Annotated in this window: 44 protein-coding genes and 4 tRNA genes (2 of these 48 cut by a window edge); 27 read left to right on the top strand and 21 right to left on the bottom strand. The window is 64.8% G+C overall.

All coding sequences use genetic code 11. The annotated features are described in order from the left end of the window. The 5 genes from H5T74_04430 to H5T74_04450 form a co-directional block, all read right to left on the bottom strand. Positions 1–161 carry the 5' end (the start) of a hypothetical protein gene (locus H5T74_04430; protein MBC7229625.1) on the bottom strand. The gene continues 2,407 nt to the left of window position 1, outside the view, so the window shows 161 of its 2,568 coding nt (coding positions 1–161); it begins with the start codon at positions 159–161; the stop codon falls past the left edge of the window. A gap of 88 nt (positions 162–249) precedes the next feature. After that, positions 250–1,041 carry a hypothetical protein gene (locus tag H5T74_04435; GenBank protein ID MBC7229626.1) on the bottom strand — a complete coding sequence of 264 codons (792 nt, stop codon included), beginning with the start codon at positions 1,039–1,041 and terminating at the stop codon, positions 250–252. 777 nt (positions 1,042–1,818) lie between these two features. Then, positions 1,819–2,079 carry a hypothetical protein gene (locus H5T74_04440; GenBank protein ID MBC7229627.1) on the bottom strand — a complete coding sequence of 87 codons (261 nt, stop codon included), beginning with the start codon at positions 2,077–2,079 and terminating at the stop codon, positions 1,819–1,821. A gap of 214 nt (positions 2,080–2,293) precedes the next feature. Further along, the gene (locus H5T74_04445) at positions 2,294–3,517 is read right to left on the bottom strand and encodes a SufD family Fe-S cluster assembly protein (GenBank protein ID MBC7229628.1); all 1,224 of its coding nucleotides are present in this window, start codon (positions 3,515–3,517) and stop codon (positions 2,294–2,296) included. Beyond that, positions 3,505–4,224 (bottom strand): ABC transporter ATP-binding protein, encoded by a 720-nt coding sequence (locus H5T74_04450; protein MBC7229629.1) that lies wholly within the window; start codon positions 4,222–4,224, stop codon positions 3,505–3,507. Before H5T74_04450 ends, H5T74_04445 begins: the two co-directional genes overlap by 13 nt. Positions 4,225–5,448: 1,224 nt before the next feature. Between H5T74_04450 and H5T74_04455 the strand changes: the two genes are divergently transcribed. Next, a complete protein-coding gene (locus H5T74_04455; GenBank protein ID MBC7229630.1) occupies positions 5,449–5,730 on the top strand; it encodes a cytochrome B5 in 282 nt (93 codons plus the stop codon). 411 nt (positions 5,731–6,141) lie between these two features. On the opposite strand, the gene H5T74_04460 is transcribed toward H5T74_04455, so the two are convergent. After that, the gene (locus H5T74_04460) at positions 6,142–8,370 is read right to left on the bottom strand and encodes a PAS domain S-box protein (protein MBC7229631.1); all 2,229 of its coding nucleotides are present in this window, start codon (positions 8,368–8,370) and stop codon (positions 6,142–6,144) included. A gap of 440 nt (positions 8,371–8,810) precedes the next feature. On the opposite strand from H5T74_04460, the gene H5T74_04465 reads away from it, so the two are divergent. The 3 genes from H5T74_04465 (at position 8,811) to H5T74_04475 (ending at position 13,575) form a co-directional block, all read left to right on the top strand. Further along, the gene (locus H5T74_04465) at positions 8,811–9,095 is read left to right on the top strand and encodes a hypothetical protein (protein ID MBC7229632.1); all 285 of its coding nucleotides are present in this window, start codon (positions 8,811–8,813) and stop codon (positions 9,093–9,095) included. Positions 9,096–9,497: 402 nt separating this feature from the next. Continuing rightward, positions 9,498–10,676, top strand: a complete 1,179-nt coding sequence (locus tag H5T74_04470) for a radical SAM protein (protein ID MBC7229633.1) — start codon at positions 9,498–9,500, stop codon at positions 10,674–10,676. 979 nt (positions 10,677–11,655) lie between these two features. Then, entirely contained in the window at positions 11,656–13,575 is a 1,920-nt protein-coding gene (locus H5T74_04475; GenBank protein ID MBC7229634.1) for a CocE/NonD family hydrolase, read from the top strand. A gap of 336 nt (positions 13,576–13,911) precedes the next feature. On the opposite strand, the gene H5T74_04480 is transcribed toward H5T74_04475, so the two are convergent. Together H5T74_04480 and H5T74_04485 are read right to left on the bottom strand one after the other, a co-directional pair. Next, positions 13,912–15,219 carry a putative DNA modification/repair radical SAM protein gene (locus tag H5T74_04480; GenBank protein ID MBC7229635.1) on the bottom strand — a complete coding sequence of 436 codons (1,308 nt, stop codon included), beginning with the start codon at positions 15,217–15,219 and terminating at the stop codon, positions 13,912–13,914. A 384-nt stretch (positions 15,220–15,603) separates the two neighbouring features. Beyond that, a complete protein-coding gene (locus H5T74_04485) occupies positions 15,604–16,332 on the bottom strand; it encodes a hypothetical protein (protein ID MBC7229636.1) in 729 nt (242 codons plus the stop codon). A gap of 598 nt (positions 16,333–16,930) precedes the next feature. Here H5T74_04485 and H5T74_04490 point away from each other — a divergent pair. Then, positions 16,931–17,686: a FliA/WhiG family RNA polymerase sigma factor gene (locus H5T74_04490; GenBank protein ID MBC7229637.1), complete on the top strand. Its 756-nt coding sequence runs from the start codon at positions 16,931–16,933 to the stop codon at positions 17,684–17,686. Between the two features lie 48 nt (positions 17,687–17,734). Here the strand turns inward: H5T74_04490 and H5T74_04495 are convergent, their stop codons facing one another. From H5T74_04495 to H5T74_04505, 3 genes are all read right to left on the bottom strand, one after another. Next, positions 17,735–18,097 (bottom strand): response regulator, encoded by a 363-nt coding sequence (locus tag H5T74_04495; GenBank protein ID MBC7229638.1) that lies wholly within the window; start codon positions 18,095–18,097, stop codon positions 17,735–17,737. Positions 18,098–18,435: 338 nt separating this feature from the next. Beyond that, positions 18,436–19,227, bottom strand: a complete 792-nt coding sequence (locus H5T74_04500) for a hypothetical protein (GenBank protein ID MBC7229639.1) — start codon at positions 19,225–19,227, stop codon at positions 18,436–18,438. Continuing rightward, positions 19,176–20,444 (bottom strand): PAS domain S-box protein, encoded by a 1,269-nt coding sequence (locus H5T74_04505; protein MBC7229640.1) that lies wholly within the window; start codon positions 20,442–20,444, stop codon positions 19,176–19,178. Before H5T74_04505 ends, H5T74_04500 begins: the two co-directional genes overlap by 52 nt. Positions 20,445–20,754: 310 nt before the next feature. On the opposite strand from H5T74_04505, the gene H5T74_04510 reads away from it, so the two are divergent. Beyond that, on the top strand, positions 20,755–22,299 hold the full coding sequence (locus H5T74_04510) for a PAS domain-containing sensor histidine kinase (protein ID MBC7229641.1): 1,545 nt from the start codon (positions 20,755–20,757) through the stop codon (positions 22,297–22,299). A 76-nt stretch (positions 22,300–22,375) separates the two neighbouring features. On the opposite strand, the gene H5T74_04515 is transcribed toward H5T74_04510, so the two are convergent. After that, on the bottom strand, positions 22,376–24,037 hold the full coding sequence (locus H5T74_04515) for a thiamine pyrophosphate-binding protein (GenBank protein ID MBC7229642.1): 1,662 nt from the start codon (positions 24,035–24,037) through the stop codon (positions 22,376–22,378). 125 nt (positions 24,038–24,162) lie between these two features. Continuing rightward, a complete protein-coding gene (locus H5T74_04520; GenBank protein ID MBC7229643.1) occupies positions 24,163–25,149 on the bottom strand; it encodes an NAD-dependent epimerase/dehydratase family protein in 987 nt (328 codons plus the stop codon). A gap of 528 nt (positions 25,150–25,677) precedes the next feature. Here H5T74_04520 and H5T74_04525 point away from each other — a divergent pair. Beyond that, positions 25,678–26,169 carry a YkgJ family cysteine cluster protein gene (locus tag H5T74_04525; GenBank protein ID MBC7229644.1) on the top strand — a complete coding sequence of 164 codons (492 nt, stop codon included), beginning with the start codon at positions 25,678–25,680 and terminating at the stop codon, positions 26,167–26,169. Positions 26,170–26,591: 422 nt separating this feature from the next. Here H5T74_04525 and H5T74_04530 read toward each other — a convergent pair whose 3' ends face one another. Further along, positions 26,592–28,343 (bottom strand): AMP-binding protein, encoded by a 1,752-nt coding sequence (locus H5T74_04530; GenBank protein ID MBC7229645.1) that lies wholly within the window; start codon positions 28,341–28,343, stop codon positions 26,592–26,594. Positions 28,344–28,850: 507 nt separating this feature from the next. Here H5T74_04530 and H5T74_04535 point away from each other — a divergent pair. From H5T74_04535 to H5T74_04600, 14 genes are all read left to right on the top strand, one after another. Continuing rightward, positions 28,851–29,693, top strand: a complete 843-nt coding sequence (locus tag H5T74_04535; protein ID MBC7229646.1) for an acetyl-CoA carboxylase carboxyl transferase subunit alpha — start codon at positions 28,851–28,853, stop codon at positions 29,691–29,693. 93 nt (positions 29,694–29,786) lie between these two features. Further along, on the top strand, positions 29,787–30,212 hold the full coding sequence (locus H5T74_04540; protein ID MBC7229647.1) for a hypothetical protein: 426 nt from the start codon (positions 29,787–29,789) through the stop codon (positions 30,210–30,212). Between the two features lies 1 nt (position 30,213). Then, positions 30,214–31,116: an ACP S-malonyltransferase gene (locus H5T74_04545; protein ID MBC7229648.1), complete on the top strand. Its 903-nt coding sequence runs from the start codon at positions 30,214–30,216 to the stop codon at positions 31,114–31,116. A 126-nt stretch (positions 31,117–31,242) separates the two neighbouring features. Further along, on the top strand, positions 31,243–32,589 hold the full coding sequence (locus tag H5T74_04550) for an ATP-grasp domain-containing protein (protein ID MBC7229649.1): 1,347 nt from the start codon (positions 31,243–31,245) through the stop codon (positions 32,587–32,589). A 193-nt stretch (positions 32,590–32,782) separates the two neighbouring features. After that, positions 32,783–33,178: a hypothetical protein gene (locus H5T74_04555; protein ID MBC7229650.1), complete on the top strand. Its 396-nt coding sequence runs from the start codon at positions 32,783–32,785 to the stop codon at positions 33,176–33,178. Between the two features lie 4 nt (positions 33,179–33,182). Then, positions 33,183–34,256: a ketoacyl-ACP synthase III gene (locus H5T74_04560; GenBank protein MBC7229651.1), complete on the top strand. Its 1,074-nt coding sequence runs from the start codon at positions 33,183–33,185 to the stop codon at positions 34,254–34,256. Next, positions 34,253–34,996 (top strand): 3-oxoacyl-[acyl-carrier-protein] reductase, encoded by a 744-nt coding sequence (gene fabG, locus H5T74_04565; GenBank protein ID MBC7229652.1) that lies wholly within the window; start codon positions 34,253–34,255, stop codon positions 34,994–34,996. The genes H5T74_04560 and fabG overlap by 4 nt, the downstream gene beginning before the upstream one ends. Then, positions 34,993–35,829: an acetyl-CoA carboxylase carboxyl transferase subunit beta gene (locus H5T74_04570; protein MBC7229653.1), complete on the top strand. Its 837-nt coding sequence runs from the start codon at positions 34,993–34,995 to the stop codon at positions 35,827–35,829. Before fabG ends, H5T74_04570 begins: the two co-directional genes overlap by 4 nt. 536 nt (positions 35,830–36,365) lie before the next feature. Beyond that, positions 36,366–36,617 (top strand): acyl carrier protein, encoded by a 252-nt coding sequence (locus H5T74_04575; GenBank protein MBC7229654.1) that lies wholly within the window; start codon positions 36,366–36,368, stop codon positions 36,615–36,617. 320 nt (positions 36,618–36,937) lie between these two features. Further along, complete coding sequence (gene fabF / locus H5T74_04580) at positions 36,938–38,248, top strand: beta-ketoacyl-ACP synthase II (GenBank protein MBC7229655.1); 1,311 nt, start codon at positions 36,938–36,940, stop codon at positions 38,246–38,248. A gap of 506 nt (positions 38,249–38,754) precedes the next feature. Beyond that, on the top strand, positions 38,755–39,501 hold the full coding sequence (locus H5T74_04585) for a class I SAM-dependent methyltransferase (GenBank protein MBC7229656.1): 747 nt from the start codon (positions 38,755–38,757) through the stop codon (positions 39,499–39,501). 366 nt (positions 39,502–39,867) lie between these two features. Next, positions 39,868–41,130: a 4Fe-4S binding protein gene (locus tag H5T74_04590; GenBank protein ID MBC7229657.1), complete on the top strand. Its 1,263-nt coding sequence runs from the start codon at positions 39,868–39,870 to the stop codon at positions 41,128–41,130. Between the two features lie 303 nt (positions 41,131–41,433). Beyond that, positions 41,434–42,366: a 4Fe-4S binding protein gene (locus tag H5T74_04595; GenBank protein ID MBC7229658.1), complete on the top strand. Its 933-nt coding sequence runs from the start codon at positions 41,434–41,436 to the stop codon at positions 42,364–42,366. A gap of 166 nt (positions 42,367–42,532) precedes the next feature. Then, complete coding sequence (locus tag H5T74_04600; GenBank protein MBC7229659.1) at positions 42,533–43,348, top strand: NAD-dependent deacylase; 816 nt, start codon at positions 42,533–42,535, stop codon at positions 43,346–43,348. Between the two features lie 180 nt (positions 43,349–43,528). Here H5T74_04600 and H5T74_04605 read toward each other — a convergent pair whose 3' ends face one another. Beyond that, the gene (locus H5T74_04605) at positions 43,529–44,320 is read right to left on the bottom strand and encodes an alpha/beta fold hydrolase (GenBank protein ID MBC7229660.1); all 792 of its coding nucleotides are present in this window, start codon (positions 44,318–44,320) and stop codon (positions 43,529–43,531) included. 489 nt (positions 44,321–44,809) lie between these two features. Here H5T74_04605 and H5T74_04610 point away from each other — a divergent pair, with 489 nt between their 5' ends. After that, on the top strand, positions 44,810–46,354 hold the full coding sequence (locus H5T74_04610; GenBank protein ID MBC7229661.1) for an FAD-binding oxidoreductase: 1,545 nt from the start codon (positions 44,810–44,812) through the stop codon (positions 46,352–46,354). A gap of 436 nt (positions 46,355–46,790) precedes the next feature. Here H5T74_04610 and H5T74_04615 read toward each other — a convergent pair whose 3' ends face one another. The 4 genes from H5T74_04615 to H5T74_04630 form a co-directional block, all read right to left on the bottom strand. After that, positions 46,791–46,928: a hypothetical protein gene (locus H5T74_04615; protein MBC7229662.1), complete on the bottom strand. Its 138-nt coding sequence runs from the start codon at positions 46,926–46,928 to the stop codon at positions 46,791–46,793. 493 nt (positions 46,929–47,421) lie between these two features. Continuing rightward, positions 47,422–47,497 (bottom strand) — tRNA-Phe (locus H5T74_04620). Between the two features lie 32 nt (positions 47,498–47,529). Then, positions 47,530–47,607, bottom strand: a tRNA-Asp gene (locus H5T74_04625). An 81-nt stretch (positions 47,608–47,688) separates the two neighbouring features. Then, positions 47,689–47,764, bottom strand: a tRNA-Glu gene (locus tag H5T74_04630). Between the two features lie 485 nt (positions 47,765–48,249). Here H5T74_04630 and H5T74_04635 point away from each other — a divergent pair. Further along, positions 48,250–50,406, top strand: coding sequence for a HEAT repeat domain-containing protein (locus H5T74_04635; protein ID MBC7229663.1), 2,157 nt, complete (start codon positions 48,250–48,252; stop codon positions 50,404–50,406). Beyond that, positions 50,403–51,842: an HD-GYP domain-containing protein gene (locus H5T74_04640; protein MBC7229664.1), complete on the top strand. Its 1,440-nt coding sequence runs from the start codon at positions 50,403–50,405 to the stop codon at positions 51,840–51,842. Before H5T74_04635 ends, H5T74_04640 begins: the two co-directional genes overlap by 4 nt. Positions 51,843–51,879: 37 nt before the next feature. On the opposite strand, the gene H5T74_04645 is transcribed toward H5T74_04640, so the two are convergent. Next, positions 51,880–53,385: an MFS transporter gene (locus H5T74_04645; GenBank protein MBC7229665.1), complete on the bottom strand. Its 1,506-nt coding sequence runs from the start codon at positions 53,383–53,385 to the stop codon at positions 51,880–51,882. Continuing rightward, a complete protein-coding gene (locus tag H5T74_04650; protein ID MBC7229666.1) occupies positions 53,382–54,761 on the bottom strand; it encodes a CoA-binding protein in 1,380 nt (459 codons plus the stop codon). Before H5T74_04650 ends, H5T74_04645 begins: the two co-directional genes overlap by 4 nt. Positions 54,762–55,102: 341 nt before the next feature. On the opposite strand from H5T74_04650, the gene H5T74_04655 reads away from it, so the two are divergent. The 3 genes from H5T74_04655 to H5T74_04665 all read left to right on the top strand — a co-directional run. Further along, positions 55,103–55,178, top strand: a tRNA-Lys gene (locus H5T74_04655). Positions 55,179–55,264: 86 nt separating this feature from the next. Further along, positions 55,265–55,489: a YkgJ family cysteine cluster protein gene (locus H5T74_04660; GenBank protein ID MBC7229667.1), complete on the top strand. Its 225-nt coding sequence runs from the start codon at positions 55,265–55,267 to the stop codon at positions 55,487–55,489. Between the two features lie 585 nt (positions 55,490–56,074). Next, positions 56,075–57,671, top strand: the 5' portion of a protein-coding gene (locus tag H5T74_04665) for an AMP-binding protein (protein ID MBC7229668.1). It continues 263 nt past the right edge of the window; only the first 1,597 of its 1,860 coding nucleotides appear in the window; it begins with the start codon at positions 56,075–56,077; its stop codon lies beyond the right edge, outside the window.

The following is a 57,671-nucleotide window of genomic DNA, read 5'->3' on the forward strand; positions in this document are numbered from 1 at the left end:
GGTGTGAAGGTATCCCCCCGCACAGGGCCTTGGGCGGAAGACGGGAAGTCCTTGTCCGCCGTGGCCCTCTCCCCCCGGGGAGAGGATGTATTTCCCAGGGCAAAAGCCGCGGTGGGCATAAGCAGAAAGGCCAGGAGTGCCGCTGCGACCGCCAAGCGCATCCCGGCCTTCGCCTTATACGCGCATCCCGCGCTTTCCTTCATTCCCCCTCCACAGGCGCTGGCTTGAAAGCTGGCTTGAAAGAGAAGTTCACGGCGGGTTGGTGATGTAGGTCAGGTGCCATATGCCGTAGTCCCTGCGCAGGCGCATCTCCGCCGGCACTGTCTTGCCGCTCTTGCCCGCCACCACCCCCGTGAGCACGGTCTCGTTTTCGCTGGGCCGGCTGACGCCGTGCACCTCCATGTAGGCGAACCTCCCCTCCGCTATGCGGGCGAGGAAAGGCTGGAGCTCCGCTATCTCGCGCGCCAGCACATCCTCGAAGCTCCTGGAGACCTGGTAGTTCGTACCTCCCTGTAGATCCCCGGTGAGCTGGCTGATGGCAGCGATCCTCCACATGCCGGCGTCGTACTTCATGACCATGGTCCCGCTCGCCGAACCCCCGTCGGAGATGGTGCATACGAACTTGATATAGGAGGTGTTGGGATCGCCCACAGGACGCACGTCGGCGCTGACCACCTCCAGGCGCAACACCCTCCCCTCCGCCACTGCCCGGAAGAAGTTCTGGTGGCGCTGGGTCTCGGTGACGTAGCGCTGGTCAGGGGTGGTATAGGCGAAGTCCTCTCCGGTCATGCCCTCGCTCGCCGCGCCACCGAGATCGGAAGCGGACGCCTCGCCCGCCTCACCCGGCTCCTCCGCGCCCTGCGCCTCGCCTTCGGTTGATACCACTTCGGCCAGCCGGTGCTGGAAAGAGTCCCCGGTGGGCTCGTCGGCGGACGCGGCCGCTCCCTCTCCGGCCCCGTCGCCGGTCATCCTCCAGGCGGCGACCACCACTCCGCCGGCGCATAGAACCGCCACCAGGACGACTATGATTACCTTCTTCAACCTCTCCGCATCCCTTCCTTTTGCCTCTTCCGGACCTATGGCCTCAGGGTTTAACAGAAATATATCACAGCGGTCCCGCGTGTAGGCTGACGCACTTCGACACGTCTTATATCGGCACAAACCCCCGTCTAGATTACCGTGGGGTCAGCCCCGGACATGGGACATTGCCAATGACTCCCATGGGGCGTCCGTTCTTTATCGTCCCAACCCCGGAAACGGGACAGTGACGATGACTCCCATACCGTGGGGTCAGCCCCGGACATGGGACATTGCCAATGACTCCCATGGGGCGTCCGTTCTCTATCGTCCCAACCCCGGAAACGGGACAGTGACGATGACTCCCATGGAGCGTCCGTTCTCTATCATTCCAGCTCCGGATATGGGACATTGCCAATGACTCCCATGGGGCGTCCGTTCTCTATCATTCCAGCTCCGGATATGGGATGGTGCCGATGAGGTCTGCCAGAGAGGTAGCCTTAGCCCCGGTTTTCGAAACGTGGGGTTGCATCAACGGGTGGCACCGTATCCCGGACACGCGATCCTCGATCCAGCGGTCGGGTTCGATCTTGCGGCTTTTACCCGGGATCCGACAATGTCCTGGAAGCTCGTATTCCACCCTTCATCCTGGCGACAGTCCCGAGACGTCCCATCGGCGTCAGACGCTTACTTGGGGATATTCTTCTTATCGAAACCGATGGTCGCAGGCCTCTTCATTCACCGGACTAAAAACCGAGGATCATATGATACGGCTTCATGCAAGGAGGTATCATTCCGGTTTCATCCCTCGACCTCCCTCACCCCCCTCTCCTCGAGGGAGGCTATGAGCGCCTTCGCGGCGTCCGCCTCCTGCGGCGGGACTACGATACGCGCCGTGCCGATGGGGCCGGTATAGGCAGGAGCGGGGGTGTCCGCCCATTCCAGGGGATGGAAACCCTCCTCCCTGAGGATGCGCATGACGAGTTCGGCTTCCGTCCTGCTTCCCGCGAAGACCACGGAAGCGCGACATCTGCGCCGCCGGAAGAGTTCAAGCCAGCCCATTTCCGCCCCTTGTCAACTTATGTGCCGCCAAAGCCGCCCTACCTCGCTCTGAGAAGAGCCCGGAACGCGTAATCGCCACATATCCTCGTGTATGAGGCCTGATCGCCACCCACCGGTCATCTTTTGCCGGGAGAGAGCAAATACTCATCTATGCGGCCCTACTCCATAGCAGGCGGGGCGGAGAGATTTTGTCCCATGTCCGGGGCTGACCCCATCAAAGGGCTTTGCTCTCGGAGAGCTCCATCATCTTGCGCAGCTCGCGTTCCAGCAGCGGCGGGAGGCCTTCTATCCTCACGTTGAGGAAACCCCGCACGATCACCGCCGTAGCCTCCTCCTCGCTCAGGCCTCTGGCCATGAGGTATTCCACCTCTTCCTGGGCGATCTTGCCCACCGCAGCCTCGTGGGACATGTCCACGTCGGGGTGGTTGCCCTCGAGCTCCGGCACTGCGTAGATGAGGCCTCCCTCCTCCAGGATGAGGCCGTGGCATTCCAGGTGGGCCTTTATCCCCGCCGTCTCTCCCTTGAGATGCCCCCGGGCCACGATCCTGCCGCCTTTGGTCACGGCACGGGAGACGATCTCCGCGCTGCATCCGCGGGCCCCCAGGACCACGCGCGATCCGAGGTCTATCTCGCTTCCCGGCTGCCCCACCACGATGGAATTGAAGCGCGAGGTGGCTCCGGGCCCGGTGAGGAGCGCGGTGGGATAGGCCTGCAGGCTGCGCACCGCCTCCATGCATATGTAGTTGGACATGAAGAGCCCGCCTTCCTCCACCAACACGCCGGTGCGGGGCCTCACGTCCATGCCCTCCGCCCAGTTGTGCACCATGGTGAAGGTGACGCGGGCGTTCTTCCTCACATAGAACTCGGAAACGCCCACGTGCAGACCCATCTCTATGTCGTGGCGACTGGCACAGCCGGTGATGATGTGCAGCTCCGAGCCCTCCTCGGCGATGATGATGTTATGCACCCGCTGTACGAAGCGGGGCTCGCGGATATAGAGGCAAGCCTGGAGGGGATAGATGGTGCGCGATCCCGGCATGGCGCGCATAAAATAACCCTCGAAGGGGTTGAGTTCCACCGTGGCGGTGTACTTGTCGGCGTCTACGGCCACCGCCTTCCAGTAGTAGTCGTGCAGCCAGTCATATCTTTCCAGGGCCTCGCGGGTACCCAGGATCTCCAGGCCTTTTTCCAGGGCTTTCCTGTGCACCACCGTGCCGTCGATCTGCACGAAGGACCCCGACCTCTCCCGACCGCTCTTCTCCACCCCGACGCGCGCCAGCTCCTCTTCACCCAGGTCCTCCAGCTCTTCCAGGGATTCCACGTATGCGCACTCTCCCGGCTCGGCGCCGTACGCGCACATGTCCAGGTCGCTGCCGAAAGCCGCCGGCTTCTCCGCCGCCGCCCTCGCACGTTCTTTCAGTTCTTCTAGCGCGTGCATCTCGCACACTCCTCGAATCCGTACCTCCGGATGCCCTCGAGCTGCTCCCTCGGGTTGCCGGAGCACACTATAGACCCCTCGCACAGCACATGTCCCTGATCCGCCTCCACGTAGTCAAGGATATAGCCGGTGTGGGTGATGATGAGGCCGCTCTTTCTGCGCTTACGGCGCAGGTCCTTCTGCAGGAGTATGCGGATGGCCTTTCCCACCAGCTGCAGGTTCTCCATGTCCACGCCCGATTCGGGCTCGTCCAGAAGCACCAAGTCGGGGTTCTGCGCCATGAGCTGCAGCAGCTCGGACCGCTTGATCTCCCCTCCCGAAAAACCGTGGTTGACGTCACGCGCAAGAAAGTCCTCGAGGTTCAGCTCGGTGGCGAGTGCGCGCACGTCGAGATCGTCGCGGGAGCAGATGGAGGTCATCTGCTGCAGGGAGACCCCGCGCACCGTGGGCGGCCGCTGGAACATCATACCTATGCCGCGCCGCGCTCTCTCATGCGGGGGCAGGGCGGTGATGTCCTCGCCGCCCAGGAGGATGCTGCCCGCGGTGACGCGGTAGCGGGGAAACCCCATGATCGCCATGAGCAGGGTGGTCTTTCCCGAACCGTTGGGCCCGAAGAGCACGTGCGTCTCGCCGCTCCTGATCACCAGGTTCACCCCGCGCAGGATCTCCCTACCCTCCACTTCCACGTGGAGATCGCGCAGCTCCAGGAACCATCCGTTGCCGATGAACCCGCCGTCTGTAGAAGGGCCGTTCAAATCACCACCTCCAAACGGTTGACCAAGGGTCCTGCCGCAGCCCGAGATCGCCTCGAGCCATAATTGATTCTACCCCCACGCGAAGGGGATAAACGATGAGGTAATGCACGGTCCGAGGGCATCTCGCGTACTCTCCCCGCGCGAAGGGGATCGACAGCCTCGGTGATCTCGCGCGCCACGGCCACTGCCGTACTCTCCCCGCGCGAAGGGGATCGACGAAGTCGTTGATGGACCGTTCCGAACTCCGACAATACTATCCACGCGTGAAGGGGTTGGAGGGTCCGCCATCCAGGCATGCAGGCTCACCGTTACTCCTGTCCACGCGTGCAGAGATGGGGGGTTTTTCTGTGCATCTTCCCGCTTCCTGATTAATTGTGCCCACGCGTGAAGGGGTAGGGAGTCTGCCATCCAGGCATGCAGGCTCACCGTGACTCCTGCCCATACGTGAAGGGGTGGGGGATATCGACTGACGAGCGGCTCGGGAATCGGACCCCCCACCCCAGCTCGAAGGGGTGGGGCGTCACATGAGGGGTGCCCGGGGACAGCGGGGGAATCACCATGGAGTTCATGCCCTGGATATCTCACCACGCGGCCAACGCGGGCGCGGAGGCGGTCTTTACTCAACCCCTTTTCTCGTTCTTGAGTTCTTGTTGCCTTTGCCGGGCGCATTCCCTGGCCAGGTAGAAATACGGATGGTTGTTGCAGGAAATGTACGGGCAATCAGCGCACCGGAGGCCGTCCCCCATCAAGCACACGGCGATCCCCCCCTGACGTCGGCCATGTCACATACCAGTCTTCCACCTCACCCCCTCTCTTCCCTTCCGGGAAAAACCGAGGCGCTCGAAGCCCGCCACCCCTATCCGGGCACCGGCGCTTGTACTCATGATCCGGTTCAGGACACATGATCGGGCTCAGGAGACCCCGGGGTTAATGAGCTGGGATGGGGGGGCAGAATAGGCTACAGGATGCGGTTCACCCGCCTCGAGACAAGCCGGTGCCGCCGGCGGCGCGGATCGTTCCAGACGGATCACGGCGGGGAATGCGGGAGAGAAGGAGGTCGGGGGTTGAAAAAGGCGGTATTGGTCTTGCTGCTCTCTGTGACGCTCACGGCGATGCCGACGCTGTTCCTGTGGGGATGCGGGGGGGTCGTCCGGGACGGAAGGGGACGGCGCCGCGGTGACAGAAAAACCCGAGAGCGTCGGGGAAGGCGGGGGCAGGGTCTTCACCCTCACGGAGCTCGCGGAGTTCGACGGCAGAGGTGGAAAGCCCGCCTACATCGCCGTCGACGGCGTCGTCTACAATCTCTCGGGAAGCGCGATCTGGCCGGAGGGGGAGCATACACCCTGCAACCTGGGAGCCATGGCGGGCCGCGATCTCTCCCAGGAACTGAAGCAGGCGCCGACAAGCATGCGTGAGAATCTCAAGCGCTTCCCGGCAGTGGGGACGCTGGGAGAATAAGCGGTTTTCGGGTTCCAATAAAAACGACACCTGCATAAAGATACCGTTCTCGGAAAAAGACCGCCACTGGTATTCGGGTTGCGATGACAGGCACGCCGGAGATGAGCGTGACGGCGCGGCGCCGAGATCCCTTGATAGCCACGAAATGGTCTTTTACACGCTCCGTATTTTTAAGTGTCGGGTCGTCTCATGGGGATAGCGCGGCGCCGAATCCTGCGTAACGGCTTTCTTTTCAGGCGAGTCCTGGAAACACGTTGACCCGCAATGTGATGCCGTGGCTGACCCATTAGGCGGGGATGGTGAAGCGGAAAAGGCGGAGCCGCCGCCCTCCCACGGCTCGTGCCAGATGCGGCCCCCGCGCGCGGCCACGAACAAGCGCCGGGAAATGTCCCATGTCCGGGGCTGACCCCATTAGGTGGGGATGGTGAAGCGGAAGGTGGAGCCGCCGCCCTCCCGCGGCTCGTGCCAGATGCGGCCCCCGTGCGCGGCCACGATGCGCCTCCCGATATAAAGCCCCAGCCCCAGCCCGGGGCCGCTGTGGTGCAGGGCGTCGCTCCCCTGTACGAAGCGCTCGAAGATGTTCTCGCGCTTCTCCTCCGGCACCCCCTCGCCACGGTCCAGGACGGAGAACTCCAGCCCTTCCCCGGTGCGCCGGGCGCGGAGCTCCACCTCCGAAGCGGGAGGAGAATACTTGACCGCGTTATCCAGGAGGATGATCAGCAGGTGTGCGAGGCGGTTATGGTCGAGGTGCGCCGTCCCGAGGTCCCCCTCCACCGCGACCTCGATCTTCCTCGTGCCCGCGCGCGCCCGCATCTCGTTAACCGCCAGCTCCACGGCCTCCATCACCGGGGCCTCGCGCTTGTCCAGGGCGAACAGCCCCCGCTGCAGGCGCGAAACGTCCAGGAGCTCCTCCACCACGTACACCAGGCGATCGGCGCCGGCCTCGATGGCCTTCAGGGACTCGAACCAGGTATCCCGGTCCATGCGGCCGCCGTGGCGGGAGATGGTCATTGCGTAGCCCTTGAGCAGGGTGGCGGGATGGCGCAGCTCATGGGCCGCGATGTCCAGGAAGTCCCGGAGCTGCTCTGCGCGCGCCTCCAACTCGCGCTCGTACAGCTTCTTGTCCGTGATGTCCACGACGGAGATGACGCTGCGCGGGACCTCGGGGATCATGTTCACGCTGACCAAGGCGTTTATGGGTCTGCCGCTCTTGTGCCTGGCCAGCATCTCGAACTGCATCGGACCCCTTATCTCCCCATTCAGCAGGAGGCGCGAATAGCGCTTCACCCTCTCCACGTCCTCGGGCATGATGAGGTCGATGTAGCGCATCCTGCCCACCACCTCGTCACGGGTATAACCGAAGATGTTCTCCATCTCGCGGTTGACGTCGACCACCAGGCCGCCTCTGTCCACCAGGAACATGGCCGTGCCCGTGGCCTCGAAGGTGGCGCGGTACCACGCCTCGCTCTCGCGCAGTGCCTCCTCCATCCGTTTTCTTTCCGTGATCTCGCGCACCAGGGCTAGGATGCGCCCCTCACCGGCGATGGTTCCCCGTTTGAGGTTAACCTCCACCCAAAAGAGCTCGCCATCTTTGCGCCTGGCGTGCCACACGAAGAGCTGGGGCTCTCCCGCCGCCGCCTTCCTCACCAGCTCCACCGCCCTTTCCTGGGTGTAGGGATGCACGCCGGAGCTTATATCCTCCACCCGCAGCGACCGGGCCTCCTCGGGCGTGTAGCCATACATCTCCGTCATCTTGCGGTTGACGTCCAGTATGGCCGCTGTCTCCTGGTCGTGGACGAAGATGGCGTCGTTGGCGGCGTCGAAGATCTCGCGGTAGGTGGCCTCCGAGCGCCTCAGCTCCTCCTCCACCCGCTTGAGCTGTGATATATCCCGTGCCACCCCGATGAAACCCCTCGGGTTCCCCTTCTCGTCGCGGAAGACGGTGGTGCTCATCATGGCCGGGAATACGGAGCCGTCCCTGCGCCGGTGCCCGACCTCCCCGCTCGCCGCCCCCTCTTCCAGGGCCTTACGGTTGAACGGCGTCACTTCATCGCGCACCTGCTCGGGGGTATGGAATATCTCCAGGTGCTTCCCGATGATCTTTCCTTCCACCTCGTGCCTGGCGTAGCCGTGCATCTCCGCCCAGGCGCCGTTAACGTAGATGATCCTCCCCTCCAGATCCGCCACGGCGATGCCGTCCACAGACTGCTCCACCGCCTGCAGGAGGCGCTTTCGCTCCTCCTCGGCGCGCCTCTGCTCGGTGACGTCGCGGGAGTTGACCACCATGCCCCGCACCAGGGGATGCTCCAGCAGGTTGTAGGAGTCCGCCTCGTGGACGCGCCAGGAGCCGTCGGCGTGGCGCACGCGCAGCTCCACGGTGCCGGTGACGCCGGGGCGCGAGAAGGCGAACTCCAGCGCCGCCCTGGCATTCTCCACGTCATCGGGATGGATGAGGGAGAAGATGCTGCTGCCCATGAGTTCCTCGGGCCGGTAGCCGAGCAGCCTCTCCACGGAAGGCCCCGCGAAGACGATGTTGCCGTCGCGGTCGAGCACCGACACCAGGTCGAGGGCGTTCTCGATGAGCAGGCGGTAATATTCCTCCCCCCGCCTCGGCTCCTTCTCCGACTCGTCGTACCGCACGCCGTCCTCCGCCTATCGTCTCATCTGTTGGGAAGATATGGCATGATGCATCGAAGCACCGTCACGCGACAGCCCAACACGTCAGTAATATTCTAACACCTCCGGCGGGACTTCAGATTTGACCCTCTCGGAGTGCGACCAGGTCGAAGGATTTCGCCGACGGTCCCTATGGCCCGAGCTGCAGACGGCTCCGCGGATCGCAGGGCACGGGATGTGGATGCAGGATGCAGGTCAGTCCCCTGACGGTTCCCTATGGGTCGCACACACCCTTTTCCGCGCCTCCTGGGAACCGGTTTAGCCGTTCTATGCCATTTCATCATGCCGTTTCTTTTTCACATACCCGGGAAACCGGCCATCAAGTGGTCCCGGAAAGGCGGCTCCATCATCTCCCTCGCCCTCGGGGAAACCGGAGCTGGCCTCGGCCGCGTTTCAGGGGAATAATGGATGAAGACGCGGACGCACGGCGACGGCGAAATCTCGTGGAGGTAGAGATGGCGGAGGACTTTCCCGCGTTCACGCGGAAAGCACGCGAGATACTGGAAGGAGCTTCCCGCCTCGAGGATATCGAGGACTACCGGGAACTGCTGTGCGGAGACTGCCCTTTTTACCATCACGGCGAGGAGGAGAACGAGGAGTGCGGCAGCTTTCGTCTTCTGAAGGCGCTGCTGGAAAGAGACGCCTTCGACCTCGAGGGCGCCCTGCGGGAGCTCGCGGGGGGCGATTGACGGCGGCCACCTCTTAGTGCTTGAACCACCGTCATCATGCAAGTGAGGGGAGCGACATCCGCCTCAATGGCGCCCACAGGAGCTTGTGGGGGTGGTTGACGTCGCTCACCGCTCAAGCGCTTCGCCCGCTGCCATCATGTATATATGAAGGTATAAGGGGAGCTGGAGGGAGCGCCGTCCGGCTCCGTGGCGCCCACGGAAGCCGGCGAGGGGCGGTTGAGCGGGCATATTACGGCCGTCCGCGGCTCGACGGGAACGGGAAAGAGGTTCGGGTGGTCTACGTGCTCACATGCCGTCTTGCGGCGGGTAGAGGCGGGGTCACGAGGCGGGAGCATGAGGAGAAAAGCCGTCTTCCAAGACGCCGCGCGGGGGCGGAGGACGGCAGCGAAAAGGAGTTGCGGTATGAGCGCTGGTGAGCGGCCATATACGGAGCGGGATCTCCTGAGGCTCGCGGACGGCTGCTTTCTCAAGCGCCTGGAGACACCGTGCGTGTACAACGCGGCGCGGGACGAACTATACGAGCTCTCAGAGGAAGCCCTCGACTTCCTGGCCCGCTGCGACGGAACCCGCACCGTGGAGGAGCTGCGGCCCGAGGGCGCCTTTCTCTCCTACTGCCTCGAGGAGGGGCTGCTGGTGTCGGGGCAGGATATCGGGTCCAGGGAGATGAGCATCGGGGTCAACGAGGTCCCTTCCCTGCGCTATCTCATGGTTGAGGTCACCGAACGCTGCAACCTGCGCTGCCGCCACTGCTACCTCGGCGACGCGGGTTCCTCAGACCTGGACTTGCAGCTGCTCATGGCCCTGCTGGACGAGTTCGACGAGCTGGGCGGCCTGAGGCTCATGGTCACGGGCGGGGAGCCCCTGCTCTACCCGGGATTCCATGCCCTCAACCGGGCCCTGGCAGGGAGGTCCTTCCGTCCCGTGCTCATCACCAACGGCATCCTCCTGGGCGGGGAGGACCTCTCTCACCTCAACTTCCTGGAGATCCAGTTCTCGGTGGACGGTCTCGAGGCGGGACACGAATCCCTGCGCGGCAGAGGCACCTTCACGGAGGTCATGGAGGCCCTGCGGCGGGCCGTCGCGGCGGGCATCGACGTATCGGTGGCCACGGTCATCCACGCGCGCAACCTCGGCGAGCTGGAGGAGCTGGGCACCCTGCTCTCGGAGATGGGCGTCTCCGCATGGAACCTGGAATATCCGGTGGCCAGCGGTCGTATGGCGGACAACCCCGACCTGATGCTGGCTCCCGAGGAGGCAGCTCCCTTCTTCGAGCTGGAATGGGGATGGGGCGCCCACGAGGGAGCGCCCGGCTACGCCTGCGGTGCGCACCTGGCCGCGGTGGAACCGGGAGGACGCCTGGTGAAATGCGGCTATTACCGGGAGGTGAGCGGAGGCCGCCTGGAGAAGGGCCTGCGGCAGGCCTGGCGGGACCTTCCCAAGCTGAGGCTGGAGGGGGAATGCGCTTCCTGTGAGCTGCTGGCGGAGTGCGGGGGAGGCTGCCGCTACCGAGCGGAATCCGCCTGCGGGGCGGGCGGCCCCGACCTCCTCATGTGCGCTCGCATGGGACGGCGCCGCGGTTAGGCACCGCGCTCCGCACTCTCTGCTTTCCCCCCGTCCTTCCCGTTGAACCCCGTAACATGGGAGTATCTCCAAATCCGGCAAAGGACTCCCCGCTTTCCCCCCTGTCCTCCCCGGTGCACCTTGGAACATAAGATCTAATATGAATCCAGTAAAGAACCCCTCGCTTTGCCGCTCCTGCCCACCCCGGTGAAGCCGCTTTCCGGGTTGACGGTCGAGGTTTATGGCTTGCGCGGCGGGTGTATAATGTTTACAGGAACCACTACCAAGGAGGTGGTGAGATGAGGATCACGAAGATCCCCAGACGGAAGGGCGGCACTTGCAAGTGCAATAAGAGCTGCGGTTAGCACGCCCTAACCGGGAGGGGGGCTTCCGGGCCCCCCTCTTTTTGGTCTCCCTTTCCTGTTTCCTCTCCCTGCCGACGAACCGTGAGGCGCGGAGTCCTGACGGACATGCGTGCGCTCCCTCTTCCTGTTTCCTGTCCCTGGATCGACCGGGCAGTAATGCCGAGGGGTCCCGCCGGCTACGCCTTCATCTCTTTTGTTTCCTGTCTTTGGGAAGAACGAGCCACGAGGCCGACGGACCCCATGTTTCGCGCGCTCGTTACCCATTCCTGTTTCCTGTCCACGGTAACGCATCCCGGGCCCCGGCCGATATGGTAAACGGGCGCGCTTCAGGATCTGCGGATCAACAACCGGGAACAAGGACCGGCTTGGAGGCGAATCCCCGACCCCGAAGAAGGCGTTGGAAGAGGTCGGGCCCGATCCGCGACCTTCTCCATCCTTCCCGGTGGGTCATCGAAGACGAATCCCCCGTCCCCGTCCGATTCGGCAAGAAGGGTCGGCCCAGGCATCTGGCAGCTTTCCATATAAATACCCTTGCGATGTTCACATATTGCATGTTATAAATATCGCGAGTAACAAAGAGGGGTTGCCGGGGGATATAGGCTCCCGCCGCGCCTCGTCGTCTGAAGGGGGTAACGATGACGAGATCCTTCCGCATTCGAGTGACCATGCTCCTCGCCCTGGCCATGGCATCCCTGCTCATGGTCCTCTCGCTCGCTCCGGTTGCGGGCGCGGGCACACGGACGTCCGAGGCGGATACCGGCGGCGGGGACGTCGCCGCTTCCTCCGCTCCCGGATCATCCCTCGAGGTGGCCAGGGTGGACGAACACTGGACCATGGAGGACGGGGTGAAACTACCCGTATCGGTGTTCTACCCTCTTGCTGCCGGGGGACCGGGCGAGGCAGCCGTGGATTACCCGCTCATCGTCTTCGTTCATCCCTGGGACTGCGACAAGCTCATCTTCGAGAAGATGGCCAGAGAATACGCGGGGGACGGTTACGTATCCGTCACCTTTACCATGCGGGGATGGTACGGCGCGGAGGGCCAGATAGGGTGTATGGATCCCGAAAAGGAGATACGGGATGTGCGCACCATCATCACCCTGGCATCCGAGGACGAGCGCTTCCCGGTGCTCCGGGACGAAAAGGGCCCTGTGGTGGGGATCACTGGCTATTCCATGGGCGGATGCACCTCCTTCCTGGCGGCACCGCGCAAGGACCCCAGGCCTGGCGACCCCGGCGACCCGCGCATACGCGCCGTGGTGCCCATGCACGGGGGAGCGGACCTGCAGTTCTCCATACTTCCCAACGGGGCCGCTAAGGCGCTGTGGGGGGTCTTTCTGGCCGCCGGAGCCTATATCGGCAATCTCTCCGGCCTTCTGATGCATGTCCTCGCCATCGTGCAGAGAAGCGACCTGAACGCCTTGCAGAAACTGCAGGCCGCCATAGATGCCTTCTGGAAGGCCATGCCCCCGGTGAACAACGTCACCGACATGCTGTTGTGGATCACGGGGGCTGCCATGGAGCGGCGGGTCGAGGACGTGGAAAAGGGGCGCCAATACCTCCGGGAGCGCTCCGCCCGCTACTGGTGCGACGGGGAATACGACGGGGTGGTAGAACATCCCCTCGTGGCTCCCACCCTCATCCTGGCGGGCTGGAACGACGACATCTTCTACGCCAACGAGGGACTGCGCATCTTCTCCACCGCCATGGCTGCCCCCGCGCGCATGATCATCACCAACCACGGCCATATCGGGGGCATGGGGGGCAACTTCTTCATCGACCTCCCAGAAAGCCCCGAATCCCGGTGGATAAACGGGCAGATCAAGGCGTGGTTCGACCGCTTCCTCAAGGGCGTGGACAACGGTGCGGACAGGGAGCCGCGCCTCATCTTCTACCGCGGCCAGGACCCTGACAACTACGGCCGGGCGGACTCCTATCCCCTGCCGGGCACACAGGCCGTCTCCTATTACCTCAACGCGTCAGGCAGTAACCTGGTGCTCACCAGAAGCAGGCCGCGGGGCAGCGCCGATTTCGAGCTGCTGGTGAACACGGGCATCACCGGCTCCATCTCCCTTCCCTACTACCAGGACGTGCCCAACATGGTGGGCGGTGAGACCATGCAGGTGCCCTCGAGGATAAAGCTGCTGGGCATCCCCTTCACCGAGCGCTGCTATCTCTCGCCCCCCCTGACCCGCGACCTCACCATCATGGGCGCGCCGCAGCTCGAGCTGTTTTACAAGAGTTCCCAGCCCTTCACGCAGCTCATCCCCTGGATATACGAGGTGGCGCCGGACGGCACGGAGACACTGGTGAGCCGGGGCTATTACGAGGGCTACAACCCCGAGGTATGGAGCATGTGCGACACCGCGGATCAGCCGGTGGAGATGCAGGCCTGCTACCATCGCTTTTCCCGGGGAAGCCGCATCAAGCTGGAGATATCCACCGCCGACCTGCTGATGACCTGGCCCGTCTTCGGCCTCACCTTCATCCAGCTCCAGCGCAACCGCACCGCGGCCTCGCGGCTCATCCTGCCGGTGGTGCCCAACAGCTACTGAGTATCCCGGGGATGGGAACCCGCGCGAGCGAGGGGGTTCGCGAGGGTTTACGCCCCGGGGGCGCCACGACTTACAGCGAGCGGCGGGGCCGTATCGGGTCACGGGGGTCTCCCGCGCCATCCCGGCAGGGCTCCGTTTCCCCACAAGCCCCGCGGCACGGGCTTCCCGGGTTGCTCCAACTGCATGACCCGACATCTCTCGGGCATGAGCTTCCTCGGGCAAAAGCTTCCTCTGTAGCCGGGGGTTGCGCCTTTCCGCCACCGCGATGACCTCGAAATAAGCCGCCTTCATAAACCAACACGGCACCCGGTCTACATCACCAGACAGAGGTAGGCTCTAGAGCTCGCCGGTGGCGCTGGTCATGGCATCGTCGGCAGCCACGCCGCAGGTCTCCATCCCGAAGAGGGCCATCTGTCCCTGCCCCATCCGTCCCCCTGCCTCGCGGCAACGGGTCGTCATCCCCCTTCTTATCTCCTCTCCGCTCAGACGCGACCCGGAGTAATACCTTCCCCGGCAGGTGATGAAATAGCGCGCCCGCTTCAGCACCACACCGATCCTTTGCAGGTCCTCGAAATCCAGGGAATGGAAGCGCCTGGCCGCCATGATACGGCGCGCCGTACGCACCCCCAGCCCCGGCACGCGCAGCAGGGTCTCATAATCGGCGCGGTTCACCTCCACGGGGAAGAACTCGGGGTGCCGGATAGCCCAGGCCGACTTGGGGTCCAGCTCCTCGTCGAGCTGAGGATGCTCCTCGTCCAGGATCTCGCGGCAGGTGAAGCGGTAGTGGCGGATGAGCCAGTCGGCCTGGTAGAGACGGTGCTCGCGCAGCAGGGGCGGGCTTTCCAGACGGGGCAGGCGGGGGTCGTCCGAGACCGGCACGAAGGCGGAGTAGTACACCCGCTTCAGCCCGTAGCGCCGATAGAGCCCCTCCGCCAGCTCCACGATGCGCAGGTCGCTCTCGGGGGTGGCCCCCACGATGAGCTGGGTGCTCTGACCCGCGGGGACGAAGGCGGGGGCTCTGCGGAAGCGCTTCCTCTCCTCCCGGTTGGCGGAGATGCCCTCCGCCAGGTCTCCCATGGGGCCGAGGATGTCCTCCTTTCTTTTTTCCGGCGCCAGCAGACGCAGGCTGCTCTCGGTGGGCAGCTCGACGTTCACGCTCATGCGGTCGGCGTAAAGGCCCGCCCGGCGGATGAGTTCCGGGCTGGCGCCGGGGATGGCCTTGAGGTGGATGTAGCCGTTGAAGCCCTTCTCCTCCCGCAGCAGGCGCGCCGTGAGCAGCAGGCGCTCCATGGTGTGATCCGGGCTCACCCAGACCGCAGAGCTCAGGAAGAGGCCCTCGATGTAGTTGCGCCGGTAGAGATCCATGGTGAGGTCCGCCAGCTCCCGCGGGGTGAAGGAGGCGCGCGGCCGGGACACCGACGCCCGGTTGGCGCAGTAGGCACAGTCGAAGATGCAGCGGTTGGAGAAGAGCACCTTGAGCAGGGATATGCAGCGGCCGTCGTCGGACCAGCTGCGGCAGACGCCGAAACCCACGCCGTCGCCGAGCTTTCCGACGCGGGCCGGCCTCCTCACCCCGCTGGAGGAGCAGGAGACGTCGTAGCGGGCCGCGCCGCCGAGGATCCTCAGCTTCTCCTCCAGGTCCATGGCTCACCGTCCCCTTGCTCGCGCGCTCATCCATGCTCATTATGAAGGGCCGCGGTGACATCTCATGGTGGGGGGAGCGGTGACATCGCTACCGCGCCGGGAGGGGAAAGGCATCGACGGCGACGGCCCCTGTCCCGGGCGGGGGGACGGACAAGGCGGCCCGCTTGAGGTATTACATCAAGCTGGGACTGCCTGGCTTGAACGGGTTGCGCTGCGGGATGTGCGTCGCCGCCTGCCCCGTCCACCGCCCGCGCTTCAAGGCGGGGTCGTAGTATCGATCTTCGGTGGCCTCCATGAGCCCGGTAGGGCGTACAGCCTCAAGTGGACGGCGGGTTGCCGCTCTCGGTGGCCATCGAAGATCGAAGATAGTGTCATATGGCACAGCTATAGACCTGACCCCACGATCACGGAGGATTGGGGATCCAAGGGGTTCATACGCACCGCGAGGGAAAAGAGGTAGGGGTAGTTGTTCTTGAGGTGTTCCAGATAGACCAGCCATTCCTTGAGCAGCAGGCTGTAGGCTCGCGCGATGTCGCTGCACAGGTGCTCGTGGTCGGTATCGGGAAGGCCTTCGATGAGATAGCGGTACTTCAGCTCCTCTGTGAGGTGGAAGACCGCCCACAGGAGGTCGGTGAAGGTCTCGTGCTCGAGCAGGGTCGGGTTCTCCAGCAGGGTGAGGAGAAATTCCCGCTTCTCCAGGAGGTATTCCCGCATCTCCTCCAGGAGCCTGTCGTCCCTGCCGATGGCGCACTTGTACTCCTCCACCTTCCAGCGAGCGCGGCGGAAGTCGTCCTCTTTCCATTCCGGACCGGCGGCCAGGCAGTCCTTTATCTCCCTGCAGGCGGCGTCGAACTGCGAGAAGGCGCGCAGCAGCTGCATGCCCATCTCGCTGAAGAAAGCGCCGATGACCATGTTCAGCTTCTCCATCCTCGTCTTTTTTTCGCGCGCGTCCAGGATGCGGTGCACGATGATCGCCACCAGCAGCACCTCTATGGGCATGAAGGCGATATCCCCGAGCAGGTAGATGAAGATATGGTGGGCATCTCGGAAGATGGCGTAGTGGACCAGGTAGAGGACGGCCGAGCCGATTAGCAGGATGGCGCCCAGGATCACATACCAGCTCTCATACCATCTGCTTCCATATCCCTCTTTCCTCCCAGCCAAATCGCCCTCCTCTCCCCTCGTCTTTTTTCTGCCACGCGTTTTTCTAAACAGATTCTACAGCATGGAGCGGCGGGAACATGCGGACGCCGTCATCCTCCGCGCGGAGAGGATCTCCGAAGCGCTTCCGACACCCTGTGAAAGCCCAAAGTCGCAAGGGGTTGCTCAGCCCTTCGAACACGAAGCCACCTGGATCCCCGTCCGGGTTGGTTAGGGCAGGTGCGCGCGAGCCGCATCCAAAGCCTGCGCGGAGGCGAGAGGTATGACCGCGATAAAAAACGCGGCCGCCTTTGCATGCAGCACCTTCCGGCATATAACCCCGGAGGGGAAGGACGCCGCCTCCCTTCAGCGCCCGGCATGAATACGCCCGAGAGACGGGTCATCCCCTTCGAACCCCGACCGGAAGGCGTTGCGGGAGCCGCGCCGGGACGCGCACGCTTCATCACCCGGACGGCGAGCGGTTATCGCCCGCGCGCCCTATGTGGGTCGGACCTCCATCATCCGAGGACGCTAGCGAGAGAGAAAAGGGAGGCGAGATAAGGACACGAGGATGGGAAAGACCAGGACCAGGAGCGGCGAGCTCACGAGGGAAGGCGAGCAAAGGCGGGAAGCCCTGGTCCTGCGCTATGCCCCGCTTGTACGCGGCGCCGCACGCTATTACCGCCTCCGAGTGTCCCCCCACGTGGAGTACGCCGACCTCGTGGGTTATGGGTTTCTCGGCCTGCTGGACGCCATTGACCGCTTCGACCCCGAGCGGGGCGTGGACTTCGAGGCCTACGCGCGCATCCGCATCAACGGCGCCATCAGCGACGGCATCCGCTCCGAAGCCCGCCTGCCACGTTCCCTCCAGGAAAAGGTGCGCAGGGTCAATCACGCCTACGAGGTGCTCTGCGCGGCCCTCAGCCGGCTGCCGACCCAAAAGGAGCTGGCGGATTACCTGGAGATGGACCCCGCCAGGCTGCGGCAGTTGCTGGCGGAGGTGGACCAGACCTTCATCTTCTCCCTGGACGACACCTCGCTGATCTCCAATCATGAGGGAGGAGATCTAAGCCTCCTCGACACCCTGCCCGACGACGGCTCCTTCGACCCCTCCGTGCTGTCAGAGACGCGGGCCACGGAGGAGATGGTGCGCGCGGCGGTAAACGAACTGGCGGAAAAGGAGAAGCTGGTGTTGATCCTCTACTACTTCGAGGAGCTAACCATGCGCGAGATCGGCGAGGTGATGGGGATATCGGAATCGCGGGTGAGCAAGATCCATTCCACCGCCCTCAACCGCCTCAGGTCCCGCCTCGCAGCGGCGGTATAGACGGAGCCGCATTCCCGGGTCCCGACTCGCCGCGGCGGTCCAGAGGGATCAGGAAAGGACGCGGTCGACCACCTCCATGACCTTTGAGGCCTGGAAGGGCTTGGTGATGAAGTCCTTGACCCCGGCCTCCAGGGCCTCCATCATGAGCTGTTTTTCACCCAGGGCGCTGCAGATGATGATGCTCGCGCCGGGGTCCAGGGCCAGGATGTTCCTCACCGCGGTCATGCCGTCCATCTCCGGCATATTGATGTCCATGATCACCAGGTCCGGCTTCCAGCGCTCGTAGGCCCAGATGGCCTCCGCCCCTGTCTCCGCCTCCACGATGGCCGTAAAGCCGTGCTCGGAGAGGATGTTGCGCAACAGCATGCGCGTGAACAGCGCGTCATCGGCGATGAGTATGGTCTTGGTCATCTTCCTTTTCCACCGTTCCCGTCCGCAAACCCGTACAATCTGCCGCCGGAAGCTCCGCGAGACGTCACTGACTCATGGCGACGTCTTATGTATCGGTATGGACGCGGGCATAATTGATAAGGGTGGGCCGAAGACACCTTTCCTTTCCGGAAAGGCGGCGCGTCGTGCGGACGGCCGCAGCCTGCGAGCCGGGACATTCAGCATCCCCCGCGCAGTTGAGATCAGGCGGTTCGCCGGCTCGCCCCGCAAGCACCGCCTCGCCGCAACCAGCACCGCTCCGCATGCCTGGACGGCATATGCCCCGCGGACAAACAAAGGCCATTCTTGCTGCGTGGTCCTCAGCCGCCTTGCGGGATGAGGAATCTGAAGACCGTGCCTCCCCCCTCCCTGGCCTCGCACCAGATCCTTCCTCCGTGGGCCTCGACTATCTCCCTCGCGATATACAGTCCGATGCCCATCCCGGGCGTGGAATGGTGGAGGGCGTCCTCCACTTGGTAGAAACGATCGAAGACCTTTTCTCTCTCCTCCTCCGGGACGCCGAAACCCCGGTCCATGACCGAGAAAAGAACCCCGTCCTCCACCTCTCTCACCTCCAGGTCTATGACCGACCCCGGGGGTGAATACTTGGTCGCGTTGTCCAGCAGGATGGAGAGGAGCAAGGAAAGGCGGTCTCTGTCCGCCTTGACCTTCTCCGCGCCCCCTTGCGAGACGACGTTCACGCGGTTGGGGTAACCGCGGTTGGCGAGCTCCTCCGCTGCGCCCGAGAGGAGGTCGTTCACCTCGACCTCCTCGCGACGCAGAGGGAAATATCCCCTCTCGATGCGCGAGACGTCCAGGAGCTCCTTGACCAGCCGCTCCAGGCGGTCGGCGCCGTGCTCCACCGCCGCCAGCAGCTCCTCGCGCCTGGCGGGGGACAGCTTTCCCCAAAACTCACGCAGCGTCTGGGCGTAGCCTTTGATCACGGTGATGGGGTGCCGCAGCTCATGAGAGGCCACGTCGATGAAATCCTTGAGCTGCTCCTCGCGGTCCAGGCGCTCCTGTTCCACCGATAGGGCCTGGGCGAGCATGCCGGCGATCTCTACCTCCTCCTCCGTCCACTGCCGGGGGCGTCGTCGAAGCAACCCAGGCATCCCACCGTCCTCCCCTCCACCACCACCGGGTAAAAAATACAGGACTTCAGGGCGTACCTGCCCACCATGGGATCACTGACAGCATGGGGATGGCGCCCGAGGTCTGGAGCGACCAGGGGAGTCTTGCTCCTGCCGGAGATAAAGGCATGGCAGGCATAGTCCTGCATGTCCGAGGTCACGGTGAATCCCTCCTCGCCGGGAGCGGTGGTGAGGATGGACAGCCGCCCGCCCACCAGCAGGCAATACGAGGCCAGCCGGCACTCGAGGATCTCCTCGGCGCCCCTCAGTACTGTCTCCATGTTCTCCAGGATGTCGGCGCCCAAGCGCATGAACACCGCGTTGAGCTTCTCGCGCCTCTCCTGGGCACGTCTTGCCGCCACGATGTCCGTGATGTCCAGGGCGAACTCGAACCTCACGTCCCTGCCGTCCGGCCACCTTATCAGGCGGTCCACGATGAGGTAATCGCGTTCGAGGATGGGATTGCGGTATTCCCATACATATGCCTCCTCCGGGTGCTCGAGCAGCACGGGGTTGGTGCAGAAGGGGCAGGGGGCGTCAAGACCTTGGAACTCGCGGTAGCATATCCCGCCCGTGGGGTCCTTTCCGAAGGCATCCCTCACCGCCTTGTTGACGTAGAGGATCTCGTAGGAGCGCGGGTCCGAGACGTAGATCACCTGGTCGATACTCTCGAAGATGGCGATGACCTGCTCCCATTCCTCCCTTATGGCCTGCTCGGCCCTCTTTCGCTCCGTGATGTCCAGGGCGGTGAAGACGGTCCCGGCCGAGGGGTCGTCCGGGTCAGCCCAGGCGGAGCTCAGGAGCACCTCGATGATCGTGCCGTCCTTGCGCCTCCAGCGCGTCTCCACCGAGCCCACGCCTGCCTCCGCGATGCGGGCGTATTTATCTCGCCCCACGAACTCGAAATCCTCCCGGGAAGGATAGAGGATCAGGGCGCTGTGTCCCACCAGCTCCTCTCGTGCATACCCCAGCATGCGGCACATGTACTCGTTGACCTCCAGCAGCACGCGGTCGGGATCCACCTTTCCGATGGCCAGGGGAGCCGCGCGCATGATGCTCTCGAGCAAGGCGCGCTCGCCACCGCCCTCGGCAAACCCCTGCCTGGACCCCGGTATGCCCCGGCTGGGGAGGGCCGTCTCAGCAGGGGACTCGTCCTCGTGTCGCGGCCCGCTTCCTTTATCTTCCTTTCTTTCCGACACCGGACATCACCACCCAGACCGGGATCCGGAAAGGCCCCTCTCCACCACCTGGTTCCCCACTTCCTCATTCTATTATTCCAACGCGACGTCCGCATTAATCCCGTGGGCTCCCGCGCCTGTTCAAATCCTACGCGATCAGGTGAAGATGGTGCCAGGGCATACTCAGCGAAAGGCTTAAAGGCTTAGGAAGTAAAACCCGCATTAACCCCGTGAGCTCCCGCACCTGTTCGGGGCATACGCCATTAGGTTAAAATAGTGTCAGGGCGTACACGGCGACAGGCCTCATTCGGAGCGGCATGGGAGGTACCGGGTGAGGAAAGGGAGCTGCAAGGGGAAGGGGAAGAAAGACGCGGAGACACGGGCGGCAGTAGGTTGCCATCCCGACCGCGGCTGGGGATGCGAGGCACCATCCGCGCCGCACAGCGAGGATTTCTACCGCCTGCTGGTCGAGAACACCCTTGACCTCATCGCGGTGCTGGACGCGGAGGGCAGAATAACCTACAGCAGCCCTTCCATCACTCCCCTGCTGGGATATGAACAGGACGAGCTCCTGGGCAGGATCGGCTTCGATTTCGTGCACCCAGAGGACCAGGAGAGGATCCATGAGATATTCACCCGCGGCATCGAGAGCGGCGAGCCCACGAAACCGGCATTCTACCGCTTCCTTCACAAGGACGGCTCCTGGAGGCATTTCGAATCCGTGGGCATCGGCATGTTCGACAACCCCTCGGTGCGTGGCATGGTCATTACCTCGCGCGAGATAACCGACCGCCTGCGCGCTGAGGCAGAGCTCAAAGAGTCGGAGGAGATGTACAGGACGCTGGTCCTGACCTCGCCGGACGCGGTGACCATCTCCGATCTGCAGGGAAGGCTGATCTACGTCTCGCCCTATGCCCTGAAGATGAACGGGTACGAGGACGAGGACGAGGTCCTGGGCAAGAACGCCTTCATCTTCATACACCCCCGCGACCACGACAAGGCCATCGAGGCCTGGAAAAGGGTGATCTCGGAGGGGACGGTGCACAACGTGGAGCTCACGGGGATCCGCAGGGACGGGAGCGATTTCGCCGCGGAGCTAAACGCCGCCCTGATCAGGGACGCGGCGGGCGAGCCCAAGAGACTGGTGGCCTTCATCCGCGACATCAGCGCGCGCAAGCGCATGGAAAAGGAGCTGCAGCAGCGCAACGAGGAGCTGGAGGCCTTTGCCCACACCATCTCCCACGACCTGCTCACTCCCGTGGCCATCGTGGAGGGCTACGCCAAGGCGGCCCTGGAGGCGGACGCCGAGGGCAGGGCGGAGGCGGAGAGGGAGTGCCTAGAGGCCATCGCCCGCGGAGCGCAGCGCATGAGCGACCTCATCAACTCCCTCCTGCAGTACGCCCAGGCGGGACACACAATGCTTGAGGAATGCCGCGCCGACGCCGAGGAGGTGCTCATGGAGGTGCTCATGGACCTCGAGGAACACCGCCGGGAAAGACGCGTGCGCGTCGAGAGCGGAGACCACCTCCCCGCGGTGAGGGTGGACGGCGTCAAGTTGCGCCAGGTGCTCTTCAACCTCATCGGCAACGCCATCCGGCACATGGGCGAATGCGACGACCCCTGCGTGAGGGTTTCCGCGGAGACCCAGGGGGACAAGGCGGTCTTCTGCGTGCAGGACAACGGCATCGGCGTCCCCCTGGACCTGCAGGAGAAGATCTTCGAGCCTTTCCGCCACTACTCGGTATCGGGTTCGCCGGGACTGGGCATAGGGCTCTCCACCGTCAAGCGCGCCGTCACCGCCTGGGGCGGACGGGTGTGGGTGGAATCACGACCCGGGGAGGGCGCCGCCTTCTTCTTCACCGCCCCCCTCGCCTGAGCGCGGGCACGGACACCGGCCAGGCCAGCGCCATGCCACGAGCACCCCATGACCGCGCATGATCGCCCGCGGGAGCTCAGAAATTGAAGCCCTCGGCGAACATGAGGGTGGCGGGGCTCATCACTTTGGGGTCGGTGAGCACGTTGACGCAAGCCGGCCCGCCGTGTTCCAGCGCCCTGCGCAGGGCGGGCAGGATCTCCGCCTCCCTCTCCACCATCTCGCCGTATCCCCCCAAGGCCTCGACGATCCTCTCGTAACGCACCACTCCCAGCTCCGTCCCGCACACGCGGCCCTCGTCGTAGCAGAGCTCCTGGTGGTGCTTGACCATCCCCCAGGCCTGGTCGTTGCAGATGACCGCAAGGATGGGAAGCCCGTGTCGGCAGGAGGTCTCCATCTCCATGGCGTTGAGGCCGAAGGAGCCGTCGCCGGTGACCAGCACCACCTGCTTTTCCGGCCGGGCGGCCTTGGCGCCGATGGCGAAGGGCACGCCGGTGCCCAGGCATCCGAACAGGGTGCCGCTGCCGATGACCCCGGACATCTCCTTTGCCCGCAAGCCCATGAGCCCGAAATAGACCGTGTCGCCGCCGTCGACGACGAAGATGGCGTCGTCCCCGGTAGCCTCCCTTATCACCTGCATGAGACGGAAGGGATGGATGGGATCCGCGGGGGTCTCCCTCGCCTGCCTCTCGCCCTCCGTGAGGGTGGCAAAGGTGCTATTTAGGGTCGCCAGCCATCCCGAGCGGTCTCTCTGCTCTATGCCGCGGGCCAGCCGCCGGATGACCGCCCCGGCGTCCCCCACCAAGGCTATGTCTGCCCTGCGGTTGCGGTCCACCTCCGCGGGATCGATGTCCACGCGGATGACCCTGGCGTTGGCCAGGGTATCGCCGTAATTGAGCACCCAGTTGAGCCGGATGCCCACGGCCAGCACCACGTCGGCCATGGAGGTAGCCGCCAGCATTCCCATGAGGCCGCCGTCCCAGAGGGAGAGAGGATGCTCGTCAGGTATGGCGCCGCGGCCGTTGTCGAAGAGGAGGGTGGGGATGGAAGCCCTTTCCACCAGCTCCCGCACCTCGTCCGCGCAGCGGCTGTGGGCGATGCCGCTCCCCCCGATGAAGAGGGGTCTCTCCGCCGCGTTGAGGAGCTCCAGCGCCCGGGCCAGTTCGTCCTCCTCGGGGAGCACGCGGTGCTTGCGCGCCCCCGCGGCGGGGTACTTCACCTCGGACTCCTCCATGGTGAGGTAGAGGGACTCGGTGGCGAACTCCAGAAAGACCGGGCCGGGCCTTCCGGAAACGGCGTTGCGAAAGGCCATCTCCAGGTACTCGGGGATGCGCTCAACCTGGTGGCAGCGGGCCGCCCACTTGACCACCGGCTTGACCATCCCCTGCTGGTCCATATCCTGCAGCGCCCCCCTGTCCAGGTCCCGCAGGGGGACCATGCCGCTCAACACCACCACCGGGACGTTCTCCAGGTAGGCGTTGACCACGCCGGTGAGGGAGTTGGTGAACCCGGGGCCGGCGGTGACCAGGCACACCCCCGGCCTGCCGGTGAAGATGGACCAGGCGTGGGCCATCATCACCGCCGCCTGCTCGTGTCGCACGTCTATGAGGCGTATGCCGTGGTCCAGGCAGCCGTCGAAGATGGGCGCTATATGCCCTCCCGAGAGGGCGAAGACGGTGTCGACGCCCTCGACCTCCTTGAGATATTCCGCTACGATATGCCCGCCGTGCACCCCAGCCATCGCCATCTCCCCTTTCTCTCCCTCTCCGCTCTCATATCGGAGGCCTTTATTCCCGGCACCCGGCCGAAACAACTCGCCTTCCAGGCGTTCTGCATCCTACCCTCCCCCGCGTTTCACTCCCGCCTTCATCTCGGAGGCCGGTACTCCTCGCGCACCCAATCCGCGATGGCAGATCTTGCCTCCTCCCAGGTTACCCTGGTCCTCCAGCCCAGCTCCTCCCTGGCGCGGCGAGTGCTGGTATCGAGGTCACGTCCCATTATCCCCACCGCCTGGACGGTGATGGGAGGGCGGACGCCGAAGGGCAGGAAGGCGGTCTGCACCGCCCAACCCAACCTCCAGGCGAGGCCAAAGGGAAGGGACCCCCGGGGCCTCTTTCCCACCAGGGATCCCAGCCACCGCAGGTATTCCCCCCAGGTGACCCGATAAGCGTCACGCAGGTTGTAGGTGCGCCCCCTTGCCGCTTCGGAATCCATGGCCGCGAGGATCCCGTCCACCAGGTTCTCCACGAAGACAAGGCTCGCGCTCCACCTACCGCCGTCCACGAGCGGCAGGGGGCCCCTGTGCATGACGTCCAGGACCTCCTTCACCCATACGCTCCCCGGGCCGGTGACGTTGGTGGGGCGGATGACCGTGGCATCAAAGGCGCCCCTGGCCGCGTAGGAACCCACCATCTGCTCCGCCTCGGCCTTGGCGTCGCCGTAATGGATGCCCGTCTTGACCAGGGGGATGTATTCGTCGAAGTCCTTCATGTGCACGCCCAGCCCGTAGGCGGCCACGGAGCTGAGGAAGACGAACCGCTCCACCTTTCCTGCGCATTCCTCCATGAGGTTGCGCGTGCCGTCCACGCCTATGGAATAGAACTGCCTGCGCGTGCCCCAGTCGATAGTACGGTTCGCGCAATGGATCGCCCTGCGGCAGCCGTCCGCTATCCCCCTCAGGCTGGCGGGATCGGTGAGGTCTCCCCGCACCACCTCCATCCCCGCCGCCTCGAGCCCGCGGTCGGCCTCTCCGGGCATGAGCAGCCCGCGCACCTCGTCTCCCCGCTCCAGGAGCCTGCGCGAGACATGGTAACCGATGAAGCCGGCGGCGCCGGTAACGAGCACCTTCGCCACGAAAGCCACCTCCTAGACCCAGAGAAGATGCCACCATCTCTGAATATACTATCATCTCGAGGGCTCGGCTCCTCTCTTCGGGATCTGCCATCGCATGGATATCGCCACAGTCCCGGCGAAGAATACTTATACCGGGCGTATATCGGGCGTGTAGAGGGCCCGCCGTGTACCCGGTACGGCGATCTCACGTGAGGCCGCCTCTCCTTCCCGTTGCATGTCGCGATGTCCGCAGCGTGAGCCGGCAAAGAGCCCAGGGTTCGGGGAGGCCGGTCGGTACCTGGAGGGTTTTCCGGCCGCCGGAGAGGGTTCGGCTTCGCCGCCGTTCATGGGGATGGGAGGCGGGCCATACCATGCGTCTTCCCCGCCGGGGCAGGGGAGCATGCCCCGGGCCGCGGGGACTCGCGGTTGACCGGAGAGGGCCTAGGAAATATCCTTTAGTGGTCCAGGTGTCGATAATGTCTACCGTGTTATGGCAATATATGGTTGATCATCAAGAGTCCGGAGGCCTGAACCGGCGGGGAGGGGAGGATGGACGCGGAGATCAGGAGGATGATGAGGCTGGCGGCGGCCAGCGAGGAGGAGGTCGACGCCTTCATAGCGTGGCTGAAGAAGAGGGACCTCACCTCGGGAAGGCTGGACCGCAGACTCAAGAGGGCCCTCAACCGGGCCATGGCCGAGCTCGACTGCACGCGCTGCGCCCGCTGCTGCAAGGAGGCCTACGTGGTGCTGCAGAACGAGGACATCGGACGCCTCGCCGACCGCCTGGGCATGAGCCGCGCGGATTTCCGGGCTAGGTACGTGGGCAGGAACGAGGACGGCGACACCTGCCTCAACCGCCGCCCGTGTCCTTTCCTCAAGAAGAACCTCTGCACCCTCTACGAGGACCGTCCCGACTGCTGCCGGGAGTACCCGCAGTCTCTGGCCTCGGAGGCGGCCGACAACCTGGACAACATCGGAGCCAACTACCTGGTGTGCCCCGCCGTCTTCCAGGCTCTGGAGCGCCTGCGGGACATCGTCTAGCGACGACCGGGGCCCCTGCCGCGGCCCCGGGAGCCCGCGCCACGGTCGCCATGAGATCAACAAGAGGCTTAATGGTCGTATCGTAACCTGCCGCGGCTCCGGGAGCCCGCGCCACGGTCGCCGTGCGCGTAACGGCCTGAAGGCTGCGGCCCTCCCCCGTTCTCACCTCCAAGCGGCAGCACCGCGTGGTCAAGGCGATGAACGTAACCCGGCTGTGCAGGAACTGATCGCGCCGCCTTTATCCTGGGCGGCAGCTCTGCAAGGTCACAGCGATGAACGCAACGGCCCCGGCGGCGCGGGAACGGGCGGAGTCTCCACGTTACGGCACCCCTGAGGCCCTGGAAAAACGCGGGGCGTCCGCTCCTTCAGCCCACATAAAAACGTCCCCCGGCACTGGCCGGGGGACGCCGCGTATCCCTGCCTTACTTCACGTCTTTCATCATCTCCTTGAGCTCGCGCTTGAGGATCTTCCCCACCCCGCTGGTAGGCATCTGGTCCAGGAACTCGATCCTCTTGGGCACCTTGTAGGGGGCCACTTTTTCGCGCAGGTAGGAGATGATCTTCTCCTTTTCCTCCTCGCTCTTCTCCACCCCCGGCTTGAGGACGATGGCGGCCATGACCCTCTCCGATCCCGGCCGCTCGGGGTCGGGGATTCCGAAGGAGGCCGCCAGTTCCACGTCCGGATGCTTCATGATCACGTCGTCCAGCTCGCGCGTGAATACCTTGAACCCGGAGACGTTCACCATGTCCTTCACGCGGTCCACGATGTAGAAATAGCCGTCCTCGTCCATATAGGCCACGTCGCCGGTGTACATCCAGCCGTCGCGGATGGCGTTGGCCGTCTCCTCCGGCTTCTCGTAATAGCCGTCCATGAGCTGCGGACCGCGCACCGCTATCTCCCCCGTCTCTCCCTGGGGCACCACCTCTCCCGTCCCGGGGTCCACGAGCTTGAACTCGGTGTCGGGGAGGGGCATGCCGATGGAGGCCGGCTTCTTCTTGCCATAGCGCGGGTTGCAGCAGGTGACCGGCGAGGTCTCGGTCATGCCGTAGAGCTCGATGAAGCGGTTCTCCCCGATCACGCTCTCCAGCTCGCCGATGCTCTCGGGCGGGAAAGGCGCCGCCGCGCTGAGGCAGAACCAGATGTTGCTGAAATCGAGGGCCTTGAACTCCTCGTTCTTCATGAGCTCGAAGAAGACGGTGGGGACGTTGACGATGATGTTTGGCCTGTACTTCTTGATGCACTCGATGAGGAAATGGGTGTCGCGGGGGTTGGGCACGCAGATCTGAGTGGCGCCGTTGGTCAAGGAGAAGCCGCCCAGAGCCAGGCCCGCGATGTGGAAGAGCGGGAAGGCGGAGAGCGCCACCGTCTCCGGCGTCAGGTCGAGGTGGGTGAGGGTCTGCTGCCGGTTGCACATGTAGCTGCGCTGGGTGAGCATGGCCCCCTTGGACGGACCCGTGGTCCCTCCCGTGTACATGAGGAAGATGAGGTCGTCCATGCTCCGCTTGACCTCGACGCGCTCCGTGGGCATGCCCTTGATGGCATCCTCGAAGCGGACCACCGTCTTGCCCGGGAGGGGCTGCACCTCCACGCTGGGTATGGAGCTGAGTTTCTCGTTCAGTTTCTTGACCTTCTTGAGGAGCTTTCCGAGGGCGGTCTGCCGGAGGTACGCCTTGGCCAGCTTCTCCTTGATCCCCGGCAGGAAGTCGGCGATCTCGGAATAGATGACGGTGGTGAGCCCGGTCTTGTCCGCCACCGCCGCCACGCTGCCGAAGAGCAGGTCCACGGTGATGACCACCTTTACCTTGGCGTCGTTGATCTGGTGCTCCATCTCGTGGGGGGTGAGCAGCGGGCTCAGCCCGGTGGAGGCCGCGCCCGCCTTCTGCACCGCGATAATGCTGATATAGTGCGCAGGGATGTTGGGCATGCACAGCCCCACCACCTCGCCGGGCTTGACGCCGATCTTGATGAGATAGGCGGCGAGCTGGTTGGCATACGCGTCCAGCTGGCGGTAGGTGATGTGGTTCTCCATGTAGATGATGGCCGTCTTGTCCGGGTACTTCTCGACGATCTCCCGGAACTTCTCCGCGAAGGTCTTGTTCTCGTACTCCAGCGACGGCGGCACGTGGTCGTCGTAGTTCTTCAACCACGGCTTTTCGGCGTAGACGTCACCCATCTCTCCCTCCTTGTCTCTTGTGCCGGCGAAAACCCCTGCAACCGGCATGCCTCCGTGCGGCACGCCGCTCCCGAAACCGAACAGAATAACCGACCGAACCTCCTATATGATAACAGAACGGCGCCCCTCCGCTCAAAAGGCATTCTCGCGCCGTGCCGCCCGGGCCGGGAGCACGATGGGGCGGAGCCGCGCCGCAATCTCCCCGCACGGGGCGGAAGCTTCCCCGATACTCGCAGCGGCATGTCGATCATCCCGCGCCGTCCTACGACGCCCCTCCAACATTACTTGTTAGTAATTTCCAAAATGCATGTAACCAATCTCACGCTCGGATGTTGCTGATGGTTGAGAGCCGGGAGAGCGGCGCGCCGTCAATATGGTCCTACCGGCGCCAGCAGGGTATCGATATCATTGCATACCAAAGATACCATAATTTGGCATGCTCGTCACCCGCGCGTTCTGGCCTGCGCAAGCGCGTGGAGACATCGGACATCGGGAGGTCTGCGGATCATGGAGGCCTGGAAGGAGGTCGTTCTCTCTCGCCATCCCGCGAGGCCTATGGCGGCCGATCTCATCGCCCTGGCATGCGATTACTTCTTCGAGATCAGGGGTGACCGTACCGGCACCGATGACCCGGCGGTGATCACCGGCCTGGCGACGATGGGCGGCGAGCGCATCGCCGTGGCCGGACATCACAAGGGACGGAGCGCCGCGGAAAGGAAGCGCTGCAACCTCGGCATGCCGGGACCCCGCGGCTTCGGGAAAGCGCGAAGGCTCTTCAGGCTGGCGGAGAAGCTCTCCCTGCCCGTGCTCTGCCTCGTGGATACACCGGGCGCGTTTCCCGGTCCGGAGGCCGAAGAGGGCGGTCAGGCCTGGGCCATATCCGCCAACCTCGCCGTCCTCGCCTCCCTCAGGACCCCGGTGGTCGTCGCGCTTATCGGGGAAGGAGGGAGCGGGGGGGCACTGGCGCTGGGCATCGGCGACGTCGTGCTGATGATGGAGCACGCCACCTTTTCGGTCATCAGTCCGGAGGGTTGCGCTTCCATCCTGTGGAAGGACGCGGGGAAGGCTCCGGAAGCGGCCCGGGCGCTGCGGCTGACCTCGCGGGACATGCTGGAACTCGACCTTGTGGATGCCATCGTGCCCGAAGGCCCCGGGGGAGCCCACCTCTGCCCTTCGCTGGCTGCCGGCAATCTGGCGGAGGCGGTCCTGGAACATCTGCGCGCCATCGCCGCGCTCCCCACTTCCTCTCTTCTCACGCGGAGAAGAGAGCGCTACCTACGCCTGTCCTTCCACCTCGAGGCGGCGGGCGAGATCGGCCGCGGGCGAACACCGGCAGGCAGCCGGCCGTGAACGACCCGCCGACGCGATCTAGAGATGACGAGACACGGGAAATGGACCAAGAAAAAGAGGGGGTTGAGGAAGGTGACGAAAGATACGGACCGGATGGTTGACCAAATGCAGGGCGTGGTCGCCGGTCTCATGCGCTGCCGGCTGGTGGAGGCCGTCCTGCAGGAGCCGTCCTGCCGCCTGGAGATGAGGCTCCTGCCCGGCGATCCATCTCCCCTCGGGCAGGACCGGGAGAGCCGACATGGTCTCCGTGCAGATGGGGAACGGCCCCTGCCATCATCCGGGGGGGAAAGCAGGCGCTGTCTGCTCCTGCGCTCTCCGGCCGTGGGGACCTGGTGCCCCTCGGATCGGGGCAACGTTCCCGGAGGGGATAACCGCGCTCCCTCCGCGGGAACGGTGCATACTCTCCTCGGCGACGAGGAGGTCATCCCCTCGCGCAGGGGAAGGTTGCTCCTGGAGCTTGCGGAGAGACACTCCCTGGTAGGCTTCGGCACACCTCTGGCGCTCTGGGAGGTGACCTGAGATGCGCACCGCCTTCGTGTTTCCCGGGCAGGGAAGCCAGCGACCCGGCATGGCGGGCGAGGTCCTCGGGGCGGGAGACGGGGCCAGGGAGGTCTTCGTGCTCGCGAACGAGATATGCGGCTCCGATCTGGTGGAGCTGTGCGACAAGGGAGACCCGCTGCTGCTGTCCCGTACCGATTATTGCCAGATCGGCGTGGCCGCCACCTCCCTCGCATGGCTGGAGCTGCTCCGCCGACGGGGGGAGAAACCCCATGCCGTGGCCGGCCACAGCCTGGGCGAATACTGCGCCGCCTGCGCCGCAGGCTGCATGAGCGTGGAGGACTGCCTGCGGTTGGTTTGGCGTCGGGGCAAGGCCATGCTGGAGTGCTCGCGCGAGACGCCCGGGGGGATGCTCGCCCTGGTGGGTGTGGGATGGGAAGCGGCGCGAGAGCTCCTCGAGGAGTCTGGGGAGGAAGGCCGCGTGGCCTTCGCCAACCTCAACAGCGCAACCCAGGTGGTCCTGGCGGGCGACCCGGATGACCTGCGGAACACGGCGGCAAGGCTGCGTGCGCGGGGGATCCGCTCCGTACCCCTGAAGGTCAGCGGAGCCTTTCATACCCCGGCCATGGCGAGAGCGCGTGAAGTGGTGGCGAGGTGCCTGGAAACCATGCCCCTGCGCGATCCCTCGCTCACCTTCTTCTCCGCCTTCACGGGAGAGCGGGTACGCACCGCGTCGGAGGTGGCGGAATGTCTCTCGAGCGGCATCACTTCCCCGGTGCGCTGGCTCGAGGTCCAGAGCAGACTGGTGGAAAACGGCACCGAGCGCCAGGTGGAAGTGGGGCCGGGAGACGTCCTCAGCCGCATGGGCAGCGTCGATCACCCCCATGTGCTCTTCGTGCGCGCGGCGGAGGTCACGAGTGGATAGAGGGATGGATCACGCCCTACCGGGATCCGGGTCCGCCGCGGTCCGGAGGAAGGCCGCATCTCGGGACTCCGCCGAAGCGAGTGTGGGGGGCGCGGCCGATGCCTTCCAGAGTGAGAGGAGAACCCGTTGTTCAGGCGCGTGCTCATAGCCAATCGGGGCGAAGTCGCCCTGCGCATCCTGCGCACCCTCAGGGAGATGGACGTGGAGGGGGTTCTGATATGCTCCGAGTCGGACGCCCGCTTTTCCATGCCCCACGCGGTGAAGATGCTCTGTATCGGCAGCGATGACCCCGCCCACAGTTACCTCAACCCCTACCGCATCATCAACGCGGCGGTGGCGGCGGGAACGGACGCGGTGCACCCGGGGTACGGCTTTCTCTCCGAGGACGCCACTTTCGCCCGCCTGTGCCTGGAGATGGGCCTCGCCTTCATCGGTCCCTCGCCCGAAACCCTGCGGAGCCTCGGGGACAAGGCCAGTGCCTGCAGGCTTGCGTCCGAGGTAGGCCTGCCAACCCTGCTCATGGGGGTGGCGCACGGCGAGGAGGAGGTCGCAAGGATGATGGAGATGGCTTCATGTCCCGTGGTCCTCAAGCCGGTGATGGGAGGCGGCGGGAAGGGAATCCGCGTCGTACACCGCCCCGAGGACGTGGAAGAGGCCTGGCGCCAGGCGCGCAAGGAGTCGGCCACCGGTTTCCGCGACGGCGGTATTTACGTCGAGCGCTACCTCGTCGGCGCCCGCCACCTCGAGGTCCAGGTGGCGCGCGACGCGCGGGGCAACGTCATCTCCTTCCCCCTGCGGGAATGTTCCATACAGCGCCGTCACCAGAAATGGGTCGAGGAGAGCCCCGCCCCCTCCTGCCCGGAACATCTCGAGAAAGCGCTGCGAGACGGAGCGGAAGGCCTGGCCGGGGCGTGCGGGCTGGTGGGGATAGCCACGGTGGAGTTCCTGGTGCGCGGGGAGGAGTTCTTTTTCCTGGAGGTCAATCCCCGCCTGCAGGTCGAGCACACCGTCACCGAGATGCTCTGCGGCATGGACCTGGTGCGCGAACAGGTGCGCATCGCCTGCGGCGAGGAACTGGAAAACATCCCCATTCCCAGGGGCCACGCCATGGAGTCGAGGGTCTACGGTCACCCCCGGGGCGCGGGAGCGTGCCGACTGGACCTGCCGGGCGGAAACGGCATCCGCGTGGATGCGCCGCCGGCGGGGGCGCTCGCCGCCTCGGCGAGGTATGACGGCATGCTGGCGAAGATCTGCTCCTGGTCGCCCACGCGGGAGATGAACGTGCGCCGCATGCAGCGGGCGCTCGAAGAGACGGAGGCCGACGGCCTGCGCACCAACCTGCCCGAACTGCGCTCCCTCCTGGAAAGCACCGCCTTCCGGCGCGGGAGATACGACCTCTCCACCCTCGAGAAGGCGGCCGGCGATGGGCCGGCCGGCCCCCTGCCGGATAAACGGTCCGCGCGGAAAGCGTGAGAGGTGACGGGCGAACATGGCGGTCTTGACCGGTGGGGCGAAGCCATCGAGGACGAGAAAGAGCCGGGGGCTCGCCACGCGTTTTCGGCGGGCCGGTCTTTCCGCCGCGGGGTATCCTTCGCCCGCGGATAAGGGCCCGGAGTGGGGCGGGGACGGGGCGGGGATCGCGGCCGGATCGGGAGTGGCCTGAGCCATGGACTTCCTGGAAGGCGTGGGAGAGTTCATGGCCCGGGAGGGCATCCTGGAGCTGGAGATCCTGGACGGGGACCGCGTCATCCGGCTGCGGCGCGGCTCCCTGGAGAAACCGCCGCCCGGGGAGCAAGGGGATACGACGGTGGTCCGCGCCCCCATGGCCGGGATCCTGCGTCTCACGCCCCTTCCCGGCCAAGCGCCGTACGCTCCCGCGGGCGAGACCAGGAAGGAGAGGGAGGTGCTCTTCTGTATCGAGGCGATGAAACACCTGAACGAAGTGAGGGCCGACGGCCCGCTCCTGGTGGAGGAAGTGCTGGTCAAGGACGGTGATACGGTGCATGAAGGGCAGGCGGTCATGCGCGTGAGGATGTTGAGCCGGGAGATGGAAGAAGGGTGAGGACATGGACGGAATAACCATCGCGGCCTGCGGCAAGGGCATACCCCGCCACTCCCTCCACAACCGGGACCTGGAGGGATTCCTGGATACCAGCCACGCCTGGATACTGTCGCGCACGGGGATCGAGGAGCGCCGGGTGGCGGATCCGGAGGAGGACAACATCTCCCTCTCCCTGGAGGCATGCCGCATGGCGCTCGAGCGGTCCGGTCTGGACGGGGGGGACGTGGACCTCATCGTCGTGGCCACCGCCACCCCTGACCGCCTGGTGCCCTCCCTCGCCTGCACGCTGCAGCGGGAACTGGGTTCTCGAGGGCCGGCCCTGGACATCAACGCCGGGTGTTCGGGATTCGTCTACGCCCTGGTCATCGCCTTACAACTCATGCGGGGAGGGCTGGCGTCTCGCGCCCTGGTGGTGGGCACGGAGACCCTCACGCGCATCGTGGACTGGAGGGACAGGTCCACCTGCGTGATCTTCGGGGACGGGGCGGGGGCGGCGCTGCTGGCTCCCTGTCCCGCCGGCGAGGGCATCATCGCCTCCTCCCTGGACGCTCAGGGTGGAGGGGACCGGCTCATCCGCGCCGAGGGAGGCGGCGCACGTATGATGGCCTCCCTGATGGGCGGCCTCCTGCGCGAGGTTTCCTCGCTCCCCCCTCCCCTGCCCGATATCCCGCGTAGCTGGGGGGACGCTTACCCCTTCATCCGCATGGACGGCAGAGAAGTGTTCCGGTTCGCGGTCAACAAGCTGTGCGCCACGGTGCGGGAGCTCTGCGCCGCCGCCGGGGTGAGGATGGACGACATAGCCCTCGTCATACCCCACCAGGCAAACCTGCGCATCCTCAACGCCTCCGCCGAAAGGCTCGGCTGCCCGCCGGACATCTTCTTCACCAACATCCACCGTTACGGCAACACCTCCTCCGCCTCCATCCCCATCGCGCTGGAGGAGGCCCTGCATGCCGGCCTCATCGGGGAGGGAGACCTGGTGGTGCTGGCGGCTTTCGGGGCGGGCATGACCTGGGGAGGGGTGCTGCTGCGCTGGCACCGAGGAACGGCGACCGGGACGGGGAGGGAGAAGGTATGAGCGTGCGGGAGAGAACGGTCCTGGTGACGGGCGGCTCGCGCGGCATCGGCCGCGCCGTCGCCCTCGCCCTCGCGGAGGAGCATGGCCGGATAGCCATAAATTACCATGGCAACGACGTCGCGGCCGAGGAATGCCTCGAGCTGCTGCGCGCGAAGGGGGCGGAAGGCATGCTGCTGAAAGCGGATGTCGGCGACCCCTCGCAGGTGGATAAGATGTTCGGTCAGATCAGGGAAGCGTGGGTAGGGGTGGATATCCTGGTCAACAACGCCGGGGTACGCAGGGACGGGCTCGCCGTCAGCATGGGAGACGAGAGCTGGGAGGAGGTCATGGGGACCAACCTGCGGGGAGCCTTCTACTGCACCCGCGCCGCGTTGAGGTCCATGCTGCGCAGACGGTGGGGACGGATCATCAACATCTCCTCCGTGGCGGGGCTCAGGGGGGTCAGGGGACAGGCGAACTACTGCGCCTCCAAGGCAGGGCTCATAGGGTTGACGCGCAGCCTGGCGCAGGAGGTGGCCGGACGCGGCATCACCGTCAACGCCGTCGCCCCGGGCCTGATCGTCACGGAGATGACCGAGGACCTGCCGCGGGAGAGCCTGGACCTCATCCTCAAGGCGATACCCATGCAGAGGGCCGGCAGGCCCGAAGAGGTCGCCGCCGTCGTAGCCTTCCTGGCCTCCGACAGCGCCTCCTACCTCACCGGGCAGGTGATCTGCATCGACGGAGGGATGCTGGGTTGAGACGGCTGGGCCACGGCATGGCGGAAAGGGGTCGGGGGGCCGGGACGGCATCCCTGCGCGAGCGTGCCCGCGGATTATGGACGAGGTGCGGCGGGTGCGGCCTGGAGGTGGAACGCGCGGTTCTGGAAACGGCTTTGGGGGTCTGCCCGCACTGCGGCTACCACCACCGCATGGGCGTGGGCGATCGCGTGGCCTATCTCTTCGACCCGGGGTCCTTCCTCGCCGACACAGACGAGGTCCGCACCTCTGATCCCATATCTTTCCAGGAGGGAGCGTATCTGCGGGAGGCCCTCTCCCTTACCGGGGAAGCCATGCTCTTCGGGGAGGCCGCGGTGCTGGGAAAACCCTGCGTTGCCGCTCTCATGGACTTCTCCGTCTTCGGGGGCTCCATGGGGATTGCGGTGGGCGAGCTCTTCCGGCGCGCCTGCGCACGCAGCGTGGAGCGCGGATATCCCCTTCTGGCCGTGGCCTGTTCCGGCGGAGCGCGTGTCCAGGAGGGGACCCCGGCACTGCTGCAGATGGCCCGGGTCATGTTCGCCCTCGCCCAACTGTCCGAGGCGCGCCTGCCCTTCATATCCCTGCTCTGCGATCCCACCTCTGGGGGCGTGGCGGCGAGCTTCGCCACCGCGGCGGACGTGATCCTGGCGGAACCCGGAGCGCTCATATGCTTCAGCGGACCCAGGGTGGTGGAGCAGACGCTGGGCATCAAGCCGCGCCCTGATTTCTCCCGCGCCGAGTCCCTCCTGGAGAGAGGGCTGGTGGACATGGTGGTGCCCCGCCGGCGACAGCGCGAGGTGATCGGGGGCCTGCTGGCATTTTTCGAAAGGAGGTGAGAGCGGCAGAGCAAGACGTGTGCCCGGCCCCCATGCGGACCGGCAGCGCGGGCGGCGAGGAAAGTGGGGAAGAGCCGTAGATCCCGCTCCCTCCCTTTTGCGGAGCTGCCCCGCCCCCCCATGGCGGCGCACTCGCCAGGCCTCCTGCCGGGGACGGTGACGGATGAAAACGGCACCGGGGCATGAAAGGCACCCGGAGAGCGTTCCGTCGAGAGCGGCGGATGACAAAGGCGATCGGGAGAAAGGGATGCGTCCGCCGCTCGAGATCCATGGCTCCGGCGAGATCCCCGGAATCGGCGTATCCGGCCGGTGGGATAAATCCCTCTCGACGGGTGCGGACGGGGCACGGGCGAGAGCGCACGGGACGGATGTATCCCGGATGAAACGCACCGGTCCCGGCGAGCGGCCAAAGAGATGACCGGGCGAAGACGCATGGGACGGACATGACGCGGACGAGACCGCTGCAGGAAAGGGACGAGACGATGGCGGCCGGGTCCGGATCGAGCCCGGCAAGCTCATAGCAGGGAGGTGGAAAGATGGACGAAAAAGAGGTGTTCCGGAGGGTAAGGGAGATGCTCGCGGGAAGGCAGGCCGTACCCGCGGAAGAGATCGCCTGGGACACGCGCCTGAAAGAGGACCTCGAGGTGGACTCCCTCGACCTGGTGGAGCTTTCCATGCTGGTGGAGGAGGAGTACGGCATCGAGCTCTTCGACGAGCAGATCGGCGCCGTGAGCACGGTGGGAGACGTGGTGCGCCTGATCCTGGATAACGTATCCGCGCGGGACTGAGGTCATCCCCAGCAGGCGGGCGAGCGGCTCGGCGGCGCGGGATGTCCCCGCCGCCCGCCGCTCTCCCACGGACCTCTCGCGTACGGCCCTCCGCCGGGATGGAAGAGTACGGGACGGGGTCGAAATGCGTCCCCGTCTTCCCGGCCCGTGGGAGGTTGGGACAACGACGGGACAACGGAGTGAAGGGAGAGAAGGTGAGGCGCATTCCAGCGCGGTGAGGGCGATATCGCGGGAGCACGGGTCTTTGGCGAGCGCGTGGAAGAAGGTGAGACGTATCCCTGCCCGGTGAGGGGAGGGGTATCCGAGAGAAGGGAAGGAAGATGAGACGCAGGGTGGTGATAACCGGACTGGGACCGGTCACCTCGCTGGGCATAGGAACGGAGGCTTTCTGGGCAGCCCTCAAGGAGGGGCGTTCGGGCATAGCGCCCATCTCCTCCTTCGATCCCGACGGGCTACCCAGCCGTATCGCCGGCGAGGTGTCCTCCCTCGAGATGAACGAATACATGGACGCCAGGGCGGCCCAGCGCATGGACCGCTTCTGTCACTTCGCGGTGGCCGGCGCACGCCTCGCCCTGGAGGACGCGGGACTCACGGCGGGGAAGGAGCTGGAGTGCGCGGGAGTGGAGCCCTCGCGTGCGGCCATCATCGTGGGCTCGGGAATCGGGGGCATGTCCACCTTGGAAAGCCAACACCGGGTGCTGATGGAGCGCGGGCACGCGCGGGTAAGCCCCTTCACCATACCCATGATCATCCCCAACATGGCGGCGGGAATCCTCGCCATCATGCTGGGATTCACGGGACCCAACCTATGCACGGTCACCGCCTGTGCCGCCGGGGCCCACGCCATCGGCATGGCTTTCCAGCTCATCGCCGGCGGAACGGCCGACCTGTGCCTGGCGGGAGGATCCGAGGCCAGCATCACGCCGCTCTCCGTCGCCGGTTTCTGCTCCATGCGCGCCCTTTCCACGCGCAACCAGGAACCGGAGAAGGCCAGCAGGCCTTTTGATGCCCACCGCGACGGCTTCGTCATCGCCGAGGGAGCGGGGTTGCTGGTGCTGGAGAGCCTGGAGGGAGCCCTGGCCAGAGGGGCGAGGATCTACTGCGAGCTGGCGGGCTTCGGCATGAGCTGCGATGCCCACCATATCACCGCCCCGGACCCGGAATCGCGAGGCGCGGCCCGGTGCATGCAGGAAGCCATGCGCTCCGCGGGCCTGGATCCCGGAGATATAGGCTATATCAACGCCCACGGCACCTCCACTCCCTACAACGACCGCAGCGAGACCCTGGCCATCAAGAAAGCGCTGGGGGAACATGCCTACTCGGTCCCGGTCTCCTCCACCAAGTCCATGACCGGGCATCTGCTGGGAGCGGCTGGCGGCGTGGAGGCCATCGCCACGGCGCTGGTCCTGCACGAGGGGGTGATCCCTCCCACCATCAACCTGGAGACGCCGGACCCGGAATGTGACCTCGATTACGTACCCGGCGAGGCGCGCGAGGTGGAGGTGGGAGCGGCGCTGAGCAACTCCTTCGGATTCGGCGGACACAACGCCTGCCTGGCCTTCAAGGCCATGGGGTCAGCCCCGGACATGGGACATCTCTCGCCCACCACCGGCACCGGTCGGGGCCTATAGCTCCGATCCCGTGAGGGATCGCGGCTTCCATTGCAGTTGCGGCCTTGTCTGCAAGGTCGGAGGCTTCGAACCTGACCCCCTTCAAACCTCGTGTCTTGACAAGTACTGCCGAATAAAAATGATATGCGTGCATGCCCCGGAGGGTTTGCCCAGCATCGAGGTAAGGCGACCCCCCTTGAAGCTGAAAACGTGATCTCTTTATAGGAACCTTTGGCCACACTCGCGCGCGGGAAGCTCTCGGTTCTCGAAGAATGAAGCTGTGCCCCCGCTCTTTATCAGTTTCAATGCTCTACGCCACCACCTTTTTCCCGAGTTAAAGGTCCTCCTGATGTGTTAGGATGAGAGCCGACGAAAAAGAACCGGTTGTGCGAATGAAAAGAGATGCTATGAGCTTTTGAATCCATCGTCGTCCTGGCCCTTGTGGCTGCAGGATGCCGCTGACACACCCGCAAGAAGTCATGTAGAGAACGTTTCTATCCGTTTCCGCAGCAAGGAGGTTTTCCGCATTGGATATTCCACGGATCTTCGAGATCGCCGAAAGCGCTCACCGCATCCATAACCCGTTCACGCCCGAAAAGCTCGCCACCCTCGGCGCGGCGCTGCGCCTGGAAAGGGGGACCCGAGTGCTCGACCTCGGCAGCGGTTCGGGAGAGATGCTGTGCACCTGGGCCCGCGATCACGGAGTCGTCGGAACCGGCATCGACATGAGCCGGTTGTTCACCGAGCAAGCGAGGCTCCGCGCGGAAGAGCTCGGTGTCGCCGATCGGGTCAAGTTCATCCATGACGATGCCGCAGGCTACGTCTCCGCGGAAAAGGTCGATGTGGCAGCCTGTCTCGGCGCCACGTGGATCGCCGGGGGAGTGGCCGGCACCATCGAGCTCCTGGCGCAGAGCCTTCGCTCCGGAGGGATCATCCTCATCGGCGAGCCCTACTGGCGCCAGTTACCGCCCACGGAAGATGTCGCCAGAGAGTGTGATGCCGGCTCGATCTCCGACTTTCTCACCCTTCCGGGACTTCTCGCGTCTTTCGGCCGCCTCGACTACGACGTCGTGGAGATGGTCCTGGCGGACCAGGACAGCTGGGACAGATACGAGGCGGCCCAATGGCTCACCATGCGCCGATGGCCTGAAGCCAATCCCGACGACGAGTTCGCGAAAGAGGTTCGAGCCAAACTGGACACGGAACCCGAGCGCTACGCCGCCTACACGCGTGAATACCTGGGCTGGGGCGTCTTCGCGCTGATGAAGCGGTGAGTGGGGTCAGATCTTCGTGTGGGGAAAACCGGCGGTCGTATCTTCGTTTTCCGTCAAGCTCTCAGCTCGATCTAGTTCTTGGCGTTCAAGGGTTCGCTGCTTCGACATTCGGAATTCTCAGGGGCCTTCGCTCATCGGGGCGAGGATATGGACGAGTTATAGGCCATCGGGACTTTGATAAAGTCGTCCGGCACAATCATGGTGCTGACCTGTTTTAAGAAGCTACGATAGGTCGCCTGGGTCGAAGATCGAAGATGTGACCCCATTCCAGCGATACACGTGGCGGCGCGGGGCAGCGCGCGCCGCCGGCAAGCCGCGCGGCTTCCGAGGTGCCACATCGACGGAAGCCGGGATAAGGAGGGAAACATGGCACCGGAAGAAGAGGCCAGGGGCAGACGATACGTGGTCGTCGAGGAGGGCGTCATCCGCCCCACCGACCCCAAACCCTACCGGGTCGTGCCCAGGCTGCCCGGCGACTACCCGCAGGTCCCCAAGGTATACCTCGACGCCGCCCAGGCGCTCTCCAGCCCCCTGCTCTCCAACCCGCCACTATGCGACGAACTGCTGGCCTTCGTCCAGCACCTGTGGACGGAGGAGGAAGCCTCTCTGGTCCGCCACCTGCATCCCTTCCGGGGAAGGAGCTGCGCCGAGCTGGCCAGGGCCGAGGGAAGGCCGGTGGCCGAGGTGGAGGGCATCCTGCACCGCCTGGAGACGGAGAAGAGGTCCATAGGGAGCAGCGGAAGCGGGGCCAGGAGGCGCTACCGGTTGAAGCGCATCCTGGGCCAGATCTTCGAGGAGACCCTCATGGGGCACGACCCGGAGAACCTGAGCGACTGGCACAAGCGTTTCATCGTGCTCTGGGAGGACCTCTTCATGACCGGCTGGATGCTCGATTACCAGCGGGCCTACAAGATGGACTCGTCGCGGGTGGTGCCGCTGAGCGAGACCATCCAGGCCATCCAGTCGGCGATGCCTTACGACAAGCTCGAGACGATCATGGAGCGCTACGACAGGTTCGCGGTCACCAACTGCCAATGCCGCATGTCGGCGCAGGTGCTGGGAAAGGGCTGCGGTAAGCCCATCTCCAACTGCCTGGTGATGGGAGAATGGGTGGATAAACGGGTGAACGACGGCTGGTACCGGGAAGTGAGCCGCAAGGACGCACTGGAGATAAAGGCCGAGGCCGCCGCGAACGGGCTGGTGAGCTGGGTGATAAACATCCAGGACGGGAAGGGGCAGGCCTCCTGTTCCTGCTGCGCCTGCTGCTGCTACAGCTTCCGGCTGGTGACGGAGTTCGCCTGCCCGAGCGTCATCGCCCCGCCCCATTTCATCCCTTCCGTCGACGCCTCGCGGTGCACCTTCTGCGGCAAATGCGCCAAGGCCTGTCCCATCGCAGCCCTCACCGTGGACACCAAGGCCAAGGAGCACCGCCGCCTGCCGGAGCGCTGTATCGGCTGCGGGCTGTGCGCGGTGACGTGCGCCAAGGCGAAGGCGGTGACCATGGTGCCGGCCCCCGATCACCGGCGGCCGCCCAGGAATATGTTCTCGCTGATCGCGGGGCAGGCGCCCGGCATGCTCAAGTCCGCCTGGCAGGTCTCGAGAAAGTACCGGCGCGGAGTGCTCCCCTGAGGGAGGGCCCTTCCCCGCCAGCGAGCTCCGTCGAGAACTTGCGCCGGCTGACGCGCCTAGCGAGCGGGAAGCGCACCTGTTTTTCCGCCCCTAGAAGCGTCGGGGCCGGACCGTGTTCCTTGCGCCTTCACTTTCCTTGCTGAATGTACGCAGGGCTCGCTGATCGCTTGTCGCTTGTCACATCATCGGACCGCGTCCCTTGCACCTTCGCTTTCCTCTCCGAAAGCGTTAATCTTGACATGCGGGCGCGAGCTTCCCGTCCGCGGCTGTCGCCCGGGAGGGGTAACCGGGATAGGGAGGGAGATGATGACAAACGCGAAAAAGCTGGCAGGCCTGTCGGCGCTGGCCGCGGCGGGAGCGGGGGCCTTGGTCGTCTCACGCATGAAGCCCTCCACGCGCGCCTACATCAGGTCGGTGGGGTGGCACCGGCCCGACCTCTGGCTGCACGGCCTGTTCTACTTCGGCCACACCCTGCAGTACATCCGCATTGGCAGGTGGGCCACGGGCTTCGCCCACCGCATACCGGGCCACGTAAGGAGGCACTACGCCGAAACCTACCACGGCAAGCTGGTGCCCCTGGAGGAGGCCCAGAAACTGGTAACCGTCTCCGAGGAAATCGAGCTGCGCGACCTGGAGAAGGTGATCCCCTTCAGCATGTGTAGAGACATCGTGCTGGAGAACCCCGACGCCATCCTGGCATGCAAGTGCGTATGCCGCATGACCTCTCCCAATCACTGCCAGCCCGATGAGGTGTGCCTGGTCATCGGGGAGCCCTACGTCAGCTATATCCTCGACCACCAGCCCGAGTTCTGCCGGAGGGTCACGGCGGAGGAAGCGGTGAAGATACTGCGCCAGACGGACGAGGCCGGCTGCCTGCACGCCGCCTTCTTCAAGAACGTGACCCGGGGCCGCTTCTACGCCATCTGCAACTGCTGCCCGTGCTGCTGCGTGGCGCTGAAGTCGCACCGCTTCCACGGCGTGCCCTTCTACGGCCACTCCGGGCTGGAGCCCTCGTTTTCCGATGCCTGTAACGGCTGCCGCAAGTGCGTCGAGGCCTGTCTCTTCGAAGCCCTCACCCCCGGCGGCAAGCGCCGACCCCCCGTCCTGGATCGGGAAGCCTGCATGGGCTGCGGAGCCTGCCGTGCCGCCTGCCCCCAGGGGGCCGTCACCCTGGTGGAGGCCACGAGCCGTCCCGCTCCCCTCCGCCTGGACGAGCTGCTGGAGAGGCGCCACTGACCTCATCCGGATCGGCCCGCGCGAGCGGGGGCTGTGCACCCCCGCCTCTTTTTCCTTGCCTGCGCCGCCGCGCCGCCGGCAAGTCGTACGGCCGCCAGGCAGTCTAGTAAAATGATTGCGAATCCGTTCCAAGGAGTTGTGATGGCCGGTGAGGATCGAAGACCGCATGGAAAGATTCCTGCAGGCTTTCGATGAGCTCCTGCGCGCCTCCCGGTCCGCCCTGGCATTCACCGGGGCCGGGGTCTCGGAGGAGAGCGGCATCCCCACCTTCCGCGGCAGCGGAGGGCTCTGGGAGGAGTATCCCCCCGCCATCTACGGGAACCTGCCCGGCCTGGCCATGGTCTTTCTCCTGCGCCGCCGCAGGCTGGCCGGCTTCGCCGCCGGGGTCGTCTCCGCCCTGGCGGAGGCGGAGCCCAACCCCTGCCATAGAGCCCTGGCGGCACTGGAGAAGGAAGGACTGCTGCTGGGGGTGGTCACCCAGAACATCGACGGCCTGCATACCCTGGCCGGCAGCGGCAGGGTGCTGGAGCTCCACGGCAGCGCCTACCGTCTGCGCTGCCTGCGCTGCCGCGCCACCTACGGGGTCGCGAGGGAAATACTGGAAGAGGTGGTGGAACGACTGAGGCGCCCCCGCGCCACCCGCCGGGACCTCCTCGGCGCCCTGCGCCGCTACGCGCCCCCCTGTGCGGCTTGCGGTGGCAGGACCCGCCCCGACGTCGTCTTCTTCGGCGAAAGCCTGCCGCCCGGTGTGCTGGACGAGGCGCTGGAGCTGGCCTCGCGCTGCGACCTCCTCCTCGCACTGGGCACATCCTCGCTGGTGTATCCCGCGGCCATGGTGCCGCGCGCGGCCCTGGACGCCGGCGCCCGCCTGGTGGAGATAAACCCCCACCCCACCGTCCTCACCCCATCGGCCGAATTGCGCATCCCCCTTCCCGCCGGCGAGTTCTTCGCTTCCTACCTGGAGCATGCGGGCCGGGAGTGATTGGGGTCATATCTTCGATCTTCAACGAGGGTTTGCCCGTGCGAGTTCAGGCGCGCTGCCGGGGCGAAACGGGCTTCTCCGCTCAGTTGCGCGAGCACATGTTACGCGGGCCAAAGTTCGAAGCCCCCGTAAGCGAAAACGGATCGTAGATCGAAGATCTGACCCCAATAATTGCTCGCTTCACAGGTCATGATCGCGTAGCCAGTCCAGTATCCTGTCGGCGACGTCCTTCCAGCCTCTTTCCAGCATCATGTCGTGGGCTATGCGCGGGAATACCTCCGCGCGCAGCCCGTAAGCGGACGCCGTGTCCTCCTCTTCCGCGACGGTGAAGATGTTGTCTCCCTCGGCGGCGAGCAGCAGCATGGGCGTCTTTTTTACCCGCTTCGGATGCGGAAGGTCGAGCAACAGCATGTCCAGCACGGAGAGGAACGACTCGTTCTGAAGCCTTGCATGGCACCGCGCCACCTTTTCCTCCTCGACATCCGGGGAGAAGAACATCTCCCTCACCAGCTCGGGGGTGGAGACGGCTTGATAGGGTTTGAGCGTGGCCAGGAACTTGAGAAAAAGCGCCGGGTGCCGGCGGGCGACCCGCATCACGAACCCGGCGATGCCCTTCCTGGGCACGGGCGCCAGCAGGACGGCGGCCGGCGCATCGTGCGTCTCGAGATATTTCTGGACCACGTGCCCGCCCATGGAGTGACCCACCAGGACGGGGGGCGTTCTCATCTCCCCTACCACCCAGGCGACGTCGTTCACATAGTCCCCGATCCGCGCCCAGAACAGGCGCTCATGCCCTTCGCTGTTGCCGTGGCCGCGCAGGCTCACGGCATGGCAGACGTACCCGTGATGGGAGAAATAGGGCAGGAAGGTCTCCTCCCAGCACCAGGCCCCGTGCCAGGCCCCGTGGATGAAGAGGACCGGCGTCGGGCGTGCCTCGCCCTTGGGCTCCCTGGTAAGTAATTCCAGCTTCATGTCCGCTACCCCCTCCTGATCGATCCCGAATGAATCACGGTTATTCTATCAATTTGTTGGGGGTCGTAGCTTCACCTGTAGGGTCACGTCTTCGATCTTCGATGCGGAGAAAACCGGCGGTCGTATCTTCGTTTTCCGTCAAGCTCTCAGCTCGATCTAGTTCTTGGCGTTCAAGGGTTCGCTGCTTCGACATTCGGAATTCTCAGGGGCCTTCGCTCATCGGGGCGAGGATATGGACGAGTTATAGGCCATCGGGACTTTGATAAAGTCGTCCGGCACAATCATGGTGCTGACCTGTTTTAAGAAGCTACGATAGGTCGCCTGGGTCGAAGATCGAAGATGTGACCCCATTCTTAGCGTCATCTGGAGTAATATGGAGTGGGCTGGTGCAAACTTGGTGCGATCCCGTCCCGAGAAGCTGTGACAGGTCGCCAGGATCGAAGATCGAAGATGTGACCCCATGCGATGAACATGCGCGCGGAAGAAATAATGAAAAGGCTTGAGGCTGTCGTGGGGCCGGAATACGTCTCCGTTAATCCGGCGGTGCTGGACGGCTATGCCTTCCAGAGCTTCGGCAACCTGGATCCGACATGCCCGTGGATATCCCGCCCGGTGGCGGTGGTCCTCCCCTCCTCCACCGAGGAGGTCCAAGCGGTGCTGCGCGCCTGCCGTGAGCTCGGCCTAAGGTTCAAGGCCTTCTCCACGGGATGGGGAGCGCACGGTGGTCCCGGGGGCGAAGGGGTGGTGCAGATCGACCTGCGCCGCATGGACCGCATCATCGACATCGATGAGAGGAACATGGTGGCGGTGGTGGAGCCCTATGTTATCTGCGCCCAGCTTCAAGCGGAGGCGATGAAGCGCGGCCTCAACCTGCACATCATCGGAGCCGGTTGCGGGACCTCCCCCCTGGCGAGCTGCACCTCCATGGACGGCACGGGTTGGACAGGCCTGAGCACTGGATATAACTGCCGCAACGTCCTCGGGGCGGAGTGGGTGCTCCCGGACGGGCAGGTGCTGCAGCTCGGCAGCGCGGGAAGCGGCAGCGGCTGGTTCTGCGGGGACGGCCCCGGGCCCTCCTTGCGGGGCGTCATGCGAGGTCTATTCGGCGCACGCAGTGCCCTGGGAGTGTTTACCAAATGCGCCGTGAAGCTCTATCCCTGGCCGGGCGATCCGTGCCCCGAGGTTCGCGGCACCCTGCTGGACCTGGAGACGTGCATACCGGAGAACTTCAGGGTCTACATGTGCCTCTTTCCATCCTTCGAGTCTTATGCCGATTTCGCCTACGGGGTAGCCGACGCGGAGATCGGCTTCCTCCTCTGCAAAAACGCCTTGGGCCTCATCATCTCCATCTTCATGCCCCGCCTGCTCAAGAAAATATCCTCCGCGCCCTACCTTAAGGGCGCCTTAATGGCCGCCGAGCACGTCTTTCAGTTCATGCTCGCCTCCCACTCCCCCGGCGAGCTGGAATACCAGGAAAAGGTGGCGCGGGAGCTGGCAGAAAGGTGCGGGGGCCTGCTCCTGGACCTCGGGCTTGCGGCCGGGCTGGGCGGGGCAGTCTGGTGGGGGCTGGTTCGCGGCGCCCTCCCCCCGCTCTCCTTCCGTATGGGAGGGATGATGGGCACCTCCTTCGGGACCTGCTCGGCCTTCGATAACTGCGTCAACCAGTCCCGCGCGGGGGCGGAGCTGAAGCGGGCTTTCATCGAAAAAGGGAAGCTCTTCGACGACCTCGCCGACAACGCCTGGGGAGGCATCTACGAGGCCACCGGGCTATACGGGCACCAGGAAGAGCTCTTCCTCTTCGACCACCGTAACCCGAAACACCGCGATGGGGCGCGCGAATACTCATTGGAGGCCTGCCGTATGATGCGGGAGATGAACTTCGGGGTGGGGCTGGGGGCCTTTATGCTCGACGCCATGGAACGGGACCGGTTCTTCGGTCCCTCTACCTGGGACTACCCCTCCTGGCAGAGAAAGATAAAGGAGGCACTTGACCCCGATGGCCTGGGAGACTCCCGCTTTTACAGCGCGGAATAGGTTGATCGAAGAGCATGGGTAGATGCCGCAGGGTGCAGAAAACACAGAACAGGGAGCCAAAGATGTCCCATGTCCGGGGCTGACCCCATGTATGATGTCCTACCGGGGATGTACCGGCCGACGGTTGTGGTTGGTTCCTTTCACCTCCCCTCCGTTATCACAAGCCCTAAGCTATGGACCCGGCCTTCCGATGTCTGAAACGTGCCACAGATTTCTATGAGGAGTTAATGATTATGGGTGAAATAGAAAACGGAGAAGCCGAGATTGAGCGATGGAAAGTCGGTTGAAGTTTGGAAAGCGGCAGGAGTTCGCCGTGATCTCGAGACTGCTGAAAGAGGGCTGCGACGTATACCTGCCTCTTGTGGACGAAAGGGGAATCGATTGCGTGATCCGCAAAGACAGGGGCAGGTACCTCGATGTACAGATAAAAGCGCGGTCAGGAAACTGCCGACCCGAAAGCATCGCCGGGTTTCCCGCCTAGAAGGTCGAGGCCAGAAAGGATTACTTGCTCATTTTTTACAGCGAGGAAATGGACAAGTTCTGGGTCGTCCCCTCCACCGAGATCGTTGAGCATGCATACTCCCCAAGAAGCGGAAAACATGTGGGCGAATATTGTCTAACGCTTGCGAAACCCACAATAAAGGCATCGTATTCGACGAAAACTTAAAAATTCGTAGACGCATTTGACCTTTTGAAATAGGATGCCTTTTTGCCGCGAGACGACAGTCGGCCAAACCACGGAAATAGAGAGGGAGCGTGGCGTATGTGGCCCGAATCCAGAAACGAACCTGTCAGTCCGGCAAAGTGATATGTGCTTTCCTTCAAAGATCAACACGGCAAGCGGAGGGAAAAGGTTGCCGGAAAGAGACGCATGGATGCCGAGATGCTAAACGGAGAACGCTCGAAGAGTGATCGCCGGAAACCGTGGTGAGGAAAAAGAGAATCCGAGCTCTGTGGAAACTCATTATGGTAAACAGAGTTTTGTGCGTATTTTTTGCGGGGTGACTTTTTGGCATCCTAAACGAAAGACCAAGCCGGGAAACATGTCCCTTGACCTGGTCTTTTGCTGGTGGCGAGAGAGGGATTTGAACCCCCGACGCCAGGATTTTCAGTCCTGCGCTCTACCAACTGAGCTATCTCGCCGTATATCTCAACTCCCCGGGGGGAGTCATCCCTGGCGGAACCGACGGGATTTGAACCCGCGATCTCCGGCTTGACAGGCCGGCGTGTTAACCTGGCTACACCACGGCTCCGCGTAGATCCCGCGGGGGCGCATCAGCCCCTGCGAAATATATTATAGTAACTTTCAAGCGTGAACAATCACGCATTCTTCCTGGTGCCCCCAGCGGAATTCGAATCCGCGTCACCGCCTTGAAAGGGCGATATCCTAGGCCTCTAGACGATGGGGGCACGTCCTCACGTCGCCTTGCCCTCCCGGGTGCGGCGCCTGTGTTAATAATACCATTGATGCGCCGCGCGGCCCTGATCCGGGCCATAAAGATTTAAGCATCTCTCCCGCCCCATATCAATCCCCTGCGAGCGCTCACTTCATCCTTGCCCCCCGGCGTCCGGCCGATATCCGCCTCGAACGCCGATCCCTGCACCGCCACCCCCGTGCGTTCAACGGCGGTGCTCGGCACGCCTGTGCAGATTCGAGGATCGGACGCATCCGGGTGGGCATGAGCGCGTTCAATGGAGATGCACGGCACGCCGATAAAGCTATGGGGGAACCCCTGCAAGGGAGCGACGCCGGGCAAGCATGGAAGCAGCGGGACTTCCTCAAAGATAGTGTCGGCGGTGAGTCGGTATGGTGCCGGAACCATCCGCCTGGATGAGCCCCTGAAAAGGATTTCCCCTGGAAGGGAGTACCGCCGGTCGAGCAGAAATGCGGAGCCATGGAGCAGGCCGAGGAGCGTAAAGACGAGGAACAGGCGGCCGGGGGCGCAGACGCCGAGAAACTCAAGCCGGTGGTGGACATCTTCTCGCGCCTCTCGGTGGCATGCAAGTCGCGTTCCCTGTATTCAGCCGACCACCCCGCGGCCAGGGACGCCGTGGCCCTCTTGCACGCGGTGATGGAGGACTCCCTGGTGCACCTCCCCCGCGTCAGCGTGCAGGTGGTCAAGGACAACCTGGTCTTCGAGGGGCAGGTGGTGGGGAGCGGGTCGGAGAGCCTGCGCCGCCTCGCCTCCCGCATCCGCTTCCTCAACATCCAGGAGATCTCCCTGGCGGCGGGCGCCTCCCTCGAGGAAGCGGAGGCCTTGGTGGAACTCCTGGTCACCGACCCCGAGGAGGTGGACGCGGCGGGTGGGCCGGAGGCTTTCCTCATGACCAGGGGAGCGGCGAACGTCGCGGTGGTGGAGAGCGCCTCCGCACGTGCGGAAGAGGAGGCCCCGGACTCGGCAGGCCTCCTTCCCGCCGTGGAAGCAGAGGAGGACACCAAGGCCCGCGAAACCATCCCGGAGGAGGTCGAGGACCTGCTGGAACTGCTCCTCTACCCCGAGGAACTGGCGCGCAAACTCATGGGCCTGGGCGACGAGGACGGCTCACCGCTCTCCGGCGCCGAGCTTGCCGATGCCATCTTCAACTTCCTGGAGGGCGCACTGGCCATGGTGAGCAGGGACTTCCCCCAGCTGGAAGCGACATGCCTGCGCAGCGTGGCGGAATCCATCCTCTTCCTGCGCGCCGAGGTGCGCAACCTCCTCCTGGTGAGAAACATGTTGCCCCGGCTGAGCGCGAAAAGCACCAGCTCGGCGGTGCTGTTGCAGTTCAGTCCCCAGGAGATAGCCGATCTCCTCAGCCACTTCTTCCCCTCCGTCCCGGAGCTTACCCCCCGGGCCGGCGCCATCCTCAGGGCGGCGGGATTCCGCGAAAGCGAGGTACGGAAGGCGCTGCGCCTGCTGCACGAACGGCTGGTGGACCTCGGACAAGTGCCGGCTGAGCTATTGCCATCCCTCCCGGGAGAAAAAGGCGAGGAAGGGGAGGAGACGCGCCTACGGCTCCCCCAGCTCGACGAGATGCAATCCATCCTCGGCGAATACAGAGAGGAAGAGCTGGAACAGATACAAGCCATCTCGCGCTTCGATCCCACGGCGGAGATGGCGCAGGAGACCACCCCCATGCTCATCGACCTCCTGCGCCGAGGGGGCAGCCTCCTTAACCCGGGCAAGGCGGTGGAGCTGCTGCAGCAGAACTTCTGGTCCCTGGCCATGTCGGGCAGGCTGGACCTCGCGGCCATGGCGCTCCAGGGCACCAGCGAGGTCCTGAGTCACGGCGACCCGGCGCTGGACCCCTACCGCTCAGACCTGCGGCGCATGATCGAGGAAGCGGCCGCCGAGAAGGTGATGCAGCGCGTGATCCAGCTCGCCTGCGAGAACCGCGGCGACCCCCGCTCCCTCGAGGGCCTCAAGGACTACATGGCGGTGCTGGGAGAAAAAGGGATCTCGGCCATGGTGGAGGCTCTGGGAGCGGAGGAGGACATGTCGGTGCGCAAGTTCATCATCGACACCCTCACCGCGCTGTGCCGTGACCGCGTATCCCTCCTGGGAGCCCATATCAGGGACCCACGCTGGTTCCTGGTGCGCAACCTAGTCACCGTCATGGCCCGCCTCCACAGCCAAGAGACCCTGCCTTTCCTGCGCGTCACCCTCGAGCACCCCAATCCCAAGGTGAAATACGAGACCATCCGCGCCCTGGGCCTGACCGGGGGCAGGGAGGCCTCCGACCTGCTGGTGCGGGGGCTGCGCGATCCGGACGAGAAAGCCCGCGTCCTGTGCATCCGCTGGCTGGGGCGGCTGCGGGAGACCCGGGCGGTGGGGGAACTGGTGAGCATGCTCGAGGACCGCGAGCCGGGCGCGGAGAGCCCCGCCATCAAGAAGGAGATCGTCGTCAGCCTGGGAGAGATGGAGGCGCCGGAGACCTTCGAGGTCCTGAAGAAATACCGCACCCGGCAGAAGCTGCTCAACCGTGCCGAATGGCTGGAGGTCAACCTGGCGGCGGCGGAGGCCATGGAACGCCTGACAGCGAAGTTCCCGCACCTGAGGAGGATGGCGTGAACGAGGAGACGAAACAGGAGGAAGCGGCCCGCAAGGAAGGGGTACTGGAATACTTCCATTACCGCGGGAGCCTGGAGAGGGCGCGGGAGGTATTGAGGCTCTTCCAGGCCGCGAAGAAGGCCGCTTCCATCTATCCGCCCCATCACGAGATGTGCCTGCATGCCTTCGGCGAGTTCATGCAGGGATTCCGCGATTTCCTGGCACGGCGCGAGAGCTTCTCCCTGCAAGTGGTGGGAGAGGAGTTCTTCTTCGAGGGGCGGCTCATGGCGCGGGAGAGCGTCCTCTACTATCCCCTGATCAGGGAGTTCCAGGAAAAGGGAGTCGGAGGCCTTTACATCTCCGGGGGCCTGGAGGTGCAGGAGTTCACAGACTTCCTCTACCTACTCAACCGCAGCGCCGAGGAGCTGCGCGCCAGGGGCGGCCTCAAGCGCCTCATGGAAGCCGCGGGCATCGCCAGCATAACCATCGACGATCCGGGGACCTGGAAGGAGAAACCGCCCGAGAGCGTGGAGCGCGCCACGGCGCGGGAGGAATACTACGAGGCCGTGAACGTCATCCGTGAGCTGGCCGACCAGGTGGTGAGCAACCGGCGCCTCTCCACCGGCAAGGCCAACCGCATGGTGGGGGTGATGCTGAACCGCGTGGGCGAGAACCGGTCCGCCGTCCTGGGTCTCGCCACCATCAAGAGCTACGACGAATACACCTCCTTCCACTCCGTGAACGTGCTCATCCTCTCCCTGGCGCTGGGCTCCATGCTCCCCCTCGACCGCAGCGCGCTGATGATCCTGGGCACGGGAGCCCTGCTGCATGATCTGGGAAAGATTACCATCCCACAGGGGGTGCTCACCAAGACCGGTCCCCTCACCGCGCAGGAATGGGAGATGATGCGCGACCACCCCGCCCGCGGAGCGGACATCCTGCTGGCCCAGCCGGGCGTGCATCCCCTCTCGGTGATGGTGGCCTACGAGCACCATGCTCGCTACGACCTTACGGGGTACCCCAGGATCGGCGGCAAGGAGCTCCCGGGGCTTTTCTCGCGCATCGTGCAGGTATGCGACGTCTATGACGCCATGACCACCACCAGGCCATACCAGAGGGCGCGCACACCCGACCAGGCCATGCGCGTGCTGGTCAAGGAGATGGGGGCGACCTTCGACCCCCTCCTGGTGAAGGTGTTCATCGACATGATGGGGGTATATCCCGTTGGCACCCTGGTGCGCCTGGTCACCGGCGAGACGGCGGTGGTCTACGAGGCGGTGGGAGACGACGCCGCCTGGCCGAGGGTGAAGGTGATAAGGGACGCGGAGGGGGGAGAGATCGAGCCCCGCATCATGGACCTGGCCCGCCTAGCGGAGAAGGTCGGCGAGGGCGGGCGCGCCATCCTGGAATCCCTGCACCCCGAGGACGCCGGCATCAACCCCCAGGACTATCTTTGATCAGCGGGGTCAGATCTTCATTCTTCGGTCACGCTTATCAGGGTCCGCGCCAGAGGATGCGCACGCGGGCGAATAGTACCGCGGACAACGCCACGCAGACCATGGCCAGTATCCAGGCGCCGTTATAACTTCCCGCGTGGTCGAAGATGAAGCCCGTGAGGTAAGGGCCCGCGGCTCCTCCCAGCGCCCCGCCGGTGGTCACCGCCCCGAAGATGGCCCCCATATTGGCCTTCCCGAACACCTCGGCGCAGACGGCGGGGATCACCGGGCCGTAGGCGGCGAACCCGAAGCCGAAGACGGCGGAGAAGAGCATCAGCGACCAGATATTGCGTACCAGCATCAACGTCACCAGGCCGAGGAAGAGGAAGGCCACGGAGGGATAGAGCGCCGCCTTTTTCTCCCGCGTGCGGTCCGATAGCCACCCGAAGAAGAACCTTCCCAGGATGGATGTGGCGCCGAACACCGTCACCGACCAAAGCGCCCATCCCTTGTCTATGCCGCGGTCGGTGGCGTAGGGCACCATGTGGAACTGCACGCCGTAGAGGGCGATGACGATGAGCACGAACCCCGCGAAGAGCAGCCAGAAGGAGGGGGTGGTGACGGCTTCCCGCAGGGTGAGGCCACCCGGCGCCGTCCCTGGGGCACAGCCTTCTCCCTCCGCCGACACCGGGGCCGGGAGACCTACGCCCGTCCCCAGCCCGTCCCCGTGCTCCGTTCTGTCGCCGCCCTGCGCCTCTATTTCCCCGGGCGACGGTGGAGCGAGTCCGGGCACTTCCCATTCCCCGAGCGCCGGGAGTCCGTGTCCCGGGCCTGCTCCCTCCCCCACGCCCGATGGCGTCCGTTCCCGCTCCTCGGCGGGTTGCCCGCCTCCCGCGGACATTCCCTCCTCCCATGGCGGCGCGGGCACACCGTCCCCTGCGCCGGGCTCCTCTCCCCCGCATTCTCCCGGTATCCCTCCGCGCAGGAGCAGCGCCGCCGGCACCGCGAGGGCGGCTGCGATATATCCCAGGAACTGGAAAGCGCCCCGCCATCCCCAGTGCGCCTGCACGAGACCCGTGAGGCGGGGCAGCACCATGGTGCCCACGCCGATCCCCACCGTCGCCACCCCCAGCGCCGTGCCCAGGCGGCGCCGGAACCACATGGCCACCGAGGTGTTGGAAGGCACCAGGCCGATGCCGTTCCCGCCCACGCCGAACACCACCCCGAACCAGAAGATAAGGGCGGCGAGGCTCCCGGCGCGGGAGCACATCCACAGGCCAGCGCCGGAGACCAGGGCGCCTCCGGCCATCACCCAGCGCGGCCCGTAGCGGTCCACCAGTCTCCCCGTCACGGGGGCCAGGAAGGCGTAGATCATGATGCACACCAGGAAGGGGAGGGAGACGGCCCCGCGCCCGATGCCGAGGTCATCGGCGACCTCCTTCACGAAGATCGTCTGGGTGCCGCGCACGCCGTAGTTGACGAACATCACCATGAAGGCGACGCCTACCACCACCCAGCCGTAATAGAGGCCTCTGCGGGCTCTTTCCACCCTCTCCCCTCTCATCTCGCCCGGCGCAGGCTGAAGTCGCGCAGCACCGCGGCGGCGTCCACCGCTTCCTCGGCGTCGTCGAAGATGGGGAGGCTCACGGTGCGCCGGGCGTTGTAACGCACGTCCCCCGTGGCCAGGAGGCTGAAGACCAGGGGCTTGTCGTGCTTGCGGACCAGTGCCTCGAGGTCGGGGAGGATGTTCTTGCGCAGCCCGTGGATGCCCCCCGTGCTTACCTCGCCGGAAGCCATGCGTGAGATGAGGAGCATGATCACGCCGTCGATGAAATCTTGCTCCATGAGCCGGTCCACGATATACACCCTGGCCTCCGCGTCATGCACGTCGCCGAGGTCCACGGGGTTGGTGATGTCTATGACCCCCGCCCGTAGGTGCTCCTTGATATCTGCGACCAGTGAAGAGGGCAGGGGCGGGAAGACGAAGCCTCGGCGCGCGCACTGGTCCGAGGCCAGCACCAGTATTCCCCCGGTGGGCGAGACCAGGGCGACGCGGTTGCCGCGCAAAGGAGGAAGAGAGAAGACCTTGGCATATCCTGCCAGCTCCGCCAGACGCCCCACGCGCCTGATGCCCGCCTGGCGCAGGGCTCCGTCGAGCACCGCGTCGTCGTTGGCGAGGGCTGCGGTGTGGGAGCGGGCGCTCTCCCGCGTCAGGGGCTCCACGTTCGCCTTGTAGAGGAGGACCGGCTTGTCGATACCGCGCGCCGTCTCCAGCAGCTCCCTCCCCCGCTCCACGTCCTCGAGGTACATGCAGATGACCCGGGTGGCGGGATCGCGCCCCAGGTACTGGAGGTAATCCACCTCGTCCAGGTCCGTCTTGTTCCCTATGCTCACGAACTTTGCGAAGCCGGTGTTCTCGTCCTTGAGGCGGGCGAGGAGATCGAGCCCTATGCCCCCACTCTGGGCTATTATGCTCACGCTTCCGCGCGGGAGGTCGGGGGGGATGGGCACGAAGGGCAGGCATAGCCCGGTGTGGGCGTTGATCACCGTGAGGCAGTTGGGACCGACGAAACGGATGCCGTGCCTGCGCGCCGCTGCCACCAGGGCATCGCGCAGTTCGCTCCCTCCCTCCGCGAACTCCTCGAAGCCCCCCGAGGGGATGGCGAGTCGGGTGATGCCCCTGCGGCCGCACTCCTCCACGATGCCCGGGACCGCCGGGGCGGGCACGATGACCACCCCCAGGTCCACCGGCTCCGGGAGGTCCGAGACGGAGGTATAGAGACGGTGGCCGTAGGCCTCCCCTCCTTTGGGGTTGACGCAGTAGATGCGCCCTCCGTATTCCCAGGCCATGAGGTTCTGGAGGATGTAACCGCCGAGGTTGCCGGGACGTTCGGAGACTCCGACTACGGCTACGCTCTGCGCCTCGAATATCCTTTCCATGGCGCATAAATTATAGCATCGCGGGGGACCTCCACCGCGCGGGAGGGCGGATCATGCGTGACGGCAGGCATCCGTGAGGAAGCACCCACCCTGCACCCGGCCGCAAGACCCATTCCATCGGAGTCCTGCCTCCCGGCCTCCTGAGAGTTTTCTTCCCAGATCGCGAAGATCCGCTTCGTAACCGTCGCCCGGGGGCAGCGAATGCCTTTTCCCGTTCCGGCCACGACCACCACCCCTCAGGCCGCGGGGTGTATCCGGCGCCGGGTTGCACGGGGGCCCCTGACGTCTCCTGTCCGGCCATACCGCTTTTTCGCCGCCGCTCCCGGCTATATAATGTATGTGGGCCGTTAGCTCAGTCGGTAGAGCACCGGACTTTTAATCCGGGTGTCCTGGGTTCGATTCCCAGACGGCTCACCAGTAAAAGACCAGGTCGTGGCACAGGTGACCCGGCCTGGTTTTGCTTCCATCGTGATTCTGGCACGGCAGGTGCGGGAGGTCAGGGCTTGGAGTGCCGCAAGTGCGGGGCGTGCTGCATCGCCCTCTCCATATCCTCCCTCGACAAGCCCGCGGGCGTAAGGTGCGAGCACCTGACGACGCAAAACCTATGTGGGCTATGGGGAAAGCCGGAGCGGCCCGAGGTTTGTGCCGTTTACCGGCCGGACCCCCTGTTCTGTGGCGGCTCCTTCCGGGAGGCCATGGAACTGATGCAGGCCTTGGAGGAGGGCTAGCGGCGGCACGCGGCGTCATGGGGACCGAAAGGAGCGGCCCGAGGTTTGTGCCGTTTACCGGCCGGACCCCCTGTTCTGTGGCGGCTCCTTCCGGGAGGCCATGGAACTGATGCAGGCCTTGGAGGAGGGCTAGCGGCGGCACGCGGCATTGGACGGGGGGTCAGGGCGGAGAGGTTCGAGGGGTGGTCCGACTACCGGACGGATAAGTGGGGCGCCGCTTGCCGCCTCATGGCGGACAAGATATCGATACGAACCTTTCGGAAGACGCCTGGCATGGCATCGGGTCTTCTGCGGCATCGTGCGTCTGTCAAGGCATCGTTCGAATACGGCAGAAGAAGCGCGGCACGATGCCGGTCTTCATACAGCGCCAAGCAGCGGACACGATGCAGATATGTCCCATGTCCGGGGCTGACCCCATTGTCCCGCTTTCGGTGGATATGAATCTCTGTCTGTATTATCCTGGTGATACCGTAGCATAGTGACAGCTCCGCTCATAACCTCGATACACTACCGCAACGCCGCAGCACCGACGCCGGAGACATATCCACCCGCCCCGGGGCGGGACGTTAGGAAGGGAGGGTGAGCATGAGCGTCACGGCCGAAAAGAGCCTCTCCGGCCTCTTGAGGGCGCTGCCGCCGCTGCTGCGCATGGAGGAGACCAGGGGCCTGGGGCGCACCTTCAAGCAGCAGTGGGGAGGAGGGCGCAACACCTGGCTCATCGTATGGAAGATCCTCTCAGGCGGCCAGGGGCTCCTGAAGAACCTGCGAGACCTGGGTAAGGTGAAGGTGGGCAAGGTCGTCCCCAACTGGTCCCTGGGCATGTGGGAGGTGTTCGGCGACCGCGAAGCCGTGGTGGACGGCGAGCAACGGTATACCTACCGCGAGCTCAAGGACCGCGTGCTCAGGCTCGCCAACGCCCTGCAGGCGCTGGGGGTCAAGCCCAGAGACCGCGTGGCGGTGATGATCCATAACGGCGCCCCCTTCCTGGAGATCCTCAACGCCACCAGCCTCATCGGCGCCCCCATGCCCTTCGTGAACTGGCACCTCAAGGGCGAGGAGCTGCTCAAGACCATCAACCTCAGGAAACCCCGGGCGTTCATCTTCGACGCCGATTTCCTGCCCGAGGTCATGGGCATCCGCGAGGGCCTGGAGGGGGTAGAGCACCTGGTGGTCATCGGGGGCGAGGCGCTGCCGGATACGCGCTCCTACGACACGCTCATCGCCGGCTATCCCGCCACGCGTCCGGAGATGAACTTCCTTGCCTCCCTCAACCCCTACACCGGGGGCACTACCGGCATCCCCAAGAGCTCCAACCTCTACGACAGCCTGAGCTTCGCCCTCTCCGACCTGGCGGAGGCGCCGCGCGAGACCTTCGAGAACTTCCTCCCCTATACCTCGCGCGCCTTAAGCTATTTCTATTGGTTCGGTGGAGACCGTATATGCGACCCCGTCTCCAGGAACATCCGCACCCTCATCGCCACCCCCGTCTACCACGCCGGCACCGCCGCAGGATGGGCTCCCTGCTTCCTGCTGGGAGCCACCGGGGTCTTCATGCGCAGGTTCGACGCCGAGGAGTGGCTGCGCCTCATCGACACGGAGCGCATCAACTGGGCCTTCGTCGCCCCCACCATCCTCCAGAGGGTCCTCGCCCTGCCGGACGAGGTGAGGAGGAAATACGACCTCTCGCACATGCGCTCCCTCATCTGCGCCGCCGCCCCCTGCCCCCCGCAGGTAAAACGGGACATAAACGCCCTGTTCATGCAACAGGGAGCGCCGGGGCCCGTGTTCAGCGAGTACTACGGGAGCTCGGAGACGGCCATCATCACCATCCTGTTACCCCAGGACTACGAGGAGAAGCCGCAGCGCATCAACAGCGTGGGCAAGGCGCGCTGTGGTGACCTGGGCATCTATATCGAGGAGGAAGGCAGGTGGGCGAAGCCCCAGGAGGTGGGCAAGGTGATGGGGCGCACCGCATCCACCCTCACCCTGCGCTATCCAGGCTCCGAGGAGAAGCTGCACGAATCCTTACGCATCATCGATGGAAAGGAATGGTACGACGACGGGCTGCTCGGGTACCTGGACAAGGACGGTTTTCTCTACCTCACGGGCAGGCTCAAGGAGATGATCATCACCGGCGGGGTGAACATCTATCCCCTGGAGATAGAGGGGGTGATCCTGCGTT

Source organism: Actinomycetota bacterium (assembly GCA_014360645.1).
Lineage (GTDB): Bacteria > Actinomycetota > Geothermincolia > Geothermincolales > RBG-13-55-18 > Solincola_B.

Coding starts and splice junctions, on each gene's coding strand:
- H5T74_04440 (MBC7229627.1), bottom strand. CDS start 2,079: ATGGGCTGGCTTGAACTCTTCCGGCGGCGCAGATGTCGCGCTTCCGTG.
- H5T74_04445 (MBC7229628.1), bottom strand. CDS start 3,517: ATGCACGCGCTAGAAGAACTGAAAGAACGTGCGAGGGCGGCGGCGGAG.
- H5T74_04465 (MBC7229632.1), top strand. CDS start 8,811: ATGGATGAAGACGCGGACGCACGGCGACGGCGAAATCTCGTGGAGGTA.
- H5T74_04470 (MBC7229633.1), top strand. CDS start 9,498: ATGAGCGCTGGTGAGCGGCCATATACGGAGCGGGATCTCCTGAGGCTC.
- H5T74_04475 (MBC7229634.1), top strand. CDS start 11,656: ATGACGAGATCCTTCCGCATTCGAGTGACCATGCTCCTCGCCCTGGCC.
- H5T74_04480 (MBC7229635.1), bottom strand. CDS start 15,219: ATGGACCTGGAGGAGAAGCTGAGGATCCTCGGCGGCGCGGCCCGCTAC.
- H5T74_04490 (MBC7229637.1), top strand. CDS start 16,931: ATGGGAAAGACCAGGACCAGGAGCGGCGAGCTCACGAGGGAAGGCGAG.
- H5T74_04495 (MBC7229638.1), bottom strand. CDS start 18,097: ATGACCAAGACCATACTCATCGCCGATGACGCGCTGTTCACGCGCATG.
- H5T74_04500 (MBC7229639.1), bottom strand. CDS start 19,227: ATGCCTGGGTTGCTTCGACGACGCCCCCGGCAGTGGACGGAGGAGGAG.
- H5T74_04515 (MBC7229642.1), bottom strand. CDS start 24,037: ATGGCTGGGGTGCACGGCGGGCATATCGTAGCGGAATATCTCAAGGAG.
- H5T74_04525 (MBC7229644.1), top strand. CDS start 25,678: ATGGACGCGGAGATCAGGAGGATGATGAGGCTGGCGGCGGCCAGCGAG.
- H5T74_04530 (MBC7229645.1), bottom strand. CDS start 28,343: ATGGGTGACGTCTACGCCGAAAAGCCGTGGTTGAAGAACTACGACGAC.
- H5T74_04535 (MBC7229646.1), top strand. CDS start 28,851: ATGGAGGCCTGGAAGGAGGTCGTTCTCTCTCGCCATCCCGCGAGGCCT.
- H5T74_04540 (MBC7229647.1), top strand. CDS start 29,787: ATGGTTGACCAAATGCAGGGCGTGGTCGCCGGTCTCATGCGCTGCCGG.
- H5T74_04545 (MBC7229648.1), top strand. CDS start 30,214: ATGCGCACCGCCTTCGTGTTTCCCGGGCAGGGAAGCCAGCGACCCGGC.
- H5T74_04555 (MBC7229650.1), top strand. CDS start 32,783: ATGGACTTCCTGGAAGGCGTGGGAGAGTTCATGGCCCGGGAGGGCATC.
- H5T74_04560 (MBC7229651.1), top strand. CDS start 33,183: ATGGACGGAATAACCATCGCGGCCTGCGGCAAGGGCATACCCCGCCAC.
- fabG (MBC7229652.1), top strand. CDS start 34,253: ATGAGCGTGCGGGAGAGAACGGTCCTGGTGACGGGCGGCTCGCGCGGC.
- H5T74_04575 (MBC7229654.1), top strand. CDS start 36,366: ATGGACGAAAAAGAGGTGTTCCGGAGGGTAAGGGAGATGCTCGCGGGA.
- fabF (MBC7229655.1), top strand. CDS start 36,938: ATGAGACGCAGGGTGGTGATAACCGGACTGGGACCGGTCACCTCGCTG.
- H5T74_04590 (MBC7229657.1), top strand. CDS start 39,868: ATGGCACCGGAAGAAGAGGCCAGGGGCAGACGATACGTGGTCGTCGAG.
- H5T74_04595 (MBC7229658.1), top strand. CDS start 41,434: ATGATGACAAACGCGAAAAAGCTGGCAGGCCTGTCGGCGCTGGCCGCG.
- H5T74_04600 (MBC7229659.1), top strand. CDS start 42,533: ATGGAAAGATTCCTGCAGGCTTTCGATGAGCTCCTGCGCGCCTCCCGG.
- H5T74_04605 (MBC7229660.1), bottom strand. CDS start 44,320: ATGAAGCTGGAATTACTTACCAGGGAGCCCAAGGGCGAGGCACGCCCG.
- H5T74_04610 (MBC7229661.1), top strand. CDS start 44,810: ATGAAAAGGCTTGAGGCTGTCGTGGGGCCGGAATACGTCTCCGTTAAT.
- H5T74_04615 (MBC7229662.1), bottom strand. CDS start 46,928: ATGCTCAACGATCTCGGTGGAGGGGACGACCCAGAACTTGTCCATTTC.
- H5T74_04635 (MBC7229663.1), top strand. CDS start 48,250: ATGGAGCAGGCCGAGGAGCGTAAAGACGAGGAACAGGCGGCCGGGGGC.
- H5T74_04645 (MBC7229665.1), bottom strand. CDS start 53,385: ATGAGAGGGGAGAGGGTGGAAAGAGCCCGCAGAGGCCTCTATTACGGC.
- H5T74_04650 (MBC7229666.1), bottom strand. CDS start 54,761: ATGGAAAGGATATTCGAGGCGCAGAGCGTAGCCGTAGTCGGAGTCTCC.